54 protein-coding genes (2 of these 54 cut by a window edge) are annotated in these 57,671 nt (G+C 37.4%); 44 read left to right on the top strand and 10 right to left on the bottom strand.

The window, feature by feature from the left end:
* The 24 genes from ppsA to RIB54_RS13235 all read left to right on the top strand — a co-directional run.
* Nucleotides 1-1,116, top strand: partial view of a phosphoenolpyruvate synthase gene (gene ppsA, locus RIB54_RS13120; RefSeq protein WP_350101326.1) — the final stretch only. Its footprint begins 1,308 nt before the window's first position; 1,116 of the gene's 2,424 nt are visible here — the last part of the coding sequence; its start codon lies beyond the left edge, outside the window; the stop codon is at nucleotides 1,114-1,116.
* Entirely contained in the window at nucleotides 1,106-3,223 is a 2,118-nt protein-coding gene (locus RIB54_RS13125) for an acetate--CoA ligase family protein (RefSeq protein WP_350101327.1), read from the top strand. Before ppsA ends, RIB54_RS13125 begins: the two co-directional genes overlap by 11 nt.
* A gap of 257 nt (nucleotides 3,224-3,480) precedes the next feature.
* Nucleotides 3,481-4,389, top strand: coding sequence for a DnaJ C-terminal domain-containing protein (locus tag RIB54_RS13130; RefSeq protein WP_350101328.1), 909 nt, complete (start codon nucleotides 3,481-3,483; stop codon nucleotides 4,387-4,389).
* Nucleotides 4,386-4,685: a chaperone modulator CbpM gene (locus RIB54_RS13135; RefSeq protein ID WP_350101329.1), complete on the top strand. Its 300-nt coding sequence runs from the start codon at nucleotides 4,386-4,388 to the stop codon at nucleotides 4,683-4,685. Before RIB54_RS13130 ends, RIB54_RS13135 begins: the two co-directional genes overlap by 4 nt.
* Before the next feature lie 109 nt (nucleotides 4,686-4,794).
* Entirely contained in the window at nucleotides 4,795-5,430 is a 636-nt protein-coding gene (locus tag RIB54_RS13140) for a sterol desaturase family protein (protein WP_350101330.1), read from the top strand.
* Nucleotides 5,431-5,545: 115 nt separating this feature from the next.
* Nucleotides 5,546-5,989, top strand: coding sequence for a DUF2267 domain-containing protein (locus RIB54_RS13145; protein ID WP_350101331.1), 444 nt, complete (start codon nucleotides 5,546-5,548; stop codon nucleotides 5,987-5,989).
* 6 nt (nucleotides 5,990-5,995) lie between these two features.
* Nucleotides 5,996-7,060 carry an AI-2E family transporter gene (locus tag RIB54_RS13150; protein WP_350101332.1) on the top strand — a complete coding sequence of 355 codons (1,065 nt, stop codon included), beginning with the start codon at nucleotides 5,996-5,998 and terminating at the stop codon, nucleotides 7,058-7,060.
* A 94-nt stretch (nucleotides 7,061-7,154) separates the two neighbouring features.
* On the top strand, nucleotides 7,155-7,808 hold the full coding sequence (locus RIB54_RS13155) for a hypothetical protein (protein ID WP_350101333.1): 654 nt from the start codon (nucleotides 7,155-7,157) through the stop codon (nucleotides 7,806-7,808).
* Between the two features lie 7 nt (nucleotides 7,809-7,815).
* Entirely contained in the window at nucleotides 7,816-8,019 is a 204-nt protein-coding gene (locus RIB54_RS13160; protein WP_350101335.1) for a hypothetical protein, read from the top strand.
* 251 nt (nucleotides 8,020-8,270) lie between these two features.
* Entirely contained in the window at nucleotides 8,271-8,705 is a 435-nt protein-coding gene (locus tag RIB54_RS13165; RefSeq protein WP_350101336.1) for a hypothetical protein, read from the top strand.
* Between the two features lie 27 nt (nucleotides 8,706-8,732).
* A complete protein-coding gene (locus RIB54_RS13170; RefSeq protein ID WP_350101337.1) occupies nucleotides 8,733-9,161 on the top strand; it encodes a hypothetical protein in 429 nt (142 codons plus the stop codon).
* A gap of 304 nt (nucleotides 9,162-9,465) precedes the next feature.
* Nucleotides 9,466-10,266, top strand: a complete 801-nt coding sequence (locus RIB54_RS13175; protein ID WP_350101338.1) for a universal stress protein — start codon at nucleotides 9,466-9,468, stop codon at nucleotides 10,264-10,266.
* A gap of 427 nt (nucleotides 10,267-10,693) precedes the next feature.
* The gene (locus tag RIB54_RS13180) at nucleotides 10,694-14,233 is read left to right on the top strand and encodes a PKD domain-containing protein (protein ID WP_350101339.1); all 3,540 of its coding nucleotides are present in this window, start codon (nucleotides 10,694-10,696) and stop codon (nucleotides 14,231-14,233) included.
* A 25-nt stretch (nucleotides 14,234-14,258) separates the two neighbouring features.
* Nucleotides 14,259-17,858, top strand: a complete 3,600-nt coding sequence (locus RIB54_RS13185; protein ID WP_350101340.1) for a PKD domain-containing protein — start codon at nucleotides 14,259-14,261, stop codon at nucleotides 17,856-17,858.
* A 49-nt stretch (nucleotides 17,859-17,907) separates the two neighbouring features.
* Nucleotides 17,908-18,372, top strand: a complete 465-nt coding sequence (locus tag RIB54_RS13190) for a hypothetical protein (protein ID WP_350101341.1) — start codon at nucleotides 17,908-17,910, stop codon at nucleotides 18,370-18,372.
* Between the two features lie 271 nt (nucleotides 18,373-18,643).
* Nucleotides 18,644-19,306: a hypothetical protein gene (locus RIB54_RS13195; protein WP_350101342.1), complete on the top strand. Its 663-nt coding sequence runs from the start codon at nucleotides 18,644-18,646 to the stop codon at nucleotides 19,304-19,306.
* 3 nt (nucleotides 19,307-19,309) lie between these two features.
* On the top strand, nucleotides 19,310-19,525 hold the full coding sequence (locus RIB54_RS13200; protein WP_350101343.1) for a hypothetical protein: 216 nt from the start codon (nucleotides 19,310-19,312) through the stop codon (nucleotides 19,523-19,525).
* 63 nt (nucleotides 19,526-19,588) lie between these two features.
* On the top strand, nucleotides 19,589-21,145 hold the full coding sequence (locus RIB54_RS13205; RefSeq protein WP_350101344.1) for a hypothetical protein: 1,557 nt from the start codon (nucleotides 19,589-19,591) through the stop codon (nucleotides 21,143-21,145).
* Nucleotides 21,146-21,158: 13 nt separating this feature from the next.
* Entirely contained in the window at nucleotides 21,159-21,314 is a 156-nt protein-coding gene (locus tag RIB54_RS13210) for a hypothetical protein (RefSeq protein ID WP_350101345.1), read from the top strand.
* 190 nt (nucleotides 21,315-21,504) lie between these two features.
* Nucleotides 21,505-22,065 carry a hypothetical protein gene (locus RIB54_RS13215; RefSeq protein ID WP_350101346.1) on the top strand — a complete coding sequence of 187 codons (561 nt, stop codon included), beginning with the start codon at nucleotides 21,505-21,507 and terminating at the stop codon, nucleotides 22,063-22,065.
* A gap of 155 nt (nucleotides 22,066-22,220) precedes the next feature.
* A complete protein-coding gene (locus RIB54_RS13220; RefSeq protein WP_350101347.1) occupies nucleotides 22,221-22,514 on the top strand; it encodes a hypothetical protein in 294 nt (97 codons plus the stop codon).
* Nucleotides 22,511-22,930: an MgtC/SapB family protein gene (locus tag RIB54_RS13225; RefSeq protein ID WP_350101348.1), complete on the top strand. Its 420-nt coding sequence runs from the start codon at nucleotides 22,511-22,513 to the stop codon at nucleotides 22,928-22,930. The genes RIB54_RS13220 and RIB54_RS13225 overlap by 4 nt, the downstream gene beginning before the upstream one ends.
* A 779-nt stretch (nucleotides 22,931-23,709) precedes the next feature.
* On the top strand, nucleotides 23,710-24,489 hold the full coding sequence (locus tag RIB54_RS13230; protein ID WP_350101349.1) for a superoxide dismutase: 780 nt from the start codon (nucleotides 23,710-23,712) through the stop codon (nucleotides 24,487-24,489).
* Between the two features lie 72 nt (nucleotides 24,490-24,561).
* Nucleotides 24,562-25,029, top strand: coding sequence for a hypothetical protein (locus RIB54_RS13235; RefSeq protein WP_350101350.1), 468 nt, complete (start codon nucleotides 24,562-24,564; stop codon nucleotides 25,027-25,029).
* A gap of 15 nt (nucleotides 25,030-25,044) precedes the next feature.
* On the opposite strand, the gene RIB54_RS13240 is transcribed toward RIB54_RS13235, so the two are convergent.
* The 3 genes from RIB54_RS13240 to ftsH form a co-directional block, all read right to left on the bottom strand.
* Nucleotides 25,045-25,242, bottom strand: coding sequence for a hypothetical protein (locus tag RIB54_RS13240; protein ID WP_350101351.1), 198 nt, complete (start codon nucleotides 25,240-25,242; stop codon nucleotides 25,045-25,047).
* Between the two features lie 132 nt (nucleotides 25,243-25,374).
* Entirely contained in the window at nucleotides 25,375-25,800 is a 426-nt protein-coding gene (locus RIB54_RS13245; RefSeq protein WP_350101352.1) for a hypothetical protein, read from the bottom strand.
* Nucleotides 25,797-27,737 (bottom strand): ATP-dependent zinc metalloprotease FtsH, encoded by a 1,941-nt coding sequence (gene ftsH / locus RIB54_RS13250; RefSeq protein WP_350101353.1) that lies wholly within the window; start codon nucleotides 27,735-27,737, stop codon nucleotides 25,797-25,799. Before ftsH ends, RIB54_RS13245 begins: the two co-directional genes overlap by 4 nt.
* A gap of 210 nt (nucleotides 27,738-27,947) precedes the next feature.
* Here ftsH and RIB54_RS13255 point away from each other — a divergent pair, with 210 nt between their 5' ends.
* The 6 genes from RIB54_RS13255 to RIB54_RS13280 all read left to right on the top strand — a co-directional run bounded on the left by RIB54_RS13255 (nucleotide 27,948) and on the right by RIB54_RS13280 (nucleotide 32,543).
* Entirely contained in the window at nucleotides 27,948-28,772 is an 825-nt protein-coding gene (locus RIB54_RS13255) for a universal stress protein (RefSeq protein WP_350101354.1), read from the top strand.
* Between the two features lie 22 nt (nucleotides 28,773-28,794).
* Complete coding sequence (locus RIB54_RS13260; protein ID WP_350101355.1) at nucleotides 28,795-29,499, top strand: peroxiredoxin; 705 nt, start codon at nucleotides 28,795-28,797, stop codon at nucleotides 29,497-29,499.
* Nucleotides 29,500-29,590: 91 nt separating this feature from the next.
* Nucleotides 29,591-30,013 (top strand): DUF6799 domain-containing protein, encoded by a 423-nt coding sequence (locus RIB54_RS13265; RefSeq protein WP_350101356.1) that lies wholly within the window; start codon nucleotides 29,591-29,593, stop codon nucleotides 30,011-30,013.
* Between the two features lie 91 nt (nucleotides 30,014-30,104).
* Nucleotides 30,105-30,983: a hypothetical protein gene (locus RIB54_RS13270; protein ID WP_350101357.1), complete on the top strand. Its 879-nt coding sequence runs from the start codon at nucleotides 30,105-30,107 to the stop codon at nucleotides 30,981-30,983.
* 22 nt (nucleotides 30,984-31,005) lie between these two features.
* On the top strand, nucleotides 31,006-31,521 hold the full coding sequence (locus tag RIB54_RS13275) for a P-loop nucleotide/nucleoside kinase family protein (protein ID WP_350101358.1): 516 nt from the start codon (nucleotides 31,006-31,008) through the stop codon (nucleotides 31,519-31,521).
* Between the two features lie 218 nt (nucleotides 31,522-31,739).
* Entirely contained in the window at nucleotides 31,740-32,543 is an 804-nt protein-coding gene (locus tag RIB54_RS13280) for a phosphotransferase (protein ID WP_350101359.1), read from the top strand.
* 16 nt (nucleotides 32,544-32,559) lie between these two features.
* Here the strand turns inward: RIB54_RS13280 and RIB54_RS13285 are convergent, their stop codons facing one another.
* From RIB54_RS13285 to RIB54_RS13295, 3 genes are all read right to left on the bottom strand, one after another.
* Nucleotides 32,560-32,976, bottom strand: a complete 417-nt coding sequence (locus RIB54_RS13285; RefSeq protein WP_350101360.1) for a hypothetical protein — start codon at nucleotides 32,974-32,976, stop codon at nucleotides 32,560-32,562.
* A 10-nt stretch (nucleotides 32,977-32,986) separates the two neighbouring features.
* Nucleotides 32,987-33,820 carry a universal stress protein gene (locus RIB54_RS13290; RefSeq protein WP_350101361.1) on the bottom strand — a complete coding sequence of 278 codons (834 nt, stop codon included), beginning with the start codon at nucleotides 33,818-33,820 and terminating at the stop codon, nucleotides 32,987-32,989.
* A gap of 95 nt (nucleotides 33,821-33,915) precedes the next feature.
* Nucleotides 33,916-34,353: an Hsp20/alpha crystallin family protein gene (locus tag RIB54_RS13295; RefSeq protein WP_350101362.1), complete on the bottom strand. Its 438-nt coding sequence runs from the start codon at nucleotides 34,351-34,353 to the stop codon at nucleotides 33,916-33,918.
* Between the two features lie 160 nt (nucleotides 34,354-34,513).
* On the opposite strand from RIB54_RS13295, the gene RIB54_RS13300 reads away from it, so the two are divergent.
* From RIB54_RS13300 to RIB54_RS13345, 10 genes are all read left to right on the top strand, one after another.
* Nucleotides 34,514-36,013 (top strand): PAS domain-containing sensor histidine kinase, encoded by a 1,500-nt coding sequence (locus tag RIB54_RS13300; RefSeq protein WP_350101363.1) that lies wholly within the window; start codon nucleotides 34,514-34,516, stop codon nucleotides 36,011-36,013.
* A gap of 81 nt (nucleotides 36,014-36,094) precedes the next feature.
* Nucleotides 36,095-36,748 (top strand): response regulator, encoded by a 654-nt coding sequence (locus tag RIB54_RS13305; RefSeq protein ID WP_350101364.1) that lies wholly within the window; start codon nucleotides 36,095-36,097, stop codon nucleotides 36,746-36,748.
* 232 nt (nucleotides 36,749-36,980) lie between these two features.
* Nucleotides 36,981-37,673 carry a Crp/Fnr family transcriptional regulator gene (locus tag RIB54_RS13310; RefSeq protein ID WP_350101365.1) on the top strand — a complete coding sequence of 231 codons (693 nt, stop codon included), beginning with the start codon at nucleotides 36,981-36,983 and terminating at the stop codon, nucleotides 37,671-37,673.
* A gap of 83 nt (nucleotides 37,674-37,756) precedes the next feature.
* On the top strand, nucleotides 37,757-38,152 hold the full coding sequence (locus RIB54_RS13315) for a hypothetical protein (protein WP_350101366.1): 396 nt from the start codon (nucleotides 37,757-37,759) through the stop codon (nucleotides 38,150-38,152).
* A 10-nt stretch (nucleotides 38,153-38,162) separates the two neighbouring features.
* Complete coding sequence (locus RIB54_RS13320; RefSeq protein ID WP_350101367.1) at nucleotides 38,163-38,612, top strand: pyridoxamine 5'-phosphate oxidase family protein; 450 nt, start codon at nucleotides 38,163-38,165, stop codon at nucleotides 38,610-38,612.
* Between the two features lie 5 nt (nucleotides 38,613-38,617).
* The gene (locus RIB54_RS13325) at nucleotides 38,618-39,559 is read left to right on the top strand and encodes a sodium:calcium antiporter (RefSeq protein ID WP_350101368.1); all 942 of its coding nucleotides are present in this window, start codon (nucleotides 38,618-38,620) and stop codon (nucleotides 39,557-39,559) included.
* Between the two features lie 148 nt (nucleotides 39,560-39,707).
* Entirely contained in the window at nucleotides 39,708-40,094 is a 387-nt protein-coding gene (locus RIB54_RS13330) for a DUF302 domain-containing protein (protein WP_350101369.1), read from the top strand.
* Nucleotides 40,095-40,191: 97 nt separating this feature from the next.
* The gene (locus RIB54_RS13335) at nucleotides 40,192-40,395 is read left to right on the top strand and encodes a dodecin family protein (protein WP_350101370.1); all 204 of its coding nucleotides are present in this window, start codon (nucleotides 40,192-40,194) and stop codon (nucleotides 40,393-40,395) included.
* 256 nt (nucleotides 40,396-40,651) lie between these two features.
* A complete protein-coding gene (locus tag RIB54_RS13340; RefSeq protein ID WP_350101371.1) occupies nucleotides 40,652-41,176 on the top strand; it encodes a DUF4136 domain-containing protein in 525 nt (174 codons plus the stop codon).
* Nucleotides 41,145-43,799, top strand: coding sequence for a cation-translocating P-type ATPase (locus RIB54_RS13345; protein ID WP_350101372.1), 2,655 nt, complete (start codon nucleotides 41,145-41,147; stop codon nucleotides 43,797-43,799). Before RIB54_RS13340 ends, RIB54_RS13345 begins: the two co-directional genes overlap by 32 nt.
* Nucleotides 43,800-43,823: 24 nt before the next feature.
* On the opposite strand, the gene RIB54_RS13350 is transcribed toward RIB54_RS13345, so the two are convergent.
* The gene (locus RIB54_RS13350; protein WP_350101373.1) at nucleotides 43,824-44,273 is read right to left on the bottom strand and encodes a hypothetical protein; all 450 of its coding nucleotides are present in this window, start codon (nucleotides 44,271-44,273) and stop codon (nucleotides 43,824-43,826) included.
* A gap of 150 nt (nucleotides 44,274-44,423) precedes the next feature.
* Here RIB54_RS13350 and RIB54_RS13355 point away from each other — a divergent pair, with 150 nt between their 5' ends.
* Nucleotides 44,424-44,867 (top strand): hypothetical protein, encoded by a 444-nt coding sequence (locus RIB54_RS13355; protein WP_350101374.1) that lies wholly within the window; start codon nucleotides 44,424-44,426, stop codon nucleotides 44,865-44,867.
* A gap of 194 nt (nucleotides 44,868-45,061) precedes the next feature.
* A complete protein-coding gene (locus tag RIB54_RS13360; protein ID WP_350101375.1) occupies nucleotides 45,062-47,584 on the top strand; it encodes a cation-translocating P-type ATPase in 2,523 nt (840 codons plus the stop codon).
* Between the two features lie 277 nt (nucleotides 47,585-47,861).
* Here the strand turns inward: RIB54_RS13360 and RIB54_RS13365 are convergent, their stop codons facing one another.
* The gene (locus RIB54_RS13365) at nucleotides 47,862-48,704 is read right to left on the bottom strand and encodes a universal stress protein (RefSeq protein WP_350101376.1); all 843 of its coding nucleotides are present in this window, start codon (nucleotides 48,702-48,704) and stop codon (nucleotides 47,862-47,864) included.
* Nucleotides 48,705-49,071: 367 nt separating this feature from the next.
* Here RIB54_RS13365 and RIB54_RS13370 point away from each other — a divergent pair, with 367 nt between their 5' ends.
* A complete protein-coding gene (locus RIB54_RS13370; protein ID WP_350101377.1) occupies nucleotides 49,072-49,716 on the top strand; it encodes a murein L,D-transpeptidase catalytic domain family protein in 645 nt (214 codons plus the stop codon).
* 2 nt (nucleotides 49,717-49,718) lie between these two features.
* On the opposite strand, the gene RIB54_RS13375 is transcribed toward RIB54_RS13370, so the two are convergent.
* Together RIB54_RS13375 and RIB54_RS13380 are read right to left on the bottom strand one after the other, a co-directional pair.
* On the bottom strand, nucleotides 49,719-51,329 hold the full coding sequence (locus tag RIB54_RS13375; RefSeq protein ID WP_350101378.1) for a L,D-transpeptidase family protein: 1,611 nt from the start codon (nucleotides 51,327-51,329) through the stop codon (nucleotides 49,719-49,721).
* Nucleotides 51,330-51,918: 589 nt separating this feature from the next.
* Nucleotides 51,919-52,059 (bottom strand): hypothetical protein, encoded by a 141-nt coding sequence (locus RIB54_RS13380; RefSeq protein ID WP_350101379.1) that lies wholly within the window; start codon nucleotides 52,057-52,059, stop codon nucleotides 51,919-51,921.
* 750 nt (nucleotides 52,060-52,809) lie between these two features.
* On the opposite strand from RIB54_RS13380, the gene RIB54_RS13385 reads away from it, so the two are divergent.
* Nucleotides 52,810-57,671, top strand: partial view of a leucine-rich repeat domain-containing protein gene (locus RIB54_RS13385; protein ID WP_350101380.1) — the 5' portion only. 1,780 nt of this gene lie beyond the right edge of the window; 4,862 of the gene's 6,642 nt are visible here — the first part of the coding sequence; it begins with the start codon at nucleotides 52,810-52,812; the stop codon falls past the right edge of the window.

Raw genomic sequence — 57,671 nt, forward strand, 5'->3', positions numbered from 1 at the left:
GTAGCAGTGGTTGGAACAGGAAATGCTACACAGCTGCTCAAAAATGGGCAAGAGGTAACAGTAAGTTGTGCTGATGGTAAGCAGGGATTGGTTTATGAAGGTTTGTTGGGTTGGGAAACTATAGAAATTGATACACAAAATATCCAGCTGCCAGAAACTGAGGTGATGTTCATTTTAGCTGATCCTGATCAGGCTTTTAAATTGTCTTTTCTTCCAAATAATGGTGTGGGCCTTATGCGTTTGGAGTTTGTAATCAATAACGTTATAAAAACACATCCCATGGCACTGGTCAATTTTAAGTCTTTGTATGACAAAGAAGCTAAATTGCAGATTGAAGAATTAACCAAGGGTTATACCAATAAAAAAGATTATTTTATTGATAAGTTATCACAGGCAGTGGCAACCATAGCGGCTGCTTTCTATCCCAAAGATGTCATTGTCAGAATGAGCGATTTTAAAACCAATGAATATGCCAACCTAATTGGCGGCAAGCAATTCGAGCCAGAAGAAGAAAATCCCATGCTGGGCTGGCGTGGTGCATCGCGCTACTATAGTGAAGGCTACAAAGAAGGCTTTAGATTGGAATGTGAGGCTATGAAACTGGTTAGGGAAGAAATGGGCTTTACTAATGTAAAATTGATGATCCCTTTTTGTAGAACGGTAGATGAAGCGCATAAGGTGGTTAGCATTATGGAGCAATATGGCTTGAAAAGAGGTTATTATGGCTTAGAACTTTATATGATGGTAGAAATACCAAGTAATGTGATTTTGGCAGATGAATTCGCGAAATACTTTGATGGATTTTCCATCGGATCAAATGATTTAACTCAATTGACCTTAGGCATTGACAGGGATTCCGAATTATTGGCCTCTCAGTTCGATGCAGAAAATGAGGCAGTGAAAAAGTTAATAACCCAGGCGATAAAGGCCGCTAAAGATGCTTCTATTAAAATAGGCCTTTGTGGGCAGGCACCCAGTGATTCACCTCTATTTGCCTCTTTTTTGGTCAGAGAGGGTATTGATAGTGTTTCATTCAACCCAGATGCTCTCATCAAAGGTATTGGAACTATCAATCATGCCGAATCAATAATCAATCTGGAAATAAATGCCCTTTAACAAATTACAATTTGACCGATTATTTTACCCAAGACATATTGCCATTATTGGTGCTTCAGCCAAAGTTGATAAAGTAGGATATGCCCTACTGAAAAATTTGTTGGATATGGGTTATCAGGGTAAACTTTTTCCTATTAATCCTAATCTTAAGCAAGTATTTGGGATTAAAGTTTATCCAAGCCTCAGTAAGATCAAAAGGCCTATTGACCTTGCAATAATTATTCTGAAAGCCCAGCTGGTACCTGAAGCACTGGAAGAATGCCAGAAGAAACATGTCAGCACAATAGTAATTATCTCAGCCGGCTTTAAAGAAACAGGCACTACCAGTGGCCAGTTGCTTGAAGATAAATTGATAAACATAGTAGGGGCACATGACCTATTGGTGATAGGGCCTAACTGTCTTGGTGTGGTCAATACCGATAGCAATGTCAACCTAAATGCGACTTTTGCAAGGGCAATACCCAGAAAAGGTAATCTGGCCTTTATTTCACAAAGTGGGGCCATTGGCATTCATGCTTTGGAATTTGCCGAAAAACACGATATCGGGTTTAGTAAATTCATCACCATTGGTAATAAGTCTGTTGTAGATGAAAATGACCTGATTGAATATTTGTTTGACGATCCGAAAACAAGAGCAATACTGTTGTATGTGGAAAGTTTTGCTGATGGTATACGCTTTAAGGAGATTTTAAAAAGGAATAATTTATCCAATAAAAAGCCAGTAATTCTACTCAAATCAGGCCGATCAGAAAGCGGTAAAATGGCCGCATTATCACACACCGGTGCTCTTGCGGTTGCGGATGGAATGACCTCTTTTTTTCTGGAAGATTGTCACGCTATCAGGGTAAATACGATACAAGAACTATTTACTACTGCCATGGTGATGGCCAATCAACCGGTGCCAAAAGGCAAAAGGTTAATGGTGATTACCAATGCCGGAGGATTAGGGATAATGGCAATGGACGCAACAGAAAACCATAAATTGGTTCCAGCAAAATTGACCAACGAAGTACAGCTGAAATTAAAGAAAAATCTTCCTCCCGCAGCTTCAGTCAATAACCCTATTGACATATTGGGAGATGCTGATGCTACAAGATATAAAGATGCTTGCAACGAATTATTGCAATCAAAGGCATTTGACATGCTGTTAATAATATGCACACCTCAATTTATGACAAAAAGGGATGAGATACTTGAATCTTTAGAGTCATCAATAAAAACTGCGAGAAAGTATGACATCACACTTGCAGCCGTATTTCCTGCTGTAAAAGATCCGGTAGTAGATAGTCTGTTTGATCAGTATGATTTGCCTAATTATGAGTTTCCGGAACAAGCAATTGAGGCACTTGCAAATTATGTTCGATATAGTGATTATCTGAAAATAACAGATTCACCTGAATCTTATAAGTTAAGCGAACGAAAGTACAATCATATCAAAAAATTGCTTGATGAGTCAATATCCGATGGGCAAGGCTATTTGGATGAAGTCCAAAGTTATAAGTTACTGAAAGAATGTGGACTACATGTAGCCGATCATCATTTGGCGGATAGCCTGGAAGATTGTATAAAGTATGCCGGGAAATTGGGCTTTCCTTTGGTGGCCAAAATTGTGGCAAAAGGGGTGATTCATAAATATGATATAGGAGGAGTTATTGTAAACATTACCAATGAAAAAGATTTGATAGGGGCTTACAAACAACTTTCAGGTTTGGTTGAGGCCAGGAGATTTAAGGGCGTGTTATTACAAACGATGGTAATCAAAGGCATAGAATTAATCATAGGTGCAAAACTCCATCGAGGCTTCGGCCATGCAATTATGTTTGGTTTAGGGGGGACTTATGTGGAAGTGATGGGAGATGTGTCTTTTGCCATGGTACCTTTGACAAAAATGAAAGCTAAACAATTGATAGAATCAATAAAAGGAGTGAAATTACTGGACGGGTATCGCTCTCAGCCTGCGGTAAACAAAGAGGCCATTGTACAATTGCTAATGAAAATATCACATATAGTTAGCGACTTTCCTGAGATTACTTCACTCGATTTAAACCCGGTTTTTGCTTCTGAGAAAGAAGTTGTAGTAGCTGATGCAAGGGTGATTTTGTTTTGAATATCACTAAAGGCTGATTGATAAAACATCACCCATAATTTTATATCCTATTGTCAGTCCTTTGATGCAGTAAACAGACTTAAATTGAACCAATTTAGTCTAACTCAAATGGCTGGGGCATTATTCAGCTTCACAATAATTCATTGTCCAATTCTATGCAGCGTATCACATTTTTTGTTGATGTGCATCATTCTTATTTCAGTAATTGAGTGTCAATTTTATGGATGTGAATTACACACATTATTTCACTACACCAAATGGACTACATTGATTATTATAAGGTATTGGGAATTCATAAAAATGCTTCAGCTGATGAAATTAAAAAGGCCTATCGCAAGTTGGCAAGAAAATATCACCCTGATGTAAACCCCAATGACAAAGAAGCCGAACTAAAATTCAAAGAAGTGAATGAGGCCAACGAAGTACTCAGCCATCCTGAAAATCGAAAAAAATACGATAGTTATGGAAAAGATTGGAAACATGCTGAAGAGTTTGAAAAGGCCAAAAAACAACAACAGCGATATCAAAGGGCACCGGGTGGTGGGTCGCAAGGTTTTGGTGGTGGATTTTCGGGAGGTGACTTTTCTGAGTTCTTTGAATCCATGTTTGGTGGCGGGGCTACCAGCGGCAGAACCCGAAGTGCCGTTCAATTTAGGGGGCAGGACTACAATGCAGAAATGCATCTAAATTTAAAGGATGTATATAAAACCCATAAGCAAACATTGAATGTCAACGGAAAGAATATTCGGCTAACAATTCCTGCAGGGGTTAAAAATGAACAGGTAATAAAAATCAAGGGGTACGGTGGTGAAGGTATCAATGGAGGCCCTAAAGGCGATTTGCTTATCAGGTTTATAATTAAAAATGACACCAAATTTATGAGGGATAATGACAACCTGTTAACTACCGTTGAACTTCCTCTGTACACGGCAGTGCTTGGTGGTGACATGATCATTGATACTTTTGATGGACAAGTAAAGCTTACAGTGAAACCTGAAACACAAAGCAATACAAAGGTGAAACTAAAAGGTAAAGGGTTTCCGGTCTATAAAAAGGAGGGAAAATATGGAGACCTGTACATTACCTATCATGTAAAAATTCCTTCAGGCCTTACTGATCATGAAAAGAAACTCTTTAAGGAACTGGCTAAACTCAGACCATCATGAATAAAGAAAAATATATCCCACTTATAAAGTTAAGTAAGTGCTATCATGTGGAGATGTCGTTTTTTAATGACCTAAACGAAATTGGGCTTATTGAAATCTTAACATTTGATCAGAATGAATGTATTCATCAAGAAAATTTGACAAATCTTGAAAAAATAATACGACTTCACCATGAACTTGAGCTGAATCTTCAAGGGATAGATGTTGTTATGAACCTGCTTCAGCGAATAGACCAACTTCAAATCGAATTGAATGCATCAAAAAGAAAATTGGGGTTCTATGAAAATGATAGTTAGCCAACTACAAAAACCTTAAGTAAATTTAAAATCACTTGAGCCGTTGATCTATATCATACTTTCCTGATAAGTGGTTACTTACTTTAGATTGAGTAACTAAATTTTAAAGATGATGGACCTGTATTCTCAAATACCAGAACATTTAAGGCCTCATAAGGAAGAGAATGGCCGTCTGTTCAAAAGTGGTTTACTCGAAAAAATTACCAGAACCTCACTTTGGATTCCTGTCCTTATGCACGCTTGTATTGTAGTTGTTTTTTTGTTTTATGCGATTACAAGCTTTGGCTTGTCCATATCTACTGTGCTAATACTCTTTTTTGCGGGGATTATAACCTGGACATTGGCAGAATATTGGGTACACAGGTCAGGCTATCATTATCAAACCAGTAATAAGTGGTTCTTAAAAATCCAACACCTGGGTCATGGCATCCATCATCAGCACCCGAAAGATGAAGAAAGGCTGGCCATGCCACCACTTCCTGCATTACTCTTAATTTCACTTTTCTATTCAATATTTTGGCTGGTGGCTGGTAAGTATGCTAACGCTTTTTTCCCCGGGTTTTTAACTGGCTATATGGCCTATATCATCTTACATTATGCACAGCATAGATATAAACACCCTAATTTTCCGCCATTGAAAAAGCTATGGAAGCATCATGCACTCCACCACTATAAATATCCTGAAACGAAGGCTTTTGGTGTTTCAACACGTCTTTGGGACTATATTTTTAATACCATGCCTTAATTGTTGCTGTAGTTTTTATTAACCCTGACAACACTCATTCCAAGCTCTGATGTAGGTCAATGCGATTTAATCTATCATCTCCTAAATTGATGGCATATAATTTAATATTACAGCCATGAAGTACAAACTATATATTGAAAAGGCCCAAATAATAATTAAAGAAGTAGCAGAAGAGCTGGGCTTTCCTGATGATCACCACCTTGCAGAAAGAATGCTAAGGGCAGTATTGCACACATTAAGATCAAGGCTTACTATTCAAGAATCTTTTCAGATGATGGCTCAATTGCCCATGCTATTGAAAGCTCTATATGTAGATGGTTGGAAATATCAGCAGAAACCAAGTCGTATTAAGCACATTGGCGACTTCATACGTGAAGTAGTACATGAAGATTTTCCTAGCGGCCATCATGACATAACCACTTCCAAGGATGGGGAAAATGCCATTCGGGCAGTACTTAAAGTAATTAGAAGACATGTAAGTGAAGGAGAGGTTCAGGATATTTTGGCCATTATGCCAGATGATCTGAAGCCTCTATGGGGAAAGTCTGCTAAAGCTTGATGAGAGATGAGCCTGTTTGAGAAAAGTGATCGTAATAAGCCATTGGTGATGCTGCAATATCTCTTTTTTATTGTAGTCATCCTTTATTTGGGTCAATCACTTTTTATTCCATTAAGTATAGGCCTGCTCATTAGTTTTGTATTATACCCTTTCTGCCGCTGGTTGGAGCGTCACAAAGTACCAAGGCTTTGGGCGATTTTTATCGGTCTGGCTGTGTTCTTAATGATTTCTTTATCCGTGGTAGTTTTGCTAAGTTACCAATTTGTCCAGTTTATGCATGAGTGGCCCGAACTTTCCCATAAACTGGAAGCACTTATACAGCAATTGGATGGGCGTATTGCAACTTCATGGACCAAAGCATTCATCGACCCTGAGGTGGGGCTTCTTGGTAGTTTTATAAGTTACATTTCTGCCCATGTGCTTCCAGAAATACCGATTGCAATCTACCGGTCATCCATCTTATTAGTACTTTTTATCATTATACCGGTTTTTTCTGCGCTTATATTGTTTTATCGGGAGGTACTGGTAGCTTTTCTATATCTTATTTTTCCTTCAGATTCAGAAAAATACATTAGTAAAGTGATGCCAGATGTTATCATCACTTATTACAATTTTATAAAAGGTATGGGTGTTGTTTACCTCGTGGTTGGTATACTCAATAGCGTTGGCCTGTTTATTTTGGGAGTACCCAATCCAATATTTTTCGGTTTTGTGGCCTCTATACTTACATTCATTCCTTATGTAGGCATCACCATTGGTGCCATACTTCCAATGGCAGTGTCTTGGATTAAATATGATTCCGTATTTTATCCGATAGGGGTGTTGATTGTATTTGTTGTCGTTCAAATATTGGAGGCCAACATTATTTTTCCTCTCGCAGTTAGCCAAAAACTGAAGATCAATGCACTTATAACACTTGTGGTTATAGTAGCAGGGGGCATTGTTTGGGGAGCTATGGGTATGATATTATTCCTGCCTTTTGTCGCTATTTTGAAATTGATTGCTGATCAGATAGAGGAAATGAAGCCTATCGCTGTGTTGTTGGGTACCAAAAAGGATATCGGGAAATAACCCTGTTGATTGAAATCAATGTGTCATTTGATCCCCATCATCAGAAACCAAATGCCGACACGTTAATTTTATCATCAATTAAAAAAGAAAAGCCATGGAAGACAGACACATTATTCGCGACATATTTTATCTCGGAGTTGGCTCAGCAGCAATGGGCATAAATAAAACGGAAGAGTTGATAGATAGATTTGTTAAAAACAATAAACTTTCTATTAAGGAAGGCAAAAAGATTGTGGAAGGTTATCAAAGAAAAGCACAAGAAGCCAGTGAAGACCTCAAGGAGAAACGGGATGAAATGGTCTCGGCTCTTAGTGAAAAAGTGGACATGACCAAAAAGGAATTACAGGAATTTTTTGACCATATCATGGATAAGCCACGTGAAGCTAAGAACAACCTAAAAACCAAAATTGACGATTTGGCAAAACAGTTATCAAAAACAACAAATCTTACGATAGAGGAAGGCAGGCAAGTAATTGAAGGTTTTGTTGATGAAATTCATGAATTAGAAGAGTTCATTAAAGCCAGGTCTAAAGATACTATTGAAAACTTTCAAAATAAGACCGAAGAATTCAAATACAATACAAAGGATTTTGTTGTCGAAATGGAAGAAAAGGTGGGTGAAATTAGGGAGGAGATACGCCAGCGCAGTACTCATGCAATAGACATATTGCGCAGTAAATTAAATATAGCCTCTGAAGACAGGGTTGACAATCTGGAACACCGTGTAGAAGATTTGGAGCATAAATAATAGGTAAATGTGCCTGGTTCAGGACATTCAAAAGTTGCTTCTTAAGATCGAAACAGAATTTCCGGAGCTATATGCCTACCTGGATGAAGACCCAATAGCTTTGAAGGGGTCATTAGCCAATACTGTAACTTCAAATGATCTGAAGGATTATCTCGAATTGCTTAAGCAAAAATTAGAACATTATAAGGAGAATTATAATAAGATAAGTTAGCTCATTCACTTCTTAACACATTCTTGTTTTCACTCTTTTTTAACATCATTTTGATATTACAGGTACTTCTGAAATCTGCTGATTTGCGTAACGTAAATCAAGTTAAACAGACGTAATTGATCTAAAACTAATGATGAATATCAATGGTCACGTTGATTGGAAACATATGATTGAGCTTTAATTCGACCGATTTTTGCCTTGTGAGTTGATGGTTTTGATGGTAGTTTCTAAAAACCTTAAACATAAATACTATGTCATCTTCAAAGAGAAAAAAAGAGAATGAGGTGCTATCTGAATACTATGTATTGAGTGAGCATTGGAAATCGGATTTTGATTTTTATCGTGATGAGCTTCAGTTCCTTAGCTCCCTAATCAATAAATACTTTATTTATCTACTACACGATAAAACATTGTCTGATATGCAAAAACTGGCCGAGAGGTTAAGTAAAACTACCCAGGAACGGGTTGATATTACGGAATCAATTATCGACTACATGGGCAAAATCAAATCCTTTATGACAACAGATAAGGAATTAAATGCCAATGATTTTCAAACAGATCATGCCAAGCTTGAAGTACGGATGGCTGATTTTTTAAAATCATTTAGAGTATTGAAGAAGGATGTTTTTTCAGTGACCCAGGAGATTTTGGAAAACGAAAAAGTCAAGAAGCTATTAAGCGCATGATAATTTATTAACTGTAAGAATAAAGCCATGAACTTAGTTTTAAAGAATGAATTTGGCACAAATAGCAACTCAATTGATCAATTTATCAATAGGGTGAAAGACAGTTATCTTATTTTTGAATCTGATGACTTGTGCCAACTGGGAATCACTGATGAGCTACAACTAGAGAAAGCCATCGAAAGGGCACAACTTACCTGTTCATTTGCAGGATTGGACTTGAGTTGGCATTTCAAAGCTTATTACATTGATCTCGCTGGCGAGTTGGTACATGCGTGGAAGTTATCAAAATTGGCTTTTATTCTTTCTTTCATAAAAGCTGATGTTTACGATAAAAATAGTGCTGACTTACAACACATCATAGTTACCAAAGCAGGAGACTTATTTTTTAATGGGGAGCGAGAGGATATTAAAAGCACCTTGGAGATTCAATCCAAGTTGGAATCTATGAAATATTAAATTAAGGTTATAGAATAAAATTGAATTCAGGTAAGCATTGATGATTAAGGTGAAAATAAAGATCTCTTTGGCACCTTGACCTACCGAAGATAAAATAAGTCATGAAAGTATTGAAATGCTCAAAAAGATTTTTAATCCAAGTTTAATCATGACCATGGTAGGAAGTTAAGGCAGATATATTTTACTAAAACCATGGTCAAAAACATCTGGGTAATACTTCTGGTTCGATGACCATTCACCTTATTATATTTAATGGTCATCATAAAATATTTAGTTAGTTAATAATGATCTTAAGTATACAGTCATGAAAAAAATATTGGTACCAACGGATTTTTCAGAATTTGCTGACATAGCAACAGATACGGCCATTATGCTCGCTAAAAAAAGTGGTGCAGAAATTCATTTTATTCATTTAATGGACATTCCGGTTGACTGGATAAATTTGGTCGAATCTGACCAAAAGAAAATGTACCCTGACATAACCTTAAAGGTAAAAAAAGCAAACAATAAACTGGATATGCTTTTGACAAAGGCCGAAAAGGCAGGTTTGGATGCGAAAAAATTCATTCAATATAATGCTAATTATAAATACATTATAAAGCATATTGAAAGTTTCGGTTGTGATTTTGTGGTCATGGGGTCTCATGGAACCAGCGGTTTAGCAGAATGGCTTATTGGATCGAACGCGCAGAAAGTGGTAAGAAATTCTACTGTGCCAGTGATGGTTGTAAAGAAGGCCGTAACGCAATTGGGCGATATCGTATTTGCCTCTGATTTTGAAGAGGATTCATTTAATGCATTTAAAAGGATATTGAAAATAGCCGAAATGTTACAAGTGAAAATCCATCTGTTATTTATCAATACACCTGCAAATTTTACTGAAACAAAATTAACTGACTTATGGATGAAAAAATTTATCGCAGCAGGCGGCAATTCTATTGAAGGCTCATGGGTGTATAATTGCTATGATTTTGAAGAGGGCCTTGCTCAGTTTACCAAAAAATACGGTAGTATAATTGCCTTGGTAACACACGGCAAGAAAGGTTATGTCACTGAAAGTGTCGTCAACCATTTAGATATCCCCGTACTCAGTGTTCATTTATAAATATTAATGCTGTATTCATTCTATATCTAAAGCAAGCTGTCCACTAAAGTCATGTGCTTATCGATGTCATCATAATAATTTTTTATGCGTGTTAAGTACCTCCAAAGTCTGAATATCCCTTACGTTCAAATCTCTGTGTTTTCATTGCTTTACCCATCCTACTTATTGCTTTACCCAATTAGTCAATGTGTTTTGATATAGGTATCAATGACCACTGTCAATATAATGATTAAGCACACTCAACTCAAAAAATGGCTTACTCTTCATTTAAGCTTAAAATAATGAATGCATTCTGAACGTCATTGATTTGTATTTTCCCTCACGCTAATCAAGATCATTATGCTCGCTAATAGCACTCATTGAGTCTCCTTTCTAACCTTTCTAAATTGCTCGGACAAAATTAGTTATGAACTAAACAGTTACGGCAATGAAAAATCTTTATCGATGGCTTTTGTATAATGCCATATTTGTGCTTTCCACTGGACTGACCTTTGGTCAGATATCCAGCTATCCCCACAGTGAGGGATTTGAAGGATCGTTTAGTCAAGGAACCAATGTTGAGTTTCTTCCCAATTGGTTTGGAAGTTTTGTGATGGGTGATACCATTTACCAAGAAACAGAATATTTCAGATCAGGTTCAGCCGCCTTGGGAATTACACCTCCTGGCGAAGAATTTATTCTTTATGTTGATGCCAATTTAGATTTAACAGGGATAGACTATCCTTATGTAGAATTTTGGGCTGCTTCCAAAGATACCGGAGGAGAGAAGTCGGTGCGGCTTTATGTTTCTGTTTCTGGCGATGGTGGTGTAACATGGTCGCCACAAGTACAAATTGGTGACAATACCTCTTTTCCAAATGAGGATACACCCTACAGTATGTATAGTTATGCCTTCAATGCCATCGCGGCAAACCAACCTAATGCTAAATTTAGGTTTATAATAAAAGGAGGCATTAAAAAAGAACCAGTCGCTCAGCTTGTCATTGACGATGTCGAATTTAAATCAAGTGATGCTGATATTTTTCCTCCAGTTGCTGTTGAACCAAAAGTAATTACTCCCGATACTTTGCGTGTAATATTCAGTGAGCCAGTCAGCGAAACAGCTGAATTGACAGCTAACTACATTTTTTCTCCAGCCGTAAATTTTTCTTCTATTGAACGAACTCCTACGCAAGACACAGTTTACATTTATTTAACAGAACCTCTCGAAAATGGCGTAACATATGCTTTAACCGTTCAAAATGTTGAAGATTTAAATGGGAATGTAATGCTTCCCCAAGAGTTTGAGCTCATTTACAATGCAACTATTTCTGGCCTGGTAATTTCCGAAATTTTCTATGATGAGCCTCCGGTAGAAATGAATGACAATTTGGAATTCATTGAATTATACAACGCTACCACAACGCCATTGGCATTAGGGGGCATACAAATTAAAGAGGCTATTTTTAGTGGCCCATTACCTGCATATACATTACAACCTGGCGAGTACTATATCTTAACAAAAAACCTTGCAGCTTTTAAAGCCACTTTTGGTTTTGATGCCAACTATGAATGGACGGCCTCTAATTTAGAAAATACTGGCAATGAATTTATCGAGTTATTACCGGCAGACCATCACGCTGGCTTTTTGCTAGACTCGGTTATGTACCAAATTACCGAGCCATGGCCTACTACAGCTGCCGGCACAGGTAAGTCTATAGAAATCTGCAATAAATTTGACGACAACGCTTTGGGAGAAAATTGGCTGGCTAGTGAACTACAGGCGGGTACAAGCAATGGTTTTACCATATATGCAACGCCTGGTCAAGGTTGTAACAGCGACTTAAACCCCGTGGTAGATCTGGGAGATGACACAGATTATTGCGGTATAACCTCTACAAATTTAAATGCAGGAAATGAAGGTGCACTAATCCTTTGGTCAACAGGTGAGACTACCAATGAGATTGTGGTATCAGCATCAGGCACTTATAGTGTTGTGGTTAACAACGGGTACGGTGCGGCTACTGATATGGTAGAAATCAATTTCTACCCCGCATTAGTGGCTGATGTTCAAATTCCCGAATCACCACAATGTAGTAATGAGTCACTTTCATTTACTGATAACACCAATGACGCAGTAAGTTGGTTATGGTCATTTGGTGATGGTAGTAGCGCTACTTTGCAAAACCCAACTCACACTTATACTTCTGCTGGTGATTACGAGGTAACCTTATTGGTAACTGCGGCTACAGGATGTACCGATTTATACGAAGGTGTGTTGGTAGTATCTGGTGTAGAGCCAACTTGGAACTTACCAGAAACCCCTGTTTGCCTAGGCGAAACAATCGAGTTTACAAGTGGTACCTCTACCGATGTAGATGCTGTAGAATGGCTCTGGGATTTTGGAGATGGGGAAACATCAACCCTACAAAATCCAAGTCATACTTATGCTGAAACTGGATTTTACGATATCATTTTGTTAGTGACTTCAGAGTTGGGTTGCCAAAATACACTTACTGGTCAAATACACATAACCAAAATAACCGCCAATTGGGAAATACCTCAATCTGAGCTTTGCGCCAATGAGCCTAATTACTTTCAAGCAGAAGTAGAAAATGCTTACGAGTGGCTTTGGGATTTTGGTGATGGTAATATTTCTGATCAGGAAGACCCTGAACACGCTTATGCCAATGTCGGTACTTATACCGTTCGCTTACAAGTTACCTCTCCTGAAGGCTGTATGGATGAAATTACAGATGAAGTTGTAGTTACTGATATCACTGCTAATTGGAACATACCACAAAATGAGCTCTGTGTAAATGAAGCGAATATGTTCCAAGCCAATGTGCAAAATGCAGCCGAATGGCATTGGGATTTTGGCGATGGCAATACAGCAAACTTAGAAAATGCCGAACATGCTTTTGCCAATGGTGGTACTTACACCGTTCGCTTAAGGGTCACTTCTCAATTTGGTTGTACAGATGAAATTGAACAAGAATTTATAGTGGGTGGAATCACCGCCAACTGGACTATTCCTAATCAAGTGTTGTGCGCTAATGTTGAAAATGAGTTTAGGGCTAATGCAACTAATGCTCATCAATGGCATTGGGATTTTGGTGATGGCAATACTTCCAACAACGAAAACCCAAGTTATTCATTTGCTGAGGCAGGCACTTATACTATTAGATTACAAGTTACTTCTCAAAATGGTTGTATAGATGAAATTGTGGATGAAGTAACTGTAGCCGATATCACAAGTGAATTTAATGTACCAACTGATCCGCTTTGCGCGAATGTAGCCTATAACTTTAATGCTGCTGTAGGCACTGATTGGGCTTGGGATTTTGGTGACGGTCATACTTCACATAATCAAAATGTGTCACATAAATTTACAGAGCAAGGTAGGTATACCGTTACACTACAAACTACCTCTCAATATGGTTGTAAAGATATAATAACAGCAGATATTGATGTCTCAGATATTGATGCCACCTGGGAATTGCCCGAAGCAGTTTGCTATCAAAATATGGTCAATTTCAGATCTACAAATCAAGAGGCGGTATCTTCCATGTGGAATTTTGGCAACGGTGTAACCTCATCAGAGCATGATTTCAGCCACACATTTACTGAAGTAGGCCCACATAATGTATCGCTTACTGTAGTAAATGCCCATGGTTGCGAAGATGAAATTGAAGCAATTTTGGAAGTGGATGTTTGCGTTGGTCTTGATGCGGATTTATCAGGAGAAGTATCGCTATATCCAAATCCAAATAATGGTGCTTTTCAAATTGCTTTAAGCAAATACGCTGACGATGCTGTAGATATTAAAATCTACAATCAAAGTGGAGTCTTGGTGTACAATTTCGACTCACGTGCCGATGGCCAAACTAATAAGCAAATAACAGTTCAGAACTTGAAATCAGGTTTGTATGTAGTTAAAATGCGAATTGGCAACACCAACGTAAGTAGAAAAATACTTATCCAATAAGTAGTCATTTTTAAATAAAACTATCATGAAACGGTTAGTTCTGATACTTGCTTTACTTGTGCTGGTCTTTGCACCAGGCAAGACAAATGCACAAGTGAGCAGTTTGCCGTATACCCAGACATTTGAAGATAGTTTTACTATGGGGAAGGATGTTGAATTCCTTCCCCAATGGCTGGGTAACGTAGTAGCACCAGATACCATGTTTCAAGAGTTAGGATATGTGTATGCTGGAATAGGAGCACTTGCCATGGTACCTCAAGAGGAAGAGTTTAGAAATTTGGCAAAATTATATCTTGATTTAACAGGCAAATCTAATGTGGCCGTTGAGTTTTGGTATGCTTCTGATGATAACCTAGGAGGCTCAAGGTACTCTAGGCTTATGGTAGCGGTTTCTATCGATAGTGGAGCCACTTTTTTTCCAGAGGTAAGTGTAGAGGGTGCTCATAGAGGTTTACCAAATGAAAGAACCCCTTATCAGCGTTTTGTTTATGCGCTGCATCCTGCAGCTGCCAATCAGCAAAATGTGGTTTTGCAACTTACAGGTCGTACCGGAGGAGGGTCAGGTAGACACCCAAATGAAGATGAACATGTAGAAGAAGAAGGAGGTGGGCCATCGCCATCGGCCAAGTTATTAATTGATGATTTAACAGTATTTGAATCTGACATTGATTCTTTTCCTCCCTTAACAATTAATTCAAAAGTTATAGATGTCAATACGTTACAAGTCACTTTTAGTGAGCCTATGGATTCTTCTGCTGAGAATATCGAGCATTATCAATTTATAAATAATGAAGTAATGGTAACCTCAGCCGTGAGGGATGCGGATCTTGATCAGGTTACACTTTATCTTAACCCTCCCTTGGAAATAGGTAAGTTTTACGATTTGATAGTTTCAGATTTATACGATACTGCTGGTAACATTTCTGGTAGCGATACACTTGAAATTATCTATAACCCATTGACATCAGGTTTAGTCATTACCGAAATTATGTATGATGAGCCACCGGTAGAAATGCGTGATTATCTTGAGTTTATTGAGCTTTATAATGCCACTACTGAGCCCATGCCTATAGGAGGCTTAAGGATTAGAGGCGGTATTACAAGTCACGATTTGCCCGAATACACTTTGCAACCGGGAGAGTACTGGGTAATAGCCAAAGACTCTTCTGCTTTTTATAATTTCTTTGGTGTGCATGCACACCAATGGCGAGGTGCTAATTTGAGTAACGATGATCCGGAATACCTTGAAATTGTGAATACGAACAGACATTCAGGGTTGGTTATTGATTCATTAACCTATACGGTTGGTGCTCCGTGGCCAGAAAATGCCGCTGGTTTAGGCGGATCTATGGAGTTATGTAATCCTTTTGCAGACAATAGTGACCCTGCAAACTGGAGCAATGCAACAACTTTTATAGCGAATTATGAAGGAATACCAATTTATGCTTCACCAGGTAAAAGTTGCAATGAAAATCTTAAACCTGTAGTTAATCTTGGTTATGATGGTGACTATTGCGGATTCACTGAACTTACTTTAGATGCTGGAAATCCAGGGGCGATATACAAATGGTCAACTGGAGCTACTACCAAAACTATAATCATTACAGAATCAGGCAAATATTCTGTTTGGGTCAACAATGGTTTTGGTGCCACCTATGACGAAATTGAAGTTGCATTTAAGTCAAGTATTGAAGCTGTGGCAATCTTGCCTGAATCAGGGCAATGTGTAGGGGAATCCTTAGCCTTTGCTGATAATACTTTGGGAGCAGTAAAATGGCTTTGGTCATTTGGCGATGGAAAAACATCAGTTCTTCAGAATCCCTTTCATCAATTTGCTGCCGCAGGTTATTATCAGGTTACATTGTTAGTAACTTCTGAGGAGGGATGCACAGATGTCTTTGAACAGCAATTGGAAGTAAAGGGTATTACCATTGATTGGAATATTCCAGAAAATCCTGTTTGTACAGCTTCATCAATCAATTTTTCGGCTTCTCTAATTGCGGGTATCCAACCTGTAGTTTGGTACTGGACTTTTGGTGATGGCACTTCTTCATCCATACAAAACCCAATTCATACTTATTCGCATGCTGGGCAATATGAAGTTCGCCTTATGGCAACATCTGCACAGGGCTGCGAAACTTTACTAACGGGTAGTATTTCAGTCACCGATATTACCTCATCTTGGGAAGTTGTAGAAAATCAGTTATGTACCAATGCCAACTTATCTTTTGTGACGAGTACTGATAATGCAGTGGTTTACCAGTGGGATTTTGATGATGGCAATACTTCTACTCAACAAAACCCTCAACATACTTATAGTAGTCCAGGTAGTTACTTAGTCAAGTTGTTAGTTACCTCTGCCAACGGCTGTACTAACCAGTCGGCACAGGTAATTGATGTGATGGACTATGAAGCAAGTTGGGTGATTCCTGAAAGTATTCTTTGTCCGGATGTAATGAATTCATTCCTTGCTTCTGCCGACAATGTAATGGCATGGAATTGGGATTTTGGAGATGGACATACTTCTGGTAATCAAAACCCTTCGCATCTCTACACCAATGAGGGCACTTATAATTTGCGCCTACAGGTTACCGGTGAGCAGGGTTGTAGTGCAGAATTAACTGAGGTTATACAAGTAAGCGGAGTCACCGCTCAATGGTCAATTTCAGAAAGTACATACTGTGCCAATACTGTCGCCAATTTCAATTCAAATGTAACTGGAGCCACAAGTTGGTATTGGAATTTTGACGATGGACAATCTTCTTTTGAAGAAAATCCTAGTCATATATTTTCGGAAGAAGGATTATATGCCGTCACATTAGTAGTGGAGTCAGGCAATGGCTGTATGGATGAGCTAACTCATGAAATAGAGGTGAAAGGCATCTCTAGCTCTTGGCAAATACCGCAATCAATAGTCTGTGCCGATGTGCCCACCACATTTGTAGCTACAACAAGTGGAGCCACTTCATGGGAATGGGACTTTGGCGATGGTGATCAATCCCATCAGAAAACCACCGAGCATTCCTATAAAGAGGCTGGGGTTTATCAAGTTACGCTCACATCAATTTCTGACCATGGCTGTAAAGATATAGCAGAAGCAGAAGTGGAGGTGTCAGACATTGAAGCTGAGTGGGTATTGCCAGCTGATGCCGTCTGCTACCAAAGTGCTATTAGCTTTATGTCGGTAGGTGATGATGTCGCTTCGGCTTTATGGACTTTTGGAGATGGTGCTTTCTCTGACAGCCAACATCCTTCACATGTTTATAATACCATTGGTACATATACAGTTACCCTCGCAGTTGCCAATGCTCAAGGATGCACTGACGTGCTGATGCAGGATATTGATGTGGATGTTTGTGTGGGAATTGAAAATGATTGGAATAAAATGATTCTTTATCCCAACCCAATTACTGACTTTGTAAAAATAGCACCTATCAATATTGGCTCAGACAATTATGCTTTCAGACTTATTACTACTGGTAGTAAACTAATAAAATCAAGTTTAGAATGGCAAATTCAGGGCGAATCTATAATCATAGATATGACCGAATTCCCGTCCGGGGTCTATGTCCTAGAAATGCTTACTTCAGACGATAAGGTTAATTGGCAAGTAGTTAAAAAATAAAATCAAACAAAAAATAATATAGTATTCAACAATTTAAACCCATAAGGAAATGAAAAAGATAGCTTATATGATTAGTGCAGTGGTACTAATATTGACCACTAACTTAATCGCTTGTAAAGATGATGACGATCCATCAGCTTTAGAGATTGAAACCAATAAAATAACTGACAACTGGGTGATTAGTGGTGATGCAGCAGCAGTTACGTTAGATGATTATGATGTAAGTAGCATGTTTGAAGGATTTGAAGTTGTCATTAAATCTGACAAAACTTTCACAACAATTGGTAGCCCCGATGACGATTTGTGGCCAGCATCAGGTACCTGGGAATTTTTGAAAAATTCTGATGACTCCTATAATTTTACTAAAGTTATCAGAAACGATGGAATCGAAATGCAAATAATGACGTTAACGCAAACTCAATTGATGCTCAAATTTCATTTTGAGGCCGATTCAAATAATGGCCGAACAGAAGGAGTATCTGCAGAGTATGTATTTAATTTTGAGGTAAAATAATAGGCACGGTAAAACCTGATAATGTACCAAAATCCTCTTCTTTAGTAACCTTATTTTACTTTGGAAGGGGTTTTTTATTTAATTGATTCAAAATACTTGACTTGCTTGTATAATGATAAATTCGATTAAAAATTTTCAATCAGTATATGTCAGCCAATCTGCAGTTTATTCTACTGTCAAATTGATTCTGCTCATCATTTGAGCTGATTTTAGTCATAGGTGTTTTATTAGTTAATAGGTAACTTAAATGCCAATCCGAAAGCAAAAAATCATGGAAGATAAACACCTAATCCGAGACATTTTTTACCTAAGTGTAGGCAGTGTGGCCATTGCAGCACAAAAAGGTGAAGAGCTCATCGATAAACTAGTAAAGTACAATAAGCTTACTATTGCCGAGGGCGAGAAAATTGTATATGACTTAAGACAAAAGTCTGAGCAAACTAAAGTTGAGTTTGAAAAAAAACGTCATGAATTGATTAATCTCCTTAAGGATAAGCTTGAAATGAGCAAAGATGAAATCAATGAATTCTTTGATGAGATAATGGCAAAACCTGAAAAGGCAAGGGTTGATTTAAAAAACAAAATTGACGATATGGCCAAGCAAATTGCTAACAAAACCAAGCCTACCATAGCGCAAGGTCGACAAATAATTGAAGATTTTATAGATGATATTCTGGCCTTAAAAAGGAGTGTTGAAGCTCATTCTCAACGAATAGTTGATGAACTACAGCTTAAAGCCAAAAAAATGAAAAGTTATGGCCTTGAGTTTATGCATGAAATAGAAGAGAAATCTAAAGAGGTGCGCGATGAAATGGTAGAACGCACTCAAAAAGCCATGCAAAAATTAAAAGACCGTTTATTGATGGATGCTCATGATGAAATGGAACATCTCAAAGAACGATTAGATAAACTTGAAAATAAAGTATTTCTGTAGACTATGAATGTAAAACAAGAGATAGCAAATACGCTAAGACTTATTGAAACAGACTATCCTGAGATTTACGTTTATTTGGACGAAGACCCTACAACCCTAAAAGGGTCTTCGTCAAAATTTGTTTCAGAGAATGAAATGATGAATTATCTGGAAAGCCTCAAAGAGAAAATAAGGCAGCACAAAAAAACACATTCAGCCCCAACGTCACATCGAAAGTAAGGAGTGATTATGGGTTGAATGGATAGTTCATTTTAAAATATTCAACCCCAAAATTTTACTGCCATGACACCCTTATCCAAATATTTATTGCTCTTACTGTTGTCATGTAGCGCGTTTGCTTATGCGCAAGAAAGTAAGGTGATCGCTAATGAAACCGATAACCAAGAGGTAATTGAAGCACTTGCGCTTTACCCTGATAATATCAGAAATGCCATTTTAGAAACTAGTCTACACCCTGAGCTACTGGTGCGATTAGGCACTTTACAAACAAAGTCTAAAGAGGCATTTCATCAATTAGTACAGTATTTGCCTGAAGACGAACAGAAAAAATATTGGGAGCTGTCTCGCTACCCCGGGCTTATCAATAAGTTGGTTGAGGGAGGCCAAAAAAGCAAAAAGGAGATTGAATCTCTTTTACAAGATTACCCGCAAGAAGTGCACCCCATTGCGGTGGATTATGGTGTTAGCCGTTATCGTACGCTAGCACAAATGAGCGAAATCGAAAAACAAGTGAATGAATCTATTGAACAACTGTTAAGCAGGTATGAACCCAATACCAAGGCTAACATACAATTACTTTTAAAATACCCTGAGGTCTTGCAAATCATGATTGATCATATCGACTTAGTGGTTTTGGTTGGGGATTACTATCGTCAAGATGCCGCCAAATTATTAGCCAAGGCTGACTCTATGCGCGAGGTTCAATTAGAGCGACAAGCACAAGAAACAGAGGCGTGGCGCAAAGGTTTGGAAGAAGACCCAATGGCTTTAAAGGAATTTGAAGAGGTTTCCAAGGGCTTCAAATCGGAAGCAGAGGAGGAAGTAAATTATGATCCTATGTATCCTGATGCTATTGCGCCAGAAAAAGAAGTAAAGGAAAAACAAACAGCCTCACCAGAAACCATAGTTGTGTACAATTATTACCCTTACCCATTTTGGTATGGGTATCCGGCTTGGTTTCCTTACGTGTATTGGTATCAGTATCCCTATTGGTATCATTGGGGCTATTATTACGAAGCAGGCAATTCAATAATTGTTTACAGCTTACCGTCATATTATTACTTTTATTGGTATTTTCAGTACCCATCACACTTTTACAGATATCCTTATTTATCTGATTATATCATAAGGTATTATCGCGGCAGAAGAGGGGCCGGACCATCTAGAAGCACCCTGACCAGGTCAGTAGATAATTGGAGTACAAGCTCCAGAAGTAGAATACCCAGTTCTATTCTTGACGAAACAGATGATAGGGTGAGAAGGGAAAAATTACAGGAATATGGAAGGTTTGAAGAGGATTATCGTAAGAGGGCACAGAAAAAACCAGAAGTAACTGGTACCAGGGAAGAGTACCTCAATAAAAACAGTAGTCGCTATCAATATTTGTCAGGACAAACGAGAACAGTAACAGAAAGCAACTTGACGACAAGAACAAGAACCTCTCAACCACAACCTACAATAAGGACCAGACCCCAATCTCGTTCGGTTGAATTGGAACGCGCTAGGGAAACACATCAAAGAACATGGCAGCAATCAAATTATAACAGATCCAGGCAAGTAACTCCACCAACAAGACCGAAAACTCCCACTGGTTCCAGAAAAAAAAGGAAGGACAATTAAATAGTAAAGTGCCATGAAAAGTGTCTATAAAATACTCATTTTGATTACCCTGGTTATTTCATGTCAGGCCCAAACAAATAAGAAAGCAGAATCGGTAGGTGATCGGTTTTCAATTAGTGAGATGCAGAAAGCATCTACGGCATCAAAAGTGATTTCATTCGCACTATAGAAGACACAGATGGGGGCGTATTGCTTGAAGGTATATACCTAAACCGTCCGCAAGTCAGGTATTATTATGGTTTTGGTATCTGACTAATTCAATTTAGTTTAAGTATTTTGCTAAATACTGCAAGCCGCAAGCGATAAAGGATTGGGTAGTTAAAAAATGCTTAAACAATAGCAGATCAATAATATTGGTCATGAAAAAATCAGATTCAAAATATTCAGCTGCCTCTGATACAAACTCTGTTAGAATAAGCCTATGGTTGGATTCTTATGATGATATTTTTTCAGATTTTGACCCACGCCCTATACAGGAGAGAAGACTTTCGGATGATTTTATTTATGAGGCACGCAAAGCCTGTAAAGAGAAATCTATGGGAATTCAATATTTTAAATTGCTCATACCTGATGCCATAAGAAATAAGGAAGATGAAAAGCAGATTATTATACGGCTTAATGGTTACTTCAGGAACTCATATCTACTACAACTTACCAAAATAAAAGAAGTAAAAAGAAGTGGGATTTATTTTAGCCTTATTGGAATTGCCCTGATGCTTATAGCAGGTTACATATCATTTCTTAAATCAGACAAATACTATATTCATATGCTACTGGTACTTTTTGAACCTTCTGGTTGGTTTATGCTTTGGGCCGGTTTAGATCATTTCATTTATTCTGTAAAAAAGATAAATGAAGATTTGAAATTCTATTCGACTTTGTCAAAGGTTCATATTGATTTTGCGTCATATCAGGATTAATAAAGGGTTAGAAATTAATAAGTGGATTTTACATTATCTTATAGTAAATAGGTGCCTATTTGATAAATATCAATTCATTGGTTGATTGCCATCATTACCTTTCTTCAGCTATTCTAGTAGCTTGTGTCTTATTAAATCAACTCAAAACTAATGTTATGAAGGCTCAAAAAGTGATGCCAAATATGGTTGATTATGCACAGTTTACTAAAAATTTTTCTTGGGATAAAGTACGTGCAGAACTCGATGGCTTACCAGACAATGGAGGATTGAACATTGCACATGAGGCAGTTGTGCGATATGCCAAAGGAATAAACAAGGATCATGTAGCAATAAAATGGCTTGCTGTAAAGGGAGAGGAATTTGATTATACAACTGGTTCGGCAGAAGGCCAGTTAAGAAATAGTGTCTCAGGTTTATATAAACGCTGTTTGAACAAAATTCTACAATGACAATACTTGAGTTTACAATGCGTATTTCCATAGCTTTGGCAGCCGGAGTTATCATTGGTTTTGAAAGACAATGGCACCATAAGTCAGCAGGTCTTAGAACTAATACCTTGGTGGCGATAGGTTCAGCACTATATGTATTGCTTTCCATAAATTTAACCAGGGAAAACGGGGATGTAACCCGAATAATTGGTCAGGTGGTTACCGGCATAGGTTTTTTAGGAGCTGGGATTATCTTCAGGGAAGGGATTAACGTACATGGCCTTACAACAGCTGCAACTGTATGGTGCAGCTCTGCAATAGGCTGTATGTGCGGAGCAGGATTTTTTGTTGAATCGGTAATAGCCACTATCGCAATTGTAGTTATCAATCTTGTATTAATGCCAATTGACAAATGGTTAAATAATCGTAAAACCTAATAAAAAATTGCTGTTTGATCACGTAAAAGGACTACAAGGAATTTTTATTTTAAACTAAAAATCCTCAAAAAAAATCGGTTTCCCCCTTTTGACATAGGCAGATGAGTACAAATACATAGCGGCATACCAGATCTGCCAATCTTGACCTTTAGGTTTCCTATCCTGGGCTTTAATCCATTCATTAAAACCAAAATCAAGGGCAGGGTTTTGGGATAAACGTACAAGTTTTGTGAGCTCCATTAACTGTGTTTCCGCTTGTTTTTTTAAGTCCTGCTGCTATTGTCCATTAATCAGAATCATTGTTACCAATGACAGGGATCATCGGATGTAGCTTTAAGAGTTATTACTTTTACATTATCAGATAGAGATAAAAGACTGGTTAGTAATAGCCAGATTTGGTTTGCTTTCAATCCTTGAAATTCTTTTGAAACGCAGTTTTTATTAGGAAGGATGGATTGAGTCTCTTCAAATCAGATTTTGATGATGTAAAGTTTTAGGATTTTATATTGGATGATGAAGTCATAATAACTGTATTTTGATGTTTGATTATCTCAAGGGGTAATTAAATAGAGCGGGTACTTATCGTAATAGATGGAGGCCCGCTTATTGTTTTTGGAGCTGAGGGGGTCTTCTATGTTGAAAAACAAACACGACACCGAACTGCATGCAGTGAAGCAGGAAAATGTATGGGAGATAGGTCTTCTTTTTTGTTTTTAAGCAGAAAAACGAAGCTATAAATTGACTTTGGCCAGAATCATTGCGCACAATGATCTAAAACAATGAATTTCGATATTTTCCCTTTTAACTTCAAAAGTGAATTAGAAAGAATGAACAAAAGAAATTTTTTAAAAACCTGTGCGCTCACAGGCACATTGGGATTGGTGAAAATAAACGGAATTCAAGGACAAATTATTAAGTATATGGAAACTATGATTAACAAAGGAATGGTCATTGATGAATCAGGAAAATTTATCCTGCCAGAATTGACCTACGCTTATGATGCACTTGAGCCTTATATTGATGAGCAAACCATGCGCCTGCATCATGATGTTCACCATCTGGGCTATGTAAATGGCTTAAACAATGCATCCGCAAAAATAAAAGAAGCAATTAAAAATAAGGATTTTGGTATAATAAAACATTGGCAACGTGAATTAGCCTTTCATGGGGCGGGTCATTTTTTGCATAGTATATTTTGGGAAAATATGGGGCCGAATAAAGGTGAACGAAGTGGTATTTTAGAGGAATATATTGAGGGTTCTTTTAATTCATTTGATGCTTTCAAAGAGTATTTTTCGGCTGTGGCAGGCGCAGTAGAAGGATCAGGCTGGGGGATATTGGCTTACCAACCAGATTCCGATAGACTTGAAGTGTTGCAAGCTGAAAAACATCAAAACTTAAGCCAATGGACAGCTATTCCTTTACTTGTAATTGATGTTTGGGAGCATGCCTACTATTTGAAGTACCAAAATAAAAGAGGTGCCTATATCGATGCATTTTTTAATGTGATCAACTGGGAGGCTGTCTCCAAAAGGTTTGATATGTTGAGAAAACATTGACCGAAAAGGTAAATAGTAGGTTTTTAAAAACTTCCTTATTGTACAAGACTTATACAATTTAAATACAACCAGATGCCTGATGAGTATTTCATACCATGGTTAAGTAGCAACATAATAGCACTGATTCTACTTTTCTTTTGCTGGAAGTATCCCAAGATAGGCAGGTATGCTTATGCGATAATTTTTCTTTTAGCTGCTTTTATTAATATCACTACCGCTATTGGAAGTCCTGAATTATATCTTGAATATAGTAAATGGACTTTTTTGAAAGTTTATGAGAGGTTTATTGAAGGATACTTTAAAGAACATATAACCGGTTTTGTAACAATTATTGGTTTAGGCCAACTTCTTGTTTCTCTAGGCCTTTTAATTGGTTCTTATTTTTATAAGCCAGCATTGATTGGTGGTTTGCTTTTTGCAATAGGTATACTTCCCTTAGGTATGGGGTCTGGGTTTCCTGCCCCTGTATTCATGATAATGTCCTTTTGGTTACTTCTAACCAACAAAAAAATCAACATCCCGGAGTCATCAATATCCTGATTTCAACTTAACGATTCAAACCTGATCTGGCGCTTCTTCCGGTAAAATTGTAGGCGGCTCTTTGGGTGGCTCCGTAAATGGTTCTTCCGGTAAGGTTGATGGATCGGGTTTTTGTCTAGGAATTTCAGGAATTTGGGGTAATTCTTTAGGTTCCAGAGGCGTTATTTCCGGTTTTCGCTGAAATTCAATGGCCAATGTTTTTTTTGCAGGCATTTTTTTGTTGGATAATTTTTATCAGGTTATCAGCAACTGATTTTAATATAAAATTCAGCTTTGTTCGTTTGATATGAAATGATCTGGATCAATGGTATGAATATTTGGAATAGATTTTTTAAACGATTCTAACTACTCTAGAAAGTAATATCCAGCGATAATCAATGCCAGAAGAAGCATCAAAAAAATCCAGAACATTAAATTAACAGAATAGAACAATCGGCTTTGATCTTTTCTATACTCGTTCATTAACCTTTTCTTTTCCATCAGCGAAAGGTGGGTCGGTATTTTTGGCTGATCATCGTTCATATTTGGCACAGAACCAACAAAAAAGATAAAAATCAGTCCGCTAATAATTAAGGATAAATACTGGACACCTCTCCATTGTGGTCCGGTCGGCTTGAGCCAAAGACTCAAGACCATTAAAAAAAGGAAAAGCACCAGTGTTTTAATCCAATAACTTCCCCACGGTCCTTTTATACCAAATACGAAGTAGGAAATTGTTGAGATTACCAAGCTGATCCCTAAAACCAATAATGCATTCCAAATCCAGGTCATGATGCAATCATTTGAGATTCTTTTTTAAATGATCTTGCACCTAGTATTTCTATCAGTTCCTCTTTGTGAATCACTTCTTTTTCTATCAACACAGCGGCCAATGTATCCAGGTGCTTCTTATGCTCTTTCAAGATAGATTTGGTCCGTTCATAAGCCCGGTCAACTATATCTTGTACCTCTTCATCAATTTTAGTAGCAGTAGTCTCACTAAAAGGCTTGTGCAGTGCCTGTTCCGCCCTTCCTGAAGAGTCATAATAACTTATATTCCTCAACGTATCACCCAGTCCGTAACTCATAACTATTGCATAAGCCTGTTTGGTTACTTTTTCCAGATCATCCAATGCGTTAGAAGATATTTCTTTAAAGGTAATTTCTTCCGATGCCCGTCCTCCAAGTGCAGCACATATTGTATCTAAAAACTCCGATTTTGTGATAATTTGATGTTCTTCTGGCAAATACCAGGCAGCGCCAAGGGACCTGCCACGAGGTATAATAGATACTTTAAGGATTGGATGGGCATGCTCTAAAAACCAACTGGAAACAACATGCCCGGCTTCATGATAAGCTATCCTTACTTTTTCGTCTCTATTAATAATCTTACTTCGTTTCTCCAAACCCCCAACAACACGGTCTATTGCATCTAAGAAATCTTGCTTTTCAATGATGTCCTTATTTCTTCTTGTAGCAATAAGGGCACCTTCATTACAAATATTGGCGATATCGGCACCTGAAAAACCAGGTGTTTGCAAGGCAAGCACTTTGACGTCAAGCTCCTTAGATATCTTTAAAGGTGCCATGTGTACCTTAAATATGGCTTCTCTTTCATTCAGGTTAGGCAGTTCCAGATGAATATGCCTGTCAAACCTTCCAGGTCTGAGCAAAGCAGGGTCAAGGATATCCCCACGGTTTGTGGCTGCTAATACTATCACTCCGGTACTTTGGTCAAAACCATCCAGTTCTGCCAATAGTTGAGTCAGGGTGCTTTCTCGTTCATCGTTGGCCTGAAATGCATTAGCCCTCCCTCGGGAACGGCCAATTGTATCAATCTCATCAATAAATATAATACTAGGGGCTTTTTCTTTTGCCCTGTCAAATAGATCGCGCATACGAGCGGCCCCTACACCTACAAACATTTCAATAAATTCAGAACCTGTAAGTGAAAAGAAGGGGACACCGGACTCTCCGGCCACAGCCTTGGCCAATAATGTTTTTCCCGTCCCCGGGGGGCCTACTAACAAAATGCCTTTTGGGATTTTAGCCCCTAGTCGACTATATTTTTTTGGGTCTTTTAAAAATTTTACCAACTCATAGATTTCTTCTTTGGCTTCTTCTATTCCTGCCACTTGGTTGAAAGTCACCTGGTTTTTTTCGCCTTTTTCCAATATCCGCGCCTTTGACCTGCCAAAATTAAACATGGAAGAGCCTCTGTCTAGTGTTCCACCTGCAACGCCCCGCATTAAAAAGAACCAAAAAAATATTAACAGTCCCATTAAAAAGATCCATGAACCAACATTTTCAATCCAGTTGGTGCGTTTGACATAACTTACTGGCACTTTTTGGGAGTCTTCAGTATTTTGTTGGGCATCTTTCAGATTGTCGCTAAATACTTCTATGGATCCGATATTGAAATAATAGTGCGGCCCTTTAATTGGATTGGAAGTGAAGAGCTCCCTGGGCACGTTCTCATATACAGGTTTTGACAGTTTTTCAGTCAGAATATATACTTCTACCTGATCATTATTAACAACTACGAGTTTTTCCACGTCACCTTGGGAGAGCATTTGTGTATCAAATTGTTTCCATGTGATTTCAGGTATTCTGGTTTGTCTAACAAGAAAATACCACCCTAAAATCATTGGAATAAGAAAATATAACCAACCCAGGCCACCAAATGGGTTGAAGGGAGGTTTGGTCTCTTTTTTTGTCTTTCTGTTCATCAACTGTGAGCCTTAATATGAGGTTACTGCAAAATTCGACAGTTGGATTTTAATGAACCATGACCTGGATCAGCAATGGGGAATAGTTGCGTCAATGATCAGGCCTGTAGTGTCTGTCAATCGGTGATCAATATCAAGTAAAGCTTTGATGATGGTCATTCATATTGAATCATATTGACTGTACCTTCAATTCAAAAACCAGGCAATATCATGAAACGAATACTTGTTCCAACGGATTTTTCAAAAATAGCTTATGAGGCGCTTAAATTTGCCCATGAGATATCAAAAGCATATGAGGCAGAGATAGTGGTACTCCATGTTGTAGAATTACCCAGAAACTTGTTGTGGAATTACCCATTTCAGGATGATATAATCAAAGAAATGAAAAAACAAGCCAACATCAACTATCTTCAGTGGGTTAAGAAGGTCGGATCCCAAAATACAAATATGGAATTCCATGCCGTGCAAAATTCTGTTGTTCCTGCCATTAATAAATTTATCAAAGAAGAACACATTGATTTGGTGGTTATGGGTACCCAGGGCACCAGTGGATTCTCAGAATTTTTTATTGGGTCAAACACCGAGAAGATCGTCAGGTTTTCGAAGGTGCCAGTATTCTCAATAAAAAAATCTGTAAAAATATCCAGCATTAAGAACATTATTTTTCCTACCGAACTGACTTTGCATGAATCTGGTCTTGTAAACAAAGTAAAGGAGTTACAGGCCGATTTAAAAGCGCATTTACATATTGTTTATGTAAATACCCCCACAAATTTCAAAATAGGAAATGAAATTGATGCCCTTATGGATGATTACATAAATCACTATGGTTTTGATAATTTTTCCACACATGTTGTTTCTGATATGTTTGAGCAGGCAGGTATAAATGCATATGCCAAGGATGTTTCAGGCGCCCTGATAGCGATGGGCACACATAGCAGAAAAGGGCTTTCTCATTTTTTCATGGGCAGCATTGCTGAAGACTTAGTTAACCATGGAGAATGGCCTATATGGACATATTCAATTGAAAAGTAATAAAAAGATTAACTGAAAAATTATGGAAGAGTTAACTAACACTATGGAAAATACCATGCCCCGCATTGGTGATACGGCTCCCAGTTTTGTGGCACAGTCAACTCAGGGAGAAATCAATTTTCCCGATGATTTTGATGGTAAATGGGTGATATTATTCAGCCATCCGGCTGATTTTACCCCCGTGTGTACTTCAGAGTTTATGACCTTTGCCAAACGGCAGAAGGAGTTTGAAAAGCACAATTGTCAGTTGATAGGGCTTTCTGTGGATGGCCTTTATAGTCATATAGCCTGGTTACGTACTATCAAGGAAAAAATCAAGTTTCGTGATATGGAAAATATTGAAGTAAAATTTCCACTGATAGAAGATATCACAATGAATGTTGCCAATAAATTTGGAATGATTCAACCAAATGAAAGTGATACCAAAGCTGTTAGAGCGGTTTTCTTTATCGATCCTAACGTTAAGATAAGGGCCATCATCTATTATCCACTTTCACTTGGCAGGAATTTCAATGAATTGATGCGTGTACTAATAGCACTGCAGACCGCAGATAAATATCAGATAGCCACTCCGGCTGATTGGCAGCCGGGAGAGAAGGTCATAGTTCCGCCACCTGGATCCTGCGGTGTAGCCACAGATAGGATGGAGGGAAAAGAAAATAATATGGAATGTCTTGACTGGTTCTTTTGTATGAAAGAACTCCCTAAAGAGGAGATGTTGGATTGATCAATATCAACCTTCTGAAGTATACGGATCATTTCCAAAGAGAAGTAAACAGTAGAACTTTGTTGTGATAATAATTTAAACAACTAAAATCATGAAAAAAGTAATAATGATGCTATTGCCACTATTGTTAACAATAGGAGCAGCATATTCACAAGATCAGCAACGCGACAGTGATCGCGATAGATTACAAGACCATTTAATGCTCAAAGATGGTGAAATGATCCAAATTAAAGACGGGGAGCAGGTTATGCTGCAAACGCAACTTCAATTGCAAAATGGTACAGTAGTCTACCCAGATGGTACATATCAAATAAAGGATAGAAAAAGAAAGCAACTCCGTGATGGTGAATGCCTTGATATGGATGGAAAACGCTATCGTAACAAAGAGCAATTCGAAAGCAGGATGAACCAAAGAAAAAACAGGGAATTGAGAATGAAGGAGCGCAATAAAAACAAGGAAAAAAATAGCAAAGTGAAAAAAAATGATGGCAGGGGAAAAGGAAAAGTTAACTAGCCGTAATTAAAGAGGGACTAAAGTGATTTTTAAATGGCAGTCTATAATTTGCAAATGTCTAAATCAGGCTATCAAAGAAAAGCCTCAAATCATGAAAAAGACGAGCTTATTTATATTGTTTGTTTTGGTTGGGGCTCAATTGTTCGCTCAGGCTGAAGAGAAAAGTGACCTGTCATTTGCAAAACTAAGTATCAACTACACCAATGATTATGTATTTATGGGGCGGACTGACTCTTTGAAAGCCCCATATCTTACACCTTCCCTGGCCTATTTTCATAAAAGTGGCCTTTTTGCCAAAGGATCTTTTTCTTACCTTACTTCTTCAGGTCAAAACAGGATTGACCTATCTGTTCTCTCAATGGGTTATGATGCTGATGCCAAAAACTTTTATGGCGGAGGATCCTTAAGTGCTTATTTTTTTAACCAGGACAGTTATGCCGTACCTTCGGCAATGGTAGGGTTTTTAAACGGTTATTTGGGATACGATTTTAAGTTTTTTGAACTTGCAACAGACGCAAGCCTTGGATTAAGTGATGAGTTAGATGTTTTTGCCGGAATCGAGGTTTTAAGAACATTTTACATCTTCAAAAATCACATATTAGTTTCACCATCTATTTATATCAATGCCGGTTCGCAGAATTATTACAACGAATATTACAGTACTCGAAGCTCTCAAATCACTCAGGGTGGGGGTTATGGAAAAGGGTCAGGCAAAGGAAATCAAGGCGGTGGTGTTACATCACAAACAAGCCAGGTAAAGGTTGAGGAAGTATCAAAATTCCAAGTATTGGATTATGAATTTAGCATGAACATCACTTTTAAATCAGGCCCGTTGCGTCTGGTTTTTATTCCAATTTATGCTATACCTGTCAATGCGTCCACTGTTAAAGTTGGTGAAGATATTGTATTTGAAGAGATATTGGACAATGTCTTTTATTGGTCTGCTGGTGTTGGCTATATTTTTAAATAATATTATTAAACATAAAGAAACTATGGTCATAATCGTCTTTGGACTTCCCGGGTCAGGCAAAAGCTACTTTGCTTCAAGGCTTGCCGCAGACCTGGAAGCAGATTATGTAAATACCGATAGGATAAGAAAGGAATTGTTTACCAGGCCTTCCTATTCTGATGAAGAAAAGATTTTGGTCTATAAAAAATTGTTAGATGAGGTATATCATCATGCTCATGCTAAAAAGACGCTCGTTGTGGATGGTACATTTCATAAAGAGAATGTCAGAAATGATTTTATTAAACTTTCAAAAGACCTTAACCTACACTTAAGATGGATTGAGGTTCTGGCAGAAGAAAGCTTGATAAAAGAAAGGTTAAGCAAAAAAAGAGAGTTCAGCGATGCTGATTATTCTGTTTATAAGTTGCTCCAGCAGCAACATGAACCTTTTGACAAACAAAATCAGCATCAATTAATACAATTGACTTCTACCAATACCAATATTGGTCAAATGCTTGAAAAGGCAAAGAAATATTTGCTTGATAAGAATCATTCCTAATGAAGACTTCACAAATCAATAACTTAATTCGGCAATCATGTTTTCCGGTCCATTGTGATAAGCCAGAACTTATTGAGACACATATTTCATGGGTGATTTTGTGCAATCAAATTGTTTTTAAAATCAAAAAACCGGTACGCTATAGTTTCTTGAATTTCTCGACACTGGAAAAGCGCCTGTTTTATTGTCAACAAGAGGTGCTATTAAATCGGAGATTGGTGGAAAACATCTATCTGGGAGTGGTCCCCATTGTGGAGCAGGATGGAAGGATAGAAATTTCCCTTAAAGAAAGGGGGAAAGTGATCGATTATGCGGTGATGATGACTCGGATGCCCACACAGCAAAGAATGGACAATATGCTGCGAAATAATGAAGTCACACTGGATCACATGGAGCAGGTAGCTAAAAAATTGGTGCAGTTTCATGAAAGTGCTCGAATAGTTTTCGATTCTAATTATTTCAATGTTCAACATAATTTTAATGATCTGAAGGATGAAAGTGACTATATCGCATCGCAGTTAGGCACACCTCAGGGTGACTTGATAAAATCAGCTATTAAAAGATCAGATGATTTTATGAAATCTTACCATAGGATATTCAAATTACGGTCAGAATTAGGCCATGTCAGGGACTGTCATGGGGATTTGCACTCGCGGAATATTTTTCTTTTGGATGAACCGGTAATTTTTGACTGTATCGAGTTTAATGAAGACATCCGGCATATAGACATACTTAATGAACTGGCTTTTTTTTGTATGGATCTGGAAGTATTTGGCCACAATGAATTGAGTGAGTATTTTATGGTTTGTTATACAAAGCTTACTTCCACTATACACAGCCAGGAAGAAAGTGACCTTTTTGTATATTTCAAAGCGTACAGGGCTAACGTACGTGCCAAGGTCAATGCGCTAAGGGCCAAAAGTACTACTGGTGAAGATCATTTAAAGGCATTATCAGAATGTGATAAATATTTGAAGCACATGAACATGTACCTTGAAAAATTACCTGCAGTACCAAAGTAACAACTTTGTTGCAACCTCATTTTCGGCTTTCCTGCTCTTTAAAAAACTCCCGGACTTTGGCTTTAATTTGAGGCAATGTCATGCTATCTGCATTTTCTATGAAAACAGGCCTGTCCTTAAGTTCATTATGTGTGGCAATTTCCCCAAGCAAAGATTTTTTAGTATTTGCGGGCCCAAAAATCAATAGTTGGTCGGGATTATTGATTACTGATATCAGTTCCTGAAAGTATTTTTTTTGTTGCAATTTTCTTCTTTCCAGCATGTGTTTTTCGGACACAACATCTTGTGGGCCATATGGGGTAGACGATCTGGCCCCACCTTTTGCATTGCCCTCGTCAATGTTAGAAGTAATGTGTTCTATTGTTTCTTTGTCATCCTCAATTTGAACAATTATTGCATTTCGTTTATCTAACCAAATTCCAGTGTTTTTCATGGTTCATATTTTAAAGTGTTTCAGGTATGGCCAGCAATGGGATTTTTGTATGAAAAATGATGCTCTTGCTATCACCACCTCCAAAAACCTGGTCATACAACGGATGCTTTCTTGGTACCAATGTTAGCAAATCAGTGTTATATTTTCTTATGTATTCATTTAACCCTTTTTCAACATCATCATTTTCAATGAAGTGGTAGCGATGGTTAATGTTTTTAAAATACCGTTCAAATTTTTTGGCTTCCTCAGCCTTGTCGTTGGCTAGTTTTTTGTCCCCATCCACGTGCACAATGCTTATTGTACTCCCAAATAATTGGCTAAGGGTTTTTAAAGGCTCCAAAGCACCTTCATCCATTTGTTTAAAATCGGAGGCCATTATTATGTGTTTGATATGCTTGAACGTTGCTTTTTCTGGGATAACCAAAACAGGGCAGTTGCATTCTTTGATGGTTGTATAAGCATTTGTGCCATAAATGACTTTATCAATACCAGAGGCTCCCGTGGTACCCATAACAATAAGATCGATATTAGAAGAGATTGATAGAGAAATGAGGGCATCAATAAGTGATGCATGCTGGGTGCGTGTGGTGTAGTTGATATCTTGTAATTCTGGAACCGCCTTTTTGATTAATTCAAAACCTGCTTTTATTTCTTCCTTTCGCTCCCAGGCTGTTTTTTTGGACACCAGCGTTACACCCTCTTCGTCATAGGCCTCACCTGCTACGGTGGCGTGCATAATTAATATTTCTTCTGATCTGATTTTTTTTGCCAGCTGTACAGCATAACGGAGTGCATTTATCGAACAATTGGAAAAATCTGTTGGAACCAATATTCGCTTGATCATAACCTTGTTGTTAAGTTTCTATAAGAAGCCCTACTGAATTAATGAGTGGTTAAGGCCTCTTTGATTCAGTAGGGCAATATAAACTGGAGCGCATTTCAACTGATTGAAATGGCTTTTTTATGAGTTTTGGTTGCCTCTGGCTTTTTAGGAATAGCCAATGTTAAAATGCCATCCTCATATTTAGCCTTGATTTTATCAGCATCAACCCAATCAGGAAGTAAGAATGATCTTGAGAAAGAATTATAACTAAACTCATGTCTGGTATAGTTTTCATCTTTTTCTTCTTTCTCTTCTTCTTTCTCACTGCTTATGGTTAGTTGGCCATTGTCAACTGTTATTTCAAAGTCGTTTTTTTTCATGCCTGGTGCAGCCAACTCAATGTTGAATGCCTTATCAGTTTCAATGATGTTTGCCGAAGGCAAGTTTTTAAATCCGTTGCCTAAATTCAATGATGGAAAACGCATGTCATCAAAAAAATCATTGAAAAATGTTGATGTACTTGGCAGAAGCGAAGGTCTTGTCAGTAGTGTCATAGCATTATTATGTTTTAAATTTTACATAATTCAAATTACGCCTTTAGATTCTACAAGCACGATGATGCCTATCAACTCGCATAGTGATGTTAATCAATCAGGCTAGTTTGTGCCATTTAGCCATTTTATGGGTCATACCTTGAGCCAAAATATAATTTCAATGATGATAGAAATCAGACCCTCTGGTGATAAGGATCAGAATAGGCACAGTGATTTCTGGATATCTTTAGCATGGGAAAAAACAATATTCATGGACGTTAAAGCAGCCCTCTTTGAGAAAATATGCCATTCTATCAACGATGGTATCTTAGTAGTTGATCAGGATGGTAAAATCCAATGGATGAACCAAACCCTTGAACATATTTTCGGATATTCAAATGACGAACTGCTTTATCAGCCGCTTGAAATCCTTCTGCCTCTGACATTAAGAAAAAAGCATAAGGCGTTGAGGTCAGGGTATTCTCAAAGTCCTGTAGAAAGGCCAATGGGCAGCAATATGGAATTTGAAGGTTTGCGAAAGGATGGCACAAAGGTGTGGGTGAGAATAGCACTAAGTTTTTGTCAAACAAAAGGCCAACATTTTTCTATTGCCATTGTGTCTGACAAAACTGAAAAAAGATCAATGGAATTTCAATCTAAAATACATGCCCAAAGAGCCCAGTTATTCTTTGACCTTTCTAAGGCCTTGTTTTTAGAGTTGGATAGAAATGGCTATGTACAAGCCATTAATCATGAAGGCTGTAGAATATTGGAGTATAAGGAAGAAGAGGTATTTGGCAAAAACTGGTTTGATAAGTTCATTGACCCGAAAGATGCTCCCGGAATAAAAAAAGTCTTTAATGACTTGATGGAGGGTAATGTAGTACAAACAGAGTTTGTCAATTCTCATATTATCACCAAATCAGGTAAATATAAGCTCATACAATGGCATAATTCCCTGCTTACCGATGATGGTGGCAATGCAATCGGTGCCATTAGCTCTGGGATAGACATTGCAGCCATTGAAGAATTGAAAAAAGTACAAACTGAAGCCATGCTGATAGGTACCGAAAACGAAAGAAAAAGGGTAGCTGCGGAATTACATGATGGCATAGTACAAACCCTCTCTGCTGTTTCCATGCATTTGAAATCGTTTGAAAACAATATGCATCTCCTTCCTGATGATAATCAAAAGGCGTATAAGGATGCCCTAAAATTAGTGTTGGATTCAATCTCAGATACCAGGGCAATCTCACATGACCTGATGCCAAATGCCATTATAAGAGATGGCTTGGTATCTGCATTAAATGACTTGGCGGAACGTACCGCAAAATATCACCATATTCTAGTTACTATTGACCCAGATCATGTAAGTGATGGTTTAAGCGAGATATATCGATTGCATCTTTACCGGATTGTACAGGAGTTGATTCAAAACACCCTAAAGCATGCTAATGCAAGTGCAATCAAGATAATAATTCGAAAAAAGAAGGATAAAATACATATCGACTACCAGGATGATGGGCATGGATTTGATGATTCACTTGAAGATATCCAACGTACTGGTTTGGGGTTGCAGAATATTATCACACGAGTTGGTTCTATGAGTGGCGATTTAAATATAAAATCTTCCGTAAAAAACGGAACAAAGGTAAATATTATTATTCCTGTAAGTAATTAGATCATAATTGCAATAAGTTCTGAATAATTCTTATCAACTTTATACAAGGAGGATTCACCAAAAATTGCGAAACATATTTTTATGGAATCATGCCATCATATCAATGTGTTTATAGTAGATGACCATCAGATAGTCAGGGATGGGGTAAAGGCTTTATTGAAAAATGTTGAGGGGATCAAAATTGTAAATGAAGCTTCCAATGGGCAGGAAGCTATTGACTTAATCAGACAAAATCCAAAAGACATTGATGTTGTTATTATGGATATTACAATGCCTGAGATGGATGGAGTGCAGGCCACCAAACTTATATTAAAGGAATTTCCTAAAATCAACATATTGGCTTTATCGATGCATGATGACAAGTTACATCTCATCAGTATGTTGAAAGAGGGTGCTATGGGCTATGTACTAAAAACTACAGGAAAGTCAGAATTGGTACACGCTATCAATAGAATTGCTGGTGGTCAGAGCTATTTTGACCGACAAGCTTCAGGCAAGCTTTTGGATTACTTGTCTAACAAAGACAAACGAAAAAAAACAGCGGAAGGTGAACTGACATCCCGGGAAAAGGAAGTGTTAATGTTAATCGCTGAAGAAATGACGAATGCCGAAATCGCTGAAAAACTTTTCCTTAGTCCCAGGACTATTGACACCCATAGAAGAAACCTCTTGCAAAAACTCAATGTAAAAAATACGGCAGGGTTGGTAAAGTACGCCCTGACACATGAGCTTTAGTACCTGTGCCCTCTACATCCTGTAAGGCATTCTTTTGGGAAATCTTATAAAATCAAATTCATAAATTATATTTCGGATTTCTTCTTAAGGGAAGCATCATCTACGCTTTTTAGCTTAGAACCTAGGTGTTTTTACTTAGCTTCCATTTTACGTTTTTCACGTCTACCGGAAGGGTTATAAAAGGACGAACTTCATATCCCAATTAGTATAATACTAACTAAACTAAAAAGATATGAACACTGTAATGATTTCTGATTTGTCTATTGAAAATGAGCTAAGGGTATCATATAGCAAGTTCAAAATGCCCCTCCATCGTTTGCTTGAACTTGCAGAGAAACTAACCTTTAATAGGGGACACATATTGTTTAGTAATGGCAACATTGCCAGAGGCATGTATGTCATTGATACTGGAAAAGTGAAGTTGAGTAAATTTGGAGTGGATGGTAAAGAACAGATCATCAAAATACTTCATCAGGGAGATGCTATTGGTCATGAAGCGCTATTAAATGATCAGCGATTTCATGAATATGCAGAAGTGCTTGAAGATTCAGCACTTTTTTACATCGGCAGGGATGATTTCGAAAGTGTATGTAATAAAGAAATTTCAGTTTTAAATTATTTCACCCAATTGCTCTGCGATGATTTAAACAAGGTGGAAGAACGTCTTGTTTCCACAGCCTATGAACCTGTTCGTGGTAGACTGGCGTCAATACTTTTAGAATTGATAGACATTTATAAGGATGATAGCTCCTCAGGTATCAATCTCAGCAGAGGAGATCTTGCAAATTTGGTAGGTACAGCCAAAGAAACTTCTATCAGGTTACTCTATGAATTTAAAAATGAAGGTTTAATAGATCTTAACGGTCAACATATTATAATTAAAGATATTGATAATTTAAAAAGGGCAGCATGCTTCTATAGGTGACTTGATCAGTATCATGCTATGCTTTGATAACCATCATCGGTTACAAATAACCATATTTTTAAATTTGGTAAAACCGTAAAAATATGAAGATGCATAATCACCTAAAAATCCACCAAGACCATTGCAGGTGGGAGTCAGACCTTGAAATGTGGTCATTGGATTTAAAAATGTGGGAAGAGGAGTCTGAAGCATTAAATGATACTTTGTCTTTCATAACCGAAGCCATAAAGAATCATGAAGAGTCACTGATGGATCATTTAAAAACACTAATTGATCATCGTAATAAGCTAAATCAACATGAAAAGGATATTACTTTTCTGATAGAAGGAACCCCTTTGGACGATAAGCTCAGGGAATCACATACTAATGAAGACAAGTACCATGAGATTTATAGAAATGCGCACGAACGTCTCAAGAGATACCATCACACTTTGATTGCTTTGACCAAAGGGTTGAAAAAGGCACTTGAATCTATTTAATAAAACAAGAATGATTGCAGCCCTAAATAGAATCCAAATTGATAATGTGCTTTACAGCCAAATTATTGGACGGATTGGGTGTTGTGCAAATAACAAAGCTTACGTAGTTCCCATTACCTATGCTTATAATGGAGAGTATATCTATTGTCATACAATAGAAGGTATGAAGGTTAAATTCATGCGTAGCAATCCACTAGTTTGTTTTGAAGTGGAAAGAATTGAAAATATGGCGCATTGGCAGAGTGTTATTCTTTGGGGAAAATATGAAGAACTGGAAGGTGAACTGCGCGAGGAAGGACTTCAAATATTGGTTAACAGAGTACATCCGCTGATGACAAGTGAAACCATCAGGCCTCGTTTTGGTTTGGATGCACCCTCAACCGGAATAAAAACCAATAAAGACACCATCATATTTCGTATTAAACCAGAAGAAGCTACCGGAAAGTTTGAAAAACGATAATTATTGTGCTAATCTTTATTTACCTTATTTGTTCTCTTCTTGGCCTATGGCTTGGTACTGAAGTATTGATAAAGGGAGCGCTGAAAATCGCATCATTCTATAACTTTTCCCACGTTTTTATTGGTTTGACCGTATTAGCTATTGGGTCAGATCTGCCAGAACTCTTTGTGGCCATCAAAGCATCCCTTATCAGCAATCAAGGGCTTGACACATCAGGTATAATTGTAGGTAATGCATTGGGTAGTAGCATAGCCCAGATTAGTGTGATATTAGGCATTGCGGGCATGGCTGGCTATTTGACACTCACCAAAAAACAACTGATGGGTGAAGGGCTGATTATGCCATTGTCCATAGTCCTTACCTTTTTGGTGGCATACGATGGTGTCATATCATTGACTGATGGTTTGATTCTCATTTTGGCCTATCTGGTTTATTACATTTCGTTGCTTCGGCTGGAAAAAGTGACCGCACATGAAACTAAGCAAAAGGGAAGGGCCTGGCCATATATATTATATATTCTGGCAGGTGGTTTTTTAGTGATATATGCCTCAGATTTGGTAGTGGAGAACGCCATTATACTTGCTGAAAGTTGGGGTATAAGACAGACTTTTATTGGAATTATTATTATAAGCCTCGGCACGAGTCTTCCAGAGCTTGCTGTATCGCTTAATGCTGCCATTAAAGGCTCTGCGGGCCTTTCTGTAGGCAACCTGATCGGAAGTAATATTTTTGATTTGTGGATACCTGTAGGTGTAGCATCCATCATTGCGCCTATACAGGTCAATATTAATTACTTGATTCCTGATTTCATTGTATTGTTAGCTGTCTCATGTTTGATATTGATATTTTTCAACAAGACTAAAGGGCTTCAAAAGAAAGAGGCCTTAGGCCTCATAGTTTTTTACATCGTTTACCTGGGTTACAAAATCGTCCAAAATGTTGGATGACATTGAACTAAAGAGGATTGACAAAGAACTGCATTGACCCCTAAGGGAGTGAGCACAACGAGGCAATAGTTGGTCAGGAAACTACAGAGCAGTTATAAAAATTGGCTTCTGGCACTTGAAGAAAAAAATAAAATTTAAACAATCCATTATGAAATACTACATTAATAAAATCATTAACCTGCCTTTTGAAGAGGTGGAAGAAAAAGTAACGGAGGCCTTAAAATCAGAAGGTTTTGGAGTATTGACAGAAATAAATGTTAAAGAAGTTTTTAAAAAGAAATTGGATGTCGACTTTCAAAAGTATAAAATACTAGGGGCATGCAATCCGCATTTCGCTCACAAGGCACTGGCTTCTGAAAACAAGATAGGCACTATGCTCCCTTGTAATGTAATCCTTCAGCAACTGCCAGACGGTACAACTGAGGTTGCAGCTGTGGATCCAAAGGCGTCAATGATGGCCGTGGAGAATGAGAATCTGGCAAAATTAGCTACTGCAGTGGCAGATAAATTACACCGTGTTATAGAACAACTATAAACTTTATTGAGTGCTGACAAAGATCATTCTGACTGTTAATAGGGATCATGTCACCTGAAGGAGTATGGTGGTACTTTTGACAAAAAAGGAGGCAGTTATGGCGCTACATAAAGTAATAGAAGTATTGGCACATTCCGATAAGAGTTGGGAAGATGCCGCACAAGGAGCAGTTACAGAAGCTGCTAAGACTTTGCACAATATTGAATCAATTTATATTCATGACCACAGTGCCAGGGTAGAAAATAACAAAATAGTTCAGTATCGTGTAAACGCTAAAATAACGTTCTCAATAGAGTCATAGATTTCTCCAATTTAAGTTAAGAAAGACATGATAGTGGCTTTATCAAATGTTGTTCAATTAAATGTACCAGTAAGGGGATCGTCAAGATTGGTGGCCACCCTATTGACAGGTGAGAGGCACCCGGATGTTCTCCTTGCTGGTATTCTTACAGCACTTAAACTAATAATCATGAATATTAAAAATAAAAAATTACTGGTTATTGGGGTTTTGATTTTCCTGATCATATTGTTTAGCATACTAAATACCCTAGGTTAACATGAAAAATTTACTTTTGCTCATTCTATTGGTGACTTCATGTGCTACAAATCCCGATGTTATTGTTGATTATGACCGGGAGGCAGATTTTTCTGCTTATCACACCTTTGACCTGGCGCCACTGGCCAGCGAAGTTCAATATGATTATCCACAGTACGATAATAGCCTGAACCGTAAAAGAATTATTAAAGCTGTGGAGAGCCAGCTTACTGGCAAGGGCTATGAAAAGGACACCATTAGCCCTGATTTGCTGGTCGATATTCACATTTTGATTCAATCTAAAAAAGAGGTTCGCAGTTATCCTGGTGCGGCACGCTACAGGTACTGGCAAGATTATAACATTAATATTTATGATTATGAAGAGGGGTCGTTGATTATAGACCTAATAGATCGAAGTCAAAATCAACTTGTATGGCAGGGGGGAGTAACAGGATCTATAAATATTAAACCTGAAGAAGTAGAATCCGCCATTAGCGGTGCAGTAGCACTAATCTTTGGAGAATACCCTTATCGGGCCAATAAATAGCCAGATGCCACTGCCCCATACAGCTACTGTTAAGGAAATTGAACTAACATTGGCAACAGACATTTCTTCTGGCCTAACGGCAGACGAAGCCAATAAAAGATTGATCATATATGGCCGAAATGAATTACAGGAGCCTACCTCATACAATCCACTAATAATACTATTAGCACAATTTAAAAATGCCTTAACTGCCCTGCTTTTCGCTGCAGCTCTAATATCCTTCTTGTTTGATGATTACCCTGAGAGTGTGGCCATACTTATGGTTATTCTCATCAATGCATTTATTGGGTTTATACTTGAGTTTCAAGCTCACCGCTCAATGAAAGCACTAAAAAAACTGGAGAAAAAGTGGGCCAAAGTTTTTAGGGATGGTCAATTGATGATTATAGAATCTTGCCTGGTGGTACCGGGAGATATCCTTTTTGTAGAAGCTGGAGATGTTGCAAGTGCAGATGGACGGATTGTGGAATCTGTACAGTTGGAAGTTAATCAATCAATGCTAACAGGAGAGTCGGTGCCTGTATCAAAAAACAAATACCCATTGCAAGCAGATATCATTTTGGCAGAACAGGATAATATGTTTTTTAAAGGCACATCGGCCACTAATGGAAACGGTAGAGTGCTTGTGACAAGTACCGGAATGAATACCGAAATAGGTAAGATTTCTGAAATGATTTCAGGCACCAAAAAAGAAGATATTCCACTTAATATAAAGCTAAATAGGCTTAGCTACAGGCTTATCTGGTTTACATTAGGCCTTATTGTTATTTTTATTACTGTAGGATATATATCAGGTAAAGAATTATACTCGATGATAGAAACAGCCCTGGCACTGGCTGTAGCTGCCATACCTGAGGGGTTACCCATCGTGGCAACCATAGCCCTGGCCAAAGGAATGTTTAAAATGGCCAAACACAAAGTGCTGGTGAAAAAACTGGCAGCCGTGGAAACACTGGGTGAAACCGATCTGATAATGACGGATAAGACTGGAACCCTGACAGAAAATAAATTGGAGGTTCACAGACTTAGCTTCATAAGCCATAATGATGATTTTTTGGTGGAGAACGGGCAAATTTTACCTGCGCAGGAAGATCCGAGTATGTATCGCTTATTGCAAGTAGCTGCATTGTGCAATAATGGATCAATTCGAAATTCTGAAGATGGTATAGGTGACCCACTGGAGATTGCGCTTTTACGATTTGTATTCAAACAAAATGCCCCTTTATTCAATACATTGTGTCAATATGAGCGGTACTATGAAAAGGTGTTTGACAGTGAATCAAGAATAATGATCACAGGTCATATGATAGAAAATCATCGACATTTCATTTCTATTAAGGGTGGGCCTTCTGAAGTTTTGGAAAAATGCACTATGTTTTTGGTGGATGGAGAAGAGGTGTCTTTTGGTGAGAATGAAATTAAGGAGTGGAAGGGAAAGATTGACTATTTAGCAGCCGATGGTTTAAAAGTATTGGGTTTTGGCTATAAACAACCTGCCGATAAAACAGTCGATCATTTATCAGGGTTTACCTTTATTGGGTTGATTGGCTTCCTAGATCCGCCCAGGGCTGAAGTGCCGATGGCTTTGGCACAGTGTCATGAAGCAGGCATAAAAGTGGTGATGGTGACAGGAGACCATGCTGAGACAGCGAAGGCCATTGCCCTGAAAATTGGTCTTACGAATAATGCCAATGAAACAGTTATGCATGGCAGTGATCTTGCAAAGATTGATTTAACCTCTACAGAAATATTGAAGGATATACTTATTTACTCAAGGGTTAACCCTGCCCAAAAGCTTGCACTAATGAAATATTATCAGGATCAGGGCAATGTGGTGGCCATGACTGGTGATGGGGTAAATGATGCTCCTGCACTTAGAAAGGCCGATATTGGTATCGCCATGGGCTTACGTGGTACGGATGTGGCACGAGAGGCTTCAGATATGGTATTGCAAGACGATTCCTTTAGTTCTATAGCATATGCAGTGCGTCAGGGAAGGATTATCATCAATAATATTAAAAACTTTGTAATTTATTTATTGTCTTGCAATCTAAGCGAAATCCTGATTGTAGGGTTGGCCGTTTTTTTTAACATGGCTTTGCCATTGCTGCCCCTCCAGATATTGTTTTTAAATCTGGTAACAGATGTTTTTCCGGCATTGGCGCTTGGTATGGGAGGTGGAAATGTGGGGATTATGAAAGGAAGATTTAGAAATTCTGAGGAACCAATCGTCACTACTGATGACTGGAAGTCAATAGTAGGCTATGCGTTAGTACTCACTATTTCTGTACTGGGGGTTTATATCTTTAGCATTCAGGTACTCCATGCCAATACTGTATTGGCAAATAATATTGCTTTTTACACATTGGCTTTTGCCCAACTAGTGCATCCACTTAATTTGATCAAAAAAACCGATTCTATTTTTAAGAATGAAATTGTTAGAAATCCACATCTATGGCTGGCGATAATATTTTGCAGTTTATTGATGATATTAGCTTATTGGATACCTCCAATAAGAGAGGTACTTGACATTGGTAGTTTTAGTCGTGAATCGGGGGTAATAATAGCTGTGGGTTCATTTGCTCCGGTAGTGGTTATACGATTATTAAAGAAACTGACTTGAGAAATTATGCAGCATAGCTAAACATCACAATTCCATTTTCTTTATCATTAATGCCTGAATGAAACCTGATAATGCTCCTATGCCTACTCCTTCAATAAGTAAAAATAAACCAATAATGATGGGATTAAGGTATGGCCCCATAGGAAGTACCTCTTTTAGAAAATTCATGTATCCTTGGTTAATCAGTGATAAATAAGCCGCCAAAAACAAAGCGAACAGTAACATTCCGAAAAAAGAAGTGGCTACTCCAAGTCCCAGATTTCTAAGATAACTATGGCCTTCGCTGGAGTGCAGCTGATAATAATGTAATGACCTTCCGACTATCAGATAGATAATAACCACATCCAAAATCCTTATAGCCAGCGACTGCACTAATAAAAGCACTTCCATAGCAAGAAATATGGCAATTAAAATCGACCCTAGAATTGCTCCAAATTTGACAGCGGTATTTCTGAAAATGTTGTTCTTATTCATAGCTGTAATATTTTATATTAAAGCTAGGTACATAGCCATCTATATGAAATGATCAGTATCAATAAGACGATTGATTGAGGGCATTTCACATGGCAAAAACCTTCACCAATTTTATAGTCTATTAGATTTAATAAATTTAACTGAATAGCTATGAGAACTTATGAAGATGAAGAAATGGAGGAGGATAATGATAGACTCACGTCATCATTTGTATATGCTTCACATTGGAAATCAGATCTGAACTTTTACAAGCATGAATTAAATTTTCTCACTACTTTAATAAATAAATATTTTATTTACTTAATTGGCGAGAATGACCTTCCAAGCTTGCCAAAACTGGTTGCCCGGCTTGAAGAGACTAAAAAAGTACATAAAGAACTTTCGAAAGACATCACTGATTATATGTCCAAAATAAAATTACTAATGACTAATGAGTTGAGTCTTGAGAATTTTTATCAAAGGAAAGAGCATATTATGTTGGAAACAAGTTTCAATATTTTCACCAAAGCGCTTAGGTCATTAAAGAGGCATATATTTGCCATTACTGAAGAGGTGATGCAGCACAAAAAAATGAAGCGACTTGTTCAGGCCTGATTTTAGTTTTATTTAGAAGTGTCAGTATCAAAATTTAACTAACTTACTACTGAATAGTAAAATGCTAAGTTGACTGGCAATTTCTATTAAAAATGTTAAGGCAAAACCAGTTAGGTATTACAGGCCCTTAGAAATTAACTTGTAATAAAGTGAATGGAAAGGGCATGGAATTACTACTATAACTATCTTTTTTGATGGCTGAAATTTTCGATTTGCATGGATTATCAGAAACCGAAGTTGCTAACAGTCGTTTAAAATACGGCAGAAATTCCATTGATACATCAAGCAAAAATCTTCTCTGGTCAGTTTTTAAAGAAGTTGTTACAGAGCCTTTGTTTGTCATTCTTGTGTGTACAGCTATCATTTATTTTTTACTCGGAGAGCAGCAGGAAGGTATTATAATGCTGATTGCCTTGTCATTCATTTCGCTCATTTCTCTTTTTCAGGAAAACAGAAGTAGAAATGCTGTGGCTTCATTAAAGAAGCTTTCAAGTCCCCATGCAAAAGTTATTCGGGGCGGTGTTACCATGACTGTCACTAAGGAAGACATTGTCATCGATGATTTAATGATTGCAGAGGAAGGCAATGTTGTAGCTGCAGATGCCAGGGTTGTTAAGCTAAATGACTTTACAGTAAATGAGAGTATACTGACAGGTGAATCTTTGGCAGTTTCAAAGGAATTATCCGAACCTAACAACACCATTTTTCAAGGAACCACAATCATGTCCGGTACTTGCATCGCTAAAGTGATGGCTATTGGAAGGGAAACGGAATTAGGAAAAATTGGTGAGTCACTTCAACAAATTGATAGCGAAAGGACTCCGTTACAACATCAAATAAGAGCGTTCATTAGGAATATGGTAATTTTTGGTGGTATTGCATTTCTTATTGTTTGGTTATTTAATTTTTATCTTACCAATGATTTGTTGCATGCACTTTTACATGGGTTAACACTCGCCATGTCGGTCATACCAGAGGAGATTCCTGTAGCATTTAGCACTTTCATGGCTTTGGGTGCTTACCATTTATACAAGAAGGGTGTCATTGCCAAAAGCCCACATACAGTGGAGACACTTGGTGCCGCCACAGTTATTTGTGTGGATAAGACCGGAACCATTACGGAAAATAAAATGCAGATATCGGCAATTTATGATTTTACCAACAATAAAACTTATGACTATACAACTGAACCCTATGGTTTTAATCAGGTTTTGGAATATGCACTATGGGCATCGGAAGTAGAGCCCTTTGATCAAATGGAAAAATCGATACATCATGTTTATTCAGATGTAGCTGTAATTGATAGGAGAAAGGATTTTCATTTAATACATGAATATCCCCTAGAAGGTGTACCCCCTATAATGACGCATGTTTTTAGTGATAACAAATCAGAACATATTATAGCTGTAAAGGGGAGTGTGGAAGGTGTTTTAAATCAAAGTGAATTATCCCAGGAGCAGAAATGTGATATTCTCATGCTAACCGATGGATTTGCAAAAAAAGGTTATCGCATATTGGCCGTTGCTAAATCGCTACGTGATATCAAAAATTTACCTGATTCCCAAGAGGAATTCGAATTTGAATTTCTAGGACTGATAGCCTTTAATGACCCGCCTAAAGCAAACATGAAAGAAATACTTCAAAAGTTTTATAAGGCAGGAATTGATGTGAAAATGATTACGGGAGATTATTCTGAAACGGCAATTTCTATAGCAAACCAAATCAAATTCAAACATAGTGCTAGTGTGCTAACCGGCCATGAGGTAATGCAGATGAACATGATTAAACTTCAAAAAACAGTTCAGGAAGCAGGAATATTTGCACGGATGTTTCCCGAGGCCAAGTTAAAGGTCATTGAAGCGCTAAAGGCTAATGGTGAGGTAGTAGCAATGACTGGTGACGGTGTCAATGATGGCCCTGCCCTAAAAGCGGCTCATATTGGTATAGCCATGGGTTTGAGAGGTAGTGAGGTAGCAAAAGGTGCAGCTTCTTTAATATTAATGGATGATAATTTGGCCCACATGAACGAAGCAGTGGCGTTGGGAAGACGAATATATGAAAATTTGAAAAAAGCGATTCAGTACATTATATCTATCCACATACCTATAATTCTGATCATCACATTGCCCTTATTGTTTTTTTGGAAATATTCGGAAATATTTTCCCCTGTCCATGTTATATTTTTGGAGCTTATTATGGGGCCGACTTGCTCAATTGTTTTTGAAAGAGAGCCAATTGAAGCCAATTCCATGCAGAAAGCACCACGGAAAATGAGTTCTACCTTTTTTTCTCATAAGGAGCTGTTAATCAGCATTGTACAAGGAGGTGTAATTACAATTTTTTGTTTGGGAGTAGGTTACTGGTTTATGCTTGAAGGAAGTAATGAAAGATTAGTGCGGACAGTTATTTATACTACCCTTATTTTCAGCAACCTCTTCTTAACATTCGTAAACCGCTCATTTTATTACTCTGTGCTAACAACTTTGAGGTATAAAAATGTGCTAATTCATATAGTTATAATAATCTCGCTGATTGTTCTTTTTGTATCCATTTATTTTCCTCTTGCCCAAAACATTTTTCAATTTGAAGCATTACTTGCCATTGATATTTTAATCTGTCTTATAGTAGCCTTTACAGGAGTGATGTGGATAGAAATTTATAAATGGATAAAGCGAAAATCTTTGAATAGGTATCATGGCTTATCCGTTTATAGTTAACCGAAATCAATAATATGACTGATAGTAACTGCCTGCTTAAACATATAATGAGTGCTCCAGCACCTTTTCTATGATAGGTTTAGAGTTTTTTCTATTTTTCTTTCCAGATTATTTCCCAGCCTTCATCACCAAATTCTTTATTGGCATCCACCACCATTATATGCCCTCAAAATTCTGATTAGAATACAGTCAACCGGTTATTACTTTAAGTACTATATTCTTTTTGCGTCTTTGTCATTGATCATTCTATTTACCGATCATCAATAACCTTGGAGTGTCAGAAGTGGTACGTCCAAACAGCCTTAGTGGTATGGTTAGCCATGTCTTCAGCAATACTACCGGCTGCCAGATGTGTCAGCCACTTTCTTCCATGTGTGGCCAAAGCAATGATCTGAGCATCATTGTCCTCTGCAAAATGCCTTAGTCCGGCTTCGATGGTCAGGTCGTTGTAGGATTGGGTGCTGGCATTTACAAACATATAGCGTTTTAATATTTTCTTCTTCAAAACATTTATTTCTAAATCCCGAGCGAAATTATTTGGTGTATTTATTCTAACCAGTATCAGGTGTGCCTGTAATAAGTCTTGCAATTGTTTAAGGCTTTGAACCACCTTATCATTGATTTCTATAAAATCGCTGCCGAATACGATGTTTTTAACATCCTTTAAATGCATTTCATGCTTGATAGCTATTACGGGGCAGGGAGAATTTCTTATTATTTTTTCAACATTCGATCCTATCAATGATTCCCTGATCCCCGTGGCACCATGTGTTCCCATTACAACTAGATCAATGGCGAGCTCATTTATTTTTTCTATTATATTATATTTTGGTTCACCAAACTCAACGATTTTTTCGACTTTTAAGTGAGAGAGGTCCAGTTCCTTCAACTGCTCGTTCAGTTTTTTATTGGCATCTACCAAGAGCTGATCAATTACCTTTTTTTCTATTTCAGTATTGTAAAATTCCCCCTCCATTTCAAAAAACTTCTGGATATTAAGTTCAATCACATGCAATAAATAGATTGTGGACTTCTCCTTTTTTGCTATGGCCATTGCTAATGAAATAGCGTTTTTTGCGGTAGCTGAAAAATCTGTAGGTATTAATATTCTTTTCATCATAACACTCTCCTTTCATTCAAAGTTGAATGATTTGGGTAGCAATACAAATGATATAAATCAGCATGGATACTGAATAAATACTGCTAATAAAACCATTATTTTGAGTATCATATTTATAAGCTGCTGGCGTGTATTACAGCATCAATATAAAGGTGTGGAGTATGCGGTCATTATTTTGTTAAAAGCAATACTCTTTGTTAGCAGGTATTCCTCTGGGAAATACATACTTAATTTTGATTATAGCGCTTGATGGTAGAAATCTGGAAATATCTAATGTGATTGGCATTATTATTAAGCAAATGTGTTTAAGTGCTTTTGAATTATTTCTCATGCCCATTTGTTGGATAACCTAAACAAGCATTAATTAATGAAGTCAGTTCTTATAGTTTTTTCAATGATGTTTGCGGTAAATCCGAATTCCGGTTTTGGTGTATGGTCAGCAACATCTACTTCAGAATTAACCCACGTTCATAGCTACACCAAATCGTATCACGAAGCAGGTGTTAGTGAGAAAGCATTTAATTTAGCAATAGATAAGTTGAAGGAAGTGGCAAAAAACGAACAGTACTCCGCATTGTTGACCATTATTGATTTTAACTTACCATCGACTGCAAAAAGATTTTGGGTTTTAGACCTTGATTCAAAAGAAGTTCTTTTCAATACATATGTGTCCCATGGAAGAAATTCAGGAGAGAATAATGCCATTAAATTCTCAAATAAGCCTGAGTCTCATATGAGTAGTCTGGGTCTTTACTTAACAGGGGATGTTTATTATGGCAAACATGGGTTATCCTTATACCTGGATGGTTTGGAACCGGGAGTAAATGATAACGCCAGGAAAAGATCCATCGTAATTCACGGGGCAGATTATGTTAGCCATGATTTTATTAAAAAGCATGGCCGATTGGGTAGAAGTTACGGCTGCCCGGCATTGCCATTAGAACACTACAAGGAGATTATAGGTTTGATTGCCAACGGCAGTTTTATTTATATCAATAAGCAAACGATATAGCCTCAATCATTTGATTTGTAAGGCTCAGGAGTGGACTTAAGTTCTTTGATCAACCACTTATCAATATCATATATATCGTCCCTAAAGCAAGTCCTTCCCTTCGTATCCACCCATGACGTCCAGTACAATATGTGTATTTTAATAGGTTCTTTAAAGTACAGGCTTTGTGTCTCACCACTATTTTTTATTTTCCCCATCATAATTTCCTTTGGGTTTTGTTCCATCTCAAAAAGCAACTTTGCAAGTTCAAAAGGGTTAGATACTCTAATGCAACCTGAGCTAAGAGCTCTTTCTTTTTGCGAAAAGAGATCTTTTGAAGGAGTGTCATGTAAATAGACCGAATATGAATTAGGCATGATAAATTTTATTTTTCCCAGAGCGTTCCAATCTCCAGCCTTTTGTTTTAAAATATAAGGAAAAGAAATGTTGTTTATGTAAGTGGCCCACGGTAAAGAATTGGGTGGAATTACAAGTCCTTTGTAGTCCAGTACTTCTATATGATTTTTGGTAAGGTATGAGGGGATGTTGCCTTTCAGTGACAGTATATCTTCATAAAGAATGGTAGGAGGCACTGTCCATTCAGGGTTGAGTAACACTCCAAAAATATCAGAACTTAAAACGGGGGTTTTTCTGTCGGGCCTTCCAACTACTACTTTCGTATTCCAAACAGAACTTTGGTTGACAATAACATCCAGTTCAAAATTTGCAATATTGACAACAACATATTTATATTCCAGTTGAGTAGGAAGCCATCTCCATCGCTCCATATTGGCTAAAATAGTGTTAATTCGCTCATCTAATTTTATGTTTAACGCTGCTAACATCGTGTTATCTACTTCATCTGTGGCCTCAAGGCCATGTCGCACTTTAAAACTAATAACAGCATTTGACAGGGCGCCAGGTTCTTTGCTGTGATTCTCACTTAAATCTCCATTTTCTATCAATTGGTCTTTAATTATGGGGTTTTCAGCCAAAGATTCTATTGATATAGGTAGGATGGCATTTAACTGACGATATTGACTCAAAGCTTTTTTGAGTTTGATATAGCCGTTATTCAACGGTAAAAGTTTAGTTATTTGCTGAGCTAGAGAAAAGTGTGTAATAGCATCTGACAGATAGGATGAATAGTTTATTTCCAATTCCTTGCATTCAGCATACCAACCTACATAAGGACAATTATGATTCACCTTACCATTATAGAGGTGCCTCATATAGGTCAAGAGCCCATCGGTAAGTAAAATTTCAAACTCCAGTTTATTTCTTTGTGAAGGTTTTTTTTTAGCAACTTCGTTAAGCACTGTCAATTTCTGATAGTGATAGTCATTGGGATCAAGACCATCTGAATATGCTGAGGCAATAAGGTTTAACCCTTCACTTGCCTGAGCCATAAGACTACCGTTCCACCACCATGCAGGTGAATGTTGTCTTTCTTGATAGAACCTGATGAGTTCTTCAGGTGATATAAAATTGGAACCACGATATGATGTTTCACCACTATCTATTTGAACTATTATTTTCTCAATTCCTTCTTTTAATGGATCATCTATTTGCCCAAAGACTTGAAAGTTGAAACACACGAGGTTTAAAAGCAGTATTAGAGCTATATTTTTCATTGGCTTAATAGCACCACATAAAATTGGTCTGTTTAAATTCATTATTTTTTACAGGGCTTCTCCACAATCGATGTCCAGCCTAAAATATTAGCAATAGGTTCAATTAGTTCAGAAGAAATGGTGACATGAATATCATACCACAATGTAGAAAATTGCCCACAGAGTAATAATGATGATAGTCAATTGTGAGGAGGACTTGTATCAATATAAAATGACTATCAAAAGCAAGTATTTATGTGATGTATAAATTGGTAGTTTTTATTTGTAATATCTACTTTTTTCCAAATACTGTTTTTTGTATTGAACTTTAATATAAAGGCAACGGGTAATTGCCATGTTTCCAGAAATTACCATTACTTCTAATTTTTTTACCCTAAATTTTACCTTTTTTATATAAACAATTGATAATCAAATAAATAATTAGCTCCCTATGGGCAGATAATAAAACACTGTAATTCAACGAGTTACAGCGTTTTTTTGTTTAAAATCCTACTCCAGATATTCAACTTTTTATTTAGTGATAATGTCAATGGGCATGTATTGATGGTGTTGACTGTTTCATGCAGGACAAGCGTTCTTTAAAGTGACTCTATTGACCTGACATCTCTGTTTTTTGATTAATGATAAATACAGTCAGTCCCATATCATCACTCTCAATATTCTTTTTAATCAAGTCAAACCCAATAATATTGACTTCGCTTTCAAAACTTTTCTGAGCTATATGAGCCATGAATGCAGTATATATCGAGTATTTTAGTCTTCTATAGTTGACCAATTCAATAATCCTTTATTCCACCCTCATCATTGGAATTAAATGCAGAAATAAAAGGATTATATGTATAATTTATATCAAATTAAGACCGATATCCTCCATTCCTTTTTTTGATAGCGGAATTAAAAGTAATCTAATATACTTAATAGCCAAGGTTAGCCAATAATTAAAAATTAAAGTTTCTGCCATGGATTTTTTTAAGATTTAAGTGATAAGGATTTGATAATCCATCTAAACTTATTTGGCAGGAGTAGTTGCAATCATTAGACTATAAGTTGGGTCATTCATTAATGTTTATATAAATATTGATAAATTAAAATAGATGAGTCTAAGGGATTCAATGTTAAAACATTATGTAATGTTTTGATGATTTATTTAACTTTATTAATTCGTAAAGCATTGAATATCAGTATTTATATTAAAATAGTTTTATATTTTATACTTACTGTTACATGTACTTTGTGTATGAATGTTGTTTTTTTATTTACAGCCTTTTAAACTACTCTTGTAAATATTAACCGACTATATTTAAACATTTACACAGTAAATACGTTGACTACAGAATTTTCGCTATTTCAAGCCTCTCTTAATTTGATCATCTATTTCAATGAAAGTTATTCTTATGATCTTACAAGAGACTTAATCAATATGCCCGTGTGGTTTCATATTGTAAGTAATCATAGTTCTAATAGATTTGAATAAAGAGCTATGTTAATAATTGATAAATTTTGGAGTGTTTTAAAACAAAAATTGAATAACAATTATGTTATAGTGTTATTTAATTTTATTGTTATTTCTAGTTATAGTTCAACTAGCGCACAGGATATTAGTACTTTTATCAATTTTGGCCTTGATAATAATGTGCAAGCGCCATGGAATAATACTCTATCAGCACCATCTTCTGGATTTAATATATCTAATCTTCTAGATGAAAATGGAGTTACTCAAACTATGTCTCTTGAAATTGAAACTGACAATTGGGGTGGTTCTCAATCGGGTGTATATGATGAAGGTGCTCAAACAGGAGATGATAGCGGAGTTTACCCAGATGCTGTAATGAAGGAGTACTATTATTTCGGGACTTTTGGCGGCAATAATCCTGTAATTATGAAATTAACTGGTTTAGACACCAGCAAAGAATACGATCTTATATTTTTTGGAAGTAGTATTTGGAGTGGGGAATCTGACAACGGCACAACTCAATATGCGGCAGGAGGACAGATAGTTTCTCTAGATGTACAAGGTAACACATCTCAAACAGCTGAAATTTCGGGACTTCAGTCAGATGTTAGTGGAGAAATTCTAATAACACTTAGCAAGGCAAGCGGAACACCGGTAGGTTATATTAATGCAATGCAAGTAGTTTCCCGTACTCCTTTGGCGGTTTCTCCTCCTTCAACTTTAGTCTTGAGCAACAACACAAGTTTAAGTGTTTCAATGAATTGGATTGATAATTCAGAGAATGAAAGTGGTTTTGAGATCTATAGAGCTTCTTCTAGTGGTGGGCCTTATGATCTAGTATCAACAGTAAACAAGAACGTTACGAATTTTACAGATTTTAATAGAACTCCACAAACCAGTTATTTCTATGTGGTAAAGTCTTTTAATTCCTCTTATCACTCTTCTTATTCTAATGAATTGGGAGTTACTACAGGAGACCCGGATAATGAGCCAAGATCTTTCTACGTAAATTTTAATAGATATAGTCCTGCTGGTACACCATGGAATAATTTCGATCTTATACCGCTGGCGGGCACTAGCCTTCAAAATATAATCGACCATGCAGGAAATACAAGTACAGTGTCTATTACTTTACTTGACGATTGGACAAACACTGAGGTTCAAGGGACAAGTACCTCAAATAATAGTGGTGTTTTTCCTGATAATGTGATGAAAAGTTACTATCGCATATATTCTGGAAGTACATCTATAAAAGTTAGTGGACTGGACCCAACAGGTCTTTATGATTTTGGTTTTTTAAGTAGTAGAAATAATGAATTTAATTCTTTAACATATATCATTATTAATGAAGATAGTATTCTTACAGATGCCGCTTATAATCAATCAGTGCTAGGAAAGTTGATGAATGTTCAACCAGATGTAAATGGGGACATTTTTATTACGGTCCGAAATGCTTCAGAGCATGGATCCTCTCAAGGTTATATAAATGGGTTGGAAATGATTAAGACTTCTTCAATGATACAACCTAGTATGAGCTACCTTATAGATTTAGGAAACCCAGCTAATCCAACTCCTGGTAATTGGAATAATGTCAGTGGAAATCAGGAAGATGGGGCAACTATTGCTGATTTGATTACCAACAATGGTAATTACAGCCGAATAAAGCTTGTTGTAGTAGATGACGCAGATAATGGTTTTGGGCAAGATGATGGCTATAATACCAGTGGCTATAATGGATCTGTATTAGGCTATCCTATTACTGCTTGTTCGGACAGCTATTTTGCCTATGGCCCAGGAGGTATTTATAAACTGACAGGTTTAAAAAGCTACATGCAATATTCTGTTAAGATTTTTGCATCAAGGACTTCATCAACGGGTGACAGAACAGGAAGCTACACTATTAACGGTACAACTTTAACACTTGATGCAGAAAACAACGCTTCACAATTTATCACCTTCAATGATTTAATTGCAGATGAAAATGGAGAGGTTATATTAGATTTTGAATTGGCACCAGGGTCTAATTTTGGATATATAAATGTATTGGAGCTTACTGAAACGGGTACTTTAGCTATTCAGACTCCTGACAATTTTAATGCGGCACTTAATAACCCCACAACTGTAGATTTAACTTGGTCAGATAATGCCAATAACGAAACTGGCTATTTCATTGAGCGCAAAGCGCAGGGAGAAAGTAACTTTACGTCTGCTGACATTACTGCTAATTCTACCTCTTATGTAGATACTGGTTTAGAGTACAATACAAGTTATCAATACAGAATAACTGCCTACAATGCTTCAGATACCTCATTATCTTCACGGGCTTTCACCATTCAAACAGGTAGTGATCCAAACGCAGCTCCAGCAACCACTTTTACTTATCTCATTGACCTTGGAGACCCTGCCAACCCAACTGCAGGAAACTGGAACAATGTATCTGCACATCAGGAAGCAGGTGTTGCAATTCAAGGTCTGGTTAATTCAATAGGAAATTACAGTGACATCAATTTTGAAGTAGTTAACGAAGCGCATCATGATTATGGCGAAGGAACCAATAGCGAAGGTCATGCAGGGTCCGCATTTGGTTATCCATCTACAGCCTGCTCAGATAGCTATTTTGCTTACAGTACTGGAGGAATTTACAAGCTTACGGGGTTAAAAGGTAATACAAACTATTCCATCAAAATATTTGGATCAAGAGCATCGACAACTGGGGGAAAAGTAGGTAATTATTTCATCAATGGAGTTTCCAAAACACTGGATGCCCAAAACAATGCTTCAGAGTTTATAAGCTTCGAAAACTTGATAGCAGACAACAATGGGGAAATAAAGATTGATTTTGGCTTGGCATCGGGATCAAACTTTGCATATATCAATGTTTTGGAACTTACAGAAACAGTAGTAGTTATGATTGATGCTCCTGAAGGGTTGGTTGCCACACTTTCGGATGCATCATCTATTAGTTTGACTTGGTCCGACAATGCTGATAATGAAATAGGCTATAGGTTGGAACGAAGAATAGAAGGTGAATCAGTCTTCGATACCATTGACTTGCCAGCTAATACAACCAGTTATGATGATGTAGGACTAAACTACCGGACTTCCTATGAATATAGAGTGACTGCTTATAGTGCAACAGATATTTCTTTAACAAGTGAAGTAGCAATGATTGAGACTGGGATTGACCCTGCTGAAAGTCAGTTTTCCTACCTTATCGATTTAGGTGATCCTGCTATCCCAACATCAGGAAATTGGAACAACGTGACTGTTAGTCAAAACGATGGAGCAACAATCTCCGACCTTATTAATAGTGATGGTATAAGCAGCCAGATTGCTTTTGTTATTATAGATGATGCTGATAATGGATTTGGTGATGGTAGTGGACATAACACACAGGGTTATGCTGGTGCAGTATTGGGTTACCCAGCTACTGCGTGTTCCGATAGTTATTTTGCCTATGGCCCTGGAGGAACCTATAAGTTTACCGGATTAAATGAAGAGATGGTTTACTCCGTTAAGATATTTGGCTCAAGAGTCTCCACTTCGGGAGACCGAACCGGGAGCTACCAGATTAACGGGTTGACCCAAACATTAGATGGAGAAAACAATGCTACAGAATTTATTGTATTTGAAGATTTAACACCAGATCCAAATGGAGAGATAATATTGGATTTCGGTTTAGCAACCGGATCCAGTTTTGGATACATAAATGTTATTGAGTTAATAGAAAGAGGTGTTGTGGAACCACCTTCTTCAGGACCCATTACATGGACTGATCTTATAGGTGTTGAGGTTCAAGCTGATAATTCATTACTGAAAACAGCAAGTTGGGGTACCAATAATGCGGGGGCTGCTTCTGAGGAGGTTTTGGCTGCTAATACAGACGGTTGGGTAGAGTTTACAACCAATGTAATGGGCAGAGACAGGTTTATTGGGTTAAGTAATACAAATCTAAACGCTTCCAATTCTATTGATTATGCTATTAGGATTACAAGCAGCGAAGAATATATAGTTACTGAATCAGGGAGTTGGAAATTTACAGGTGGAACGATAGAGGATGGAGACATTTTCAGAGTTGAAAGAATAGGTACAACAATTGAATATAAAAGAAATGGTGTAATATTTTATACTTCATCTAAGCCTTCCACAACTTCATTAATAGTAGACGCTGCGCTGTATCACTCTGGTGGCGAGATTAATGGAGCAGTGATTTCCTTTGGTACATTATTGAATAATGGCGAGGTTAACGATCTAGCAGAAATACAAGCCCTCCGCGACTTATATGAAAGTACTGATGGTGCCAATTGGACAGATAATTCAGGCTGGCCAACAACGGCAGCAGAATGGGAAACTATTACTTCTATAGATCAGATGATTGGATGGAAAGGAGTTACTGTTTCTGCTGGAGATATTATTTATCTGACTCTTACAAATTTAAATTTAAAGGGAGAAGTTCCATCGTCATTAGGGAATTTGGATAAGTTGATACGATTACATTTGAATAACAATAATTTATCCGGTACAATACCACAAGAATTAGGAGGAATGAGCTCACTGTTACAATTGCATTTGAACGGTAACTCCTTGACCGGTTCCATTCCATCCAGCTTGGGAAATTTAGCATTGCTGAATTCACTGGAATTGGGCTACAATCAGTTGGAAGGAGAGATTCCCTCAGAGTTAGGGAACCTTTTAAACATGACGTCTTTGAAAATTGAGTCCAATAAGTTTTCAGGTTCAATACCAAGTAGTCTAGGAAACTTAACCGAGTTGGTATATCTGCAAGCAAACTCCAATGAACTGACAGGAGAAGTTCCATCGTCATTAGGGAATTTGGATAAGTTGATACGATTACATTTGAATAACAATAATTTATCCGGTACAATACC

This window comes from Fulvivirga sp. (assembly GCF_040218215.1).
Classification (GTDB): domain Bacteria; phylum Bacteroidota; class Bacteroidia; order Cytophagales; family Cyclobacteriaceae; genus Fulvivirga.

Coding starts and splice junctions, on each gene's coding strand:
- RIB54_RS13125 (WP_350101327.1), top strand. CDS start 1,106: ATGCCCTTTAACAAATTACAATTTGACCGATTATTTTACCCAAGACAT.
- RIB54_RS13130 (WP_350101328.1), top strand. CDS start 3,481: ATGGACTACATTGATTATTATAAGGTATTGGGAATTCATAAAAATGCT.
- RIB54_RS13135 (WP_350101329.1), top strand. CDS start 4,386: ATGAATAAAGAAAAATATATCCCACTTATAAAGTTAAGTAAGTGCTAT.
- RIB54_RS13140 (WP_350101330.1), top strand. CDS start 4,795: ATGATGGACCTGTATTCTCAAATACCAGAACATTTAAGGCCTCATAAG.
- RIB54_RS13145 (WP_350101331.1), top strand. CDS start 5,546: ATGAAGTACAAACTATATATTGAAAAGGCCCAAATAATAATTAAAGAA.
- RIB54_RS13150 (WP_350101332.1), top strand. CDS start 5,996: ATGAGCCTGTTTGAGAAAAGTGATCGTAATAAGCCATTGGTGATGCTG.
- RIB54_RS13155 (WP_350101333.1), top strand. CDS start 7,155: ATGGAAGACAGACACATTATTCGCGACATATTTTATCTCGGAGTTGGC.
- RIB54_RS13160 (WP_350101335.1), top strand. CDS start 7,816: ATGTGCCTGGTTCAGGACATTCAAAAGTTGCTTCTTAAGATCGAAACA.
- RIB54_RS13165 (WP_350101336.1), top strand. CDS start 8,271: ATGTCATCTTCAAAGAGAAAAAAAGAGAATGAGGTGCTATCTGAATAC.
- RIB54_RS13170 (WP_350101337.1), top strand. CDS start 8,733: ATGAACTTAGTTTTAAAGAATGAATTTGGCACAAATAGCAACTCAATT.
- RIB54_RS13175 (WP_350101338.1), top strand. CDS start 9,466: ATGAAAAAAATATTGGTACCAACGGATTTTTCAGAATTTGCTGACATA.
- RIB54_RS13180 (WP_350101339.1), top strand. CDS start 10,694: ATGAAAAATCTTTATCGATGGCTTTTGTATAATGCCATATTTGTGCTT.
- RIB54_RS13185 (WP_350101340.1), top strand. CDS start 14,259: ATGAAACGGTTAGTTCTGATACTTGCTTTACTTGTGCTGGTCTTTGCA.
- RIB54_RS13190 (WP_350101341.1), top strand. CDS start 17,908: ATGAAAAAGATAGCTTATATGATTAGTGCAGTGGTACTAATATTGACC.
- RIB54_RS13195 (WP_350101342.1), top strand. CDS start 18,644: ATGGAAGATAAACACCTAATCCGAGACATTTTTTACCTAAGTGTAGGC.
- RIB54_RS13200 (WP_350101343.1), top strand. CDS start 19,310: ATGAATGTAAAACAAGAGATAGCAAATACGCTAAGACTTATTGAAACA.
- RIB54_RS13205 (WP_350101344.1), top strand. CDS start 19,589: ATGACACCCTTATCCAAATATTTATTGCTCTTACTGTTGTCATGTAGC.
- RIB54_RS13210 (WP_350101345.1), top strand. CDS start 21,159: ATGAAAAGTGTCTATAAAATACTCATTTTGATTACCCTGGTTATTTCA.
- RIB54_RS13215 (WP_350101346.1), top strand. CDS start 21,505: ATGAAAAAATCAGATTCAAAATATTCAGCTGCCTCTGATACAAACTCT.
- RIB54_RS13220 (WP_350101347.1), top strand. CDS start 22,221: ATGAAGGCTCAAAAAGTGATGCCAAATATGGTTGATTATGCACAGTTT.
- RIB54_RS13225 (WP_350101348.1), top strand. CDS start 22,511: ATGACAATACTTGAGTTTACAATGCGTATTTCCATAGCTTTGGCAGCC.
- RIB54_RS13230 (WP_350101349.1), top strand. CDS start 23,710: ATGAATTTCGATATTTTCCCTTTTAACTTCAAAAGTGAATTAGAAAGA.
- RIB54_RS13235 (WP_350101350.1), top strand. CDS start 24,562: ATGCCTGATGAGTATTTCATACCATGGTTAAGTAGCAACATAATAGCA.
- RIB54_RS13240 (WP_350101351.1), bottom strand. CDS start 25,242: ATGCCTGCAAAAAAAACATTGGCCATTGAATTTCAGCGAAAACCGGAA.
- RIB54_RS13245 (WP_350101352.1), bottom strand. CDS start 25,800: ATGACCTGGATTTGGAATGCATTATTGGTTTTAGGGATCAGCTTGGTA.
- ftsH (WP_350101353.1), bottom strand. CDS start 27,737: ATGAACAGAAAGACAAAAAAAGAGACCAAACCTCCCTTCAACCCATTT.
- RIB54_RS13255 (WP_350101354.1), top strand. CDS start 27,948: ATGAAACGAATACTTGTTCCAACGGATTTTTCAAAAATAGCTTATGAG.
- RIB54_RS13260 (WP_350101355.1), top strand. CDS start 28,795: ATGGAAGAGTTAACTAACACTATGGAAAATACCATGCCCCGCATTGGT.
- RIB54_RS13265 (WP_350101356.1), top strand. CDS start 29,591: ATGAAAAAAGTAATAATGATGCTATTGCCACTATTGTTAACAATAGGA.
- RIB54_RS13270 (WP_350101357.1), top strand. CDS start 30,105: ATGAAAAAGACGAGCTTATTTATATTGTTTGTTTTGGTTGGGGCTCAA.
- RIB54_RS13275 (WP_350101358.1), top strand. CDS start 31,006: ATGGTCATAATCGTCTTTGGACTTCCCGGGTCAGGCAAAAGCTACTTT.
- RIB54_RS13285 (WP_350101360.1), bottom strand. CDS start 32,976: ATGAAAAACACTGGAATTTGGTTAGATAAACGAAATGCAATAATTGTT.
- RIB54_RS13290 (WP_350101361.1), bottom strand. CDS start 33,820: ATGATCAAGCGAATATTGGTTCCAACAGATTTTTCCAATTGTTCGATA.
- RIB54_RS13295 (WP_350101362.1), bottom strand. CDS start 34,353: ATGACACTACTGACAAGACCTTCGCTTCTGCCAAGTACATCAACATTT.
- RIB54_RS13300 (WP_350101363.1), top strand. CDS start 34,514: ATGATGATAGAAATCAGACCCTCTGGTGATAAGGATCAGAATAGGCAC.
- RIB54_RS13305 (WP_350101364.1), top strand. CDS start 36,095: ATGGAATCATGCCATCATATCAATGTGTTTATAGTAGATGACCATCAG.
- RIB54_RS13310 (WP_350101365.1), top strand. CDS start 36,981: ATGAACACTGTAATGATTTCTGATTTGTCTATTGAAAATGAGCTAAGG.
- RIB54_RS13315 (WP_350101366.1), top strand. CDS start 37,757: ATGAAGATGCATAATCACCTAAAAATCCACCAAGACCATTGCAGGTGG.
- RIB54_RS13320 (WP_350101367.1), top strand. CDS start 38,163: ATGATTGCAGCCCTAAATAGAATCCAAATTGATAATGTGCTTTACAGC.
- RIB54_RS13330 (WP_350101369.1), top strand. CDS start 39,708: ATGAAATACTACATTAATAAAATCATTAACCTGCCTTTTGAAGAGGTG.
- RIB54_RS13335 (WP_350101370.1), top strand. CDS start 40,192: ATGGCGCTACATAAAGTAATAGAAGTATTGGCACATTCCGATAAGAGT.
- RIB54_RS13340 (WP_350101371.1), top strand. CDS start 40,652: ATGAAAAATTTACTTTTGCTCATTCTATTGGTGACTTCATGTGCTACA.
- RIB54_RS13350 (WP_350101373.1), bottom strand. CDS start 44,273: ATGAATAAGAACAACATTTTCAGAAATACCGCTGTCAAATTTGGAGCA.
- RIB54_RS13355 (WP_350101374.1), top strand. CDS start 44,424: ATGAGAACTTATGAAGATGAAGAAATGGAGGAGGATAATGATAGACTC.
- RIB54_RS13360 (WP_350101375.1), top strand. CDS start 45,062: ATGGCTGAAATTTTCGATTTGCATGGATTATCAGAAACCGAAGTTGCT.
- RIB54_RS13365 (WP_350101376.1), bottom strand. CDS start 48,704: ATGATGAAAAGAATATTAATACCTACAGATTTTTCAGCTACCGCAAAA.
- RIB54_RS13370 (WP_350101377.1), top strand. CDS start 49,072: ATGAAGTCAGTTCTTATAGTTTTTTCAATGATGTTTGCGGTAAATCCG.
- RIB54_RS13375 (WP_350101378.1), bottom strand. CDS start 51,329: ATGAAAAATATAGCTCTAATACTGCTTTTAAACCTCGTGTGTTTCAAC.
- RIB54_RS13380 (WP_350101379.1), bottom strand. CDS start 52,059: ATGGCTCATATAGCTCAGAAAAGTTTTGAAAGCGAAGTCAATATTATT.